Below are 55,602 nucleotides of genomic sequence, written 5' to 3'. Positions count from 1 at the left end.
GTCCATCGGCCTTACTCAGGCTCACGCGGGGGTTGCGGTGCGTCGGCGTCGGCAATTTCGAACACCGGCGGCTTGATGTCGATTTTCAGCCAGCTGGGCATCATCTGGCGGGTTTCGCTGGCGATGCTGGCGGCGGCTTCGTTTTGCTGGCGCAGGGCGCGCAGGCGGGCGGCTTCGGCCTCGATCGGCGGCAGCACGGCCAGCGCGCGTTCGGGTTCGAACAGGAAACTGAGGACGTCGCGCGCGATGGGGGCGGCATAGCGGCCGCCGGCGATGCCATGTTCGATGATCACCGAACAGGCATAGCGCGGGGCATCGGCCGGAGCAAAGGCGACGAACAGCGCGTGGTCGCGCTGCTTCCACGGCAGCGCCTCGTTGCGGATCACGCCACGCTTGCGTTCGGCCGCCGAGATGCGGCGCACCTGGGCGGTGCCGGTCTTGCCGGCGAACAGCACGTCACCGATCGGGCTGCGGGCGGCGCGGGCGGTGCCATAGCCGGCGTTGACCACATCGACCATGCCCTGGCGCACGAGGGCCAGATGCGCCTCTGGGACGCCAAGCGACGGGAATTGCGGCGCCGGGCCATCCGCGATCAGGCGCGGCATCACTTCACGGCCGCTGGCCAGCCGCGCCGTCATCACTGCCAGCTGCAGCGGGTTGGTGATGATATAGCCTTGGCCGATCGACGCGTTCAGCGTCTCGCCCTCGCGCCAGTCGCCTTTTTTGGGATCAGGGCCATAACGGCGCTGCTTCCATGCCTTGTCCGGCACGATGCCCTTGGCCTGGCCGGGCAGCGGCAGCGGATATTCCTGGCCCAGCCCCAGCCGGCGGGCCATGGCGGCGATGGCATCAATGCCCACCTTGCGCCCCATGACATAGAAATAGGTGTCGCAGGACAGCGGCAGCGCCCGGTGCATGTTGACCCCGCCATGGCCGCGCCGTGCGTGGCAATGCCAGGTGTTGTTGCCCAGCCGATAGGCGCCGGAACAGCCCACTGTGTCGGCGGGATCGATGCCGGCCTCCAGCGCGGCCAGCGTGGTCACCATCTTGAAGGTGGAGCCGGGCGGATAAAGGCCCATTGCGCTCTTGTTCAAGAGCGGGGTGTGATCATCCTTCTGCAGGGCGTTCCACAGTTTTGCCGGCACGCGGCGCGAGAAGATGTTGGGATCATAGGCCGGCATGGAGACCATGCACAGCACGTCGCCGGTGATGACATCCATGACGATGACGCTGGCCGAATTGTCTCCCAGCCGGCGCGCGGCATAATCCTGCAGATCCCGATCGATGGTCAGCTTCAGCGTGTCGCCGGGCGTGTCGGCATTGGTGCCCAGTTCGCGCACCAGTTCGCCGCGCGCGGTGATCTCCACGCGGGAGGAGCCGGCCGTGCCGCGCAGCTGCTTGTCGGCAAAACGTTCGATCCCGTCCTTGCCGATGCGGAAGCCCGGATAGATCAGCAGCGGGTTCTTTTCCTCGCGATATTGTTCCGGCGTTGGCGCGCCGACATAGCCGACAATGTGGGCGAAATGATCCGCCTCGGGATAGAAGCGCGAGAAGCTTTGCACCGGGGTGACGCCGGGCAGGGTGGCAAGCCGGACATTGCAGGCGGAAAATTCCCGCCAGCTGAGATTCTGGCGCACCACCACCGGCATGAAGCTGGGTTGGGTGGCGCAATCGTCGCGAATGCGGGCGTCTTCGGCCAGATCGATATCCAGCACGGCGCGGATGGCGACCAGCGTCGCGTCGAGGTCTTCCACCTCTGCCGGGCGCAGTTCCAGCCGGTAATCCGGGCGATTCATGGCGATGGGCTTGCCCTGGCGATCGACGATCCAGCCGCGCCGTGGCGGGATCAGCCGATCCTGGACGCGGTTGGCCTGGGCACGAAGCTGGTAGGTCTCGCCTTCGAACACGGCGAGCCAGGCCATGCGCCCGGCCAGCAGCGCACCGGTGCCGGCCATGCCGGCGCCCAGCAGCAGCGCGCGGCGCGAAAACGCCATGCGGCGAACGGGATCATCCATGGCGCCAATGGGGTGCAGATGCCGCCAGCTTGCGCTGAATGGCGGCGCACAGGCGCACCACCAACGGCCACGCCGCCACGCTGGTGAGCCATTGCCACAGCAGCGGAAGCGTCGTGGTCGGCCGGCCGGCCAGCGCCATCAGCGGCCCGGTGAGCAGCGCAAAGCCCAGCAGCACGCCGGTCACCAGCAGCCAATCAAACAGCGATCCGTGGCGGCCAAATACCCGGCCGGTCATCCGCATCACGCCGGTGGCGACGGCAAACAGGGTGGCATTGACCCCGAGTGGCTGTCCGAACAACAAATCGGCCAGCATGCCGATGCAGAAGGCCAGCCACGGTGGCATCAGCCCCGGCTGCAGCATGGCCCAAACCAGCACGCCCATCAGGGCCAGATGCGGCATGGCCGGCAGGCTGATCGGCAGCGGGGCCAGCATGAGCACCAGCAACGCCATGCTGGCCAGTGCCGGAACGGCATAGCGCCACAACGACAGATACCAGCGCCGGCGTTCGTCCGGGGTCATCAGCAGGGCTGGGGGAGGCGGGGTGGCGATCACGGGCGGGCCAGATCAATTCGCCGGCGGTTCGCTGGTGCGCAGGCGCGGTGGCGGTGCGCCCCTTGTGCGGGCTTCCACCGGCACCGGTGCATCGAACACAGGGCCCTGCGGCTGGGTATCGGGGATGGGCAGCCAGGCGCTCTCCACCGTGACAAAGCCGCCGCCCAACGGGCTGGTGGCAAGGCGGATCACCGGGCCATCGGCGCGGGGATCCACCACCACGCCCACTGGCACGCCCGGCGGATACACACCGCCGTCGCCCGAGGTGACGATGCGATCGCCGGCAACGAGTGCCAGTTCCGGCCCGATGCGATCGGTGAGCAGCAGTGTAGGCAGATTGCGCCCGACAGCCAGCCCGGCCTGGCCGGTGCGCTCGACGATCACCGGCACGCGCGACAGGGGGTCGGTGAGCAGCAGCACCCGGGCCGATTGGCGGCCGACTTCCAGTGTGCGGCCGACCAGGCCATCGGTGCCGATCACTGGCATGTCGCGGGTGATGCCAGCGCCGCTGCCCACGGCCAGCATGGCGGTGCGGGCAACGCTGCCCGACGTGGCCGCCGCGATGCGTGTGGTGGCGATCACCGTCCGCGTGGGCTCCCGCACCGCCATCAGCCGCTTCAGCTGCTGCAGTTCGCGCTGGCCGTTGCGGGCGGCGCGGAGCCGGGCATTGGCCTTGTCCAGCTCGGCTTCCAGCTGGTCAGCGCGGCTGACAGCACCGAAATAATCGCCGAAATCGCCAGCCACTTTGCCCGCGCCATCGATTGGCGCACGCACCACTGACCACAATGGCGCAACGATATCGGTGGCCACCGCGCGCACGCCGCTGGCGGTTTCGGGATTCACGCGCGCCACCAGCAGCAGGATCAACCCGGCCGCGATCACGCCGCCCGACACCACGGCCGAAACCAGCGCGAGGTTCTGCTCCCGCCGTATGGCGGTGGGGCGGCGAGGGGCGGGAGTCCAGTCCATGGGTCCCCGAATGGGTTGCAGCTCAGGCGGTGATCAGCACGCCGCGATACATCGGATCTTCCAGCGCGCGGCCGGTGCCGATGGCAACGCAGGTGAGCGGTTCGTCGGCCACGCTGACCGGCAGGCCAGTGGCTTCGCGCAGCACGACATCCAGATCGCGCAGCAGGGCGCCGCCGCCGGTGAGCACGATGCCCTGATCAACGATATCGGCGGCCAGTTCCGGCTGGGTGTTTTCCAGCGCGGCGCGCACGCCTTCGACGATGGTCGCCACCGGTTCGGCCAGTGCTTCGGCGACCTGGCCCTGGTTGATCTGGATCTCGTTGGGCACGCCGTTCATCAGGTCGCGGCCCTTGATGAAAACGGTCTCGCCAATGCCATCGGCCGGCTTCTTGGCGGTGCCGATTTCCTTCTTGATGCGCTCGGCAGTGGCTTCGCCGATCAGCATGTTGAAGTTGCGGCGCACGTAGTTGATGATGGCTTCGTCCATCTTGTCCCCGCCAACGCGCACGCTGGTGGTGTAGGCGAGGCCCTTCAGCGACAGCACGGCGACTTCGGTGGTGCCGCCGCCGATATCGACGACCATCGAACCGATCGGTTCGGTGACGGGCATCCCGGCACCGATCGCGGCCGCCATCGGCTCTTCGATCAGATAGACCTGGGTGGCGCCGGCGTTGTTGGCGGCATCACGGATGGCGCGTTTTTCCACGCTGGTCGAACCCGACGGCACGCAGATGACGATTTCCGGATAGCGACCGAAACGGCTGGTCTGCACCTTCTTGATGAAGTGCTTGATCATCTGTTCGGCGACATCGATGTCGGCAATCACGCCGTCACGCAGCGGGCGGATGCATTCGACGTTGCCGGGGGTGCGGCCCATCATCACCTTGGCTTCGTTGCCAACCGCCTTGACGACCTTGTTGCCGCGGATGGTCTCGATGGCGACCACGCTGGGTTCGTTGAGCACGATGCCGCGGCCGCGCACATAGACGAGCGTGTTGGCCGTGCCCAGGTCGATGGCCATATCCTGGGAGAGGAAGGAAAACATCCGGCTGAAAGGCGACATGATGAGGATTTTACCAAGGCACGAGGGTGGGTTTAGCGGGCGCGCGCGATCAATCCGCCGCCTTTGGCCCCGAATGTCGTTTTTTGCAAGGGTGAAGGCCAAAGTGGAACGGGCGGGGCATGACAGTGCGCTCGACTGCCCTTAATACAGGCTGGTGCCCATTCGCCGCCTGCCTGAAACCCTGATCAACCGCATCGCCGCCGGCGAGGTGGTGGAGCGGCCGGCCAGTGCCGCCAAAGAACTGGTTGAAAATGCACTGGATGCCGGCGCCCGGCGCATCCGGGTGAGCCTGGTGAATGGCGGCATCGATGGGCTGGAAGTGGCCGATGATGGCATCGGCATGGCGCCAGACCAGTTGCGGCTGGCGATCGAGCGGCATGCGACGTCCAAATTGCCCGATGAAGATTTGGCTGCCATTGCGACCATGGGGTTTCGTGGTGAAGCGCTGCCCTCGATCGGCTCGGTCGCCACCCTGTCGCTGACCAGTCGGCCTGAAGGTGGGGAGGGCTGGCGGCTGGTGGTGGACAATGGCCGTATCATCCACGACGGCCCGGCCAGTGCGGCGCCGGGGACGGTGGCGCGGGTGGATGGCCTATTCGCGCAGGTGCCGGCGCGGCGCAAGTTCTTGAAATCGCCACGTTCCGAGCTGGCCGCTTGCCTTGATCATATCCGACGGCTGGCCATGGCGCGGCCCGAAGTGGGTTTCGTGGTCGAACACGAAGGCCGGCGCCTTCTGAACCTGCCGCCGCTGCCCGATGCCAGCCCGCATTCGACGCTGGCGCGGCTGGCGGCGATCATTGGCCCGGATTTTGCCGGCAATGCTGTCGCGGTCGATCTGGAGCGCGAAGGCCTGCACCTGGCGGGGCTGGCCGGCATTCCGACGTGGAATCGGGGCGTTTCCGATCACCAATATCTGTTTGTGAATCAACGCCCTGTGAAGGATCGGCTGCTGGTGGGCGCGCTGCGCGGGGCCTATCAGGATCTGCTGGCCCGCGATCGTCATCCGGTCGTCGCGCTGTTCCTGAATGTGCCGTCCGACTTCGTGGATGTGAACGTCCACCCGGCCAAGACCGAGGTGCGCTTCCGCGATGCCGCCCAGGTGCGCGGGATGATCGTTTCGGGCCTGCGCCGTGCGCTGGATGAAGCCGGGCACCGGGCCAGCACCCAGGTTTCCGGCGCTGCATTGGCGGCGTTCGTGTCCGAACCGCTGCCGAGCGCTGCCGGTGCGTGGCCGCCGGCTGGCGGCGCTGATCCGGCGGCTGGCGGCGCGTTGGCTTTTCCTGGGGCTTTTGCTGGCGGCGCCGGGCCGGCGGTGGGCTGGGCCGAAGCGCCGCGCCTGTTCAACCAATTGCCGCCGGCTTTTGCAGCCTCCGGTCCAGCCGCCGCCCCCGCGCCGCCACCCCAACAATTCCCTTTGGGCGCCGCGCGCGGCCAGGTCGCCGCCACTTATATTGTCGCCGAAACCGACGATGCGCTGATCATCGTCGATCAACACGCCGCCCATGAGCGTCTGACCCTGGAGCGCATGAACCGCGCGCTGGCCGGCGGCGCCGTCGCGTCCCAGGCGCTGCTGGTGCCCGAAGTGGTGGAACTGGACGAGATCGGCGCCGGCCGCGTCGCCGATCGTGCCGACGAACTGGCCGAACTCGGCCTGGAGGTCGAAGCCTTCGGCCCCACCGCCATCCTCGTCCGCGCCACGCCGGCGCTGCTCGGTACGTGCGACGTGAAGGGTCTGATCACCGATCTGGCCGACGATCTTTCCGCCTTCGGCCGCGCGCTGAGCTTGAAAGAACGCCTCGACGGTGTCGCTGCCACCATGGCCTGCCACGGCAGCGTCCGCGCCGGCCGGCATCTTTCGATTGCCGAAATGAACGCCCTGCTTCGCGAGATGGAAGTCACCCCCCATTCCGGCCAATGCAACCACGGCCGCCCCACGTGGGTGCGCCTGGCCAAGACCGATATCGAGAAACTCTTCGGCCGGCGGTAAGGCGTAAAGCCGCCTTCCGCCCGGCAGGCACCAGAGCGGCCGCTTCAGACGGCCGTGTTCACTCGGAGAAGCCCGAACCTGTGTTGGCGTGGGCGACGCCGCCATCCACTGTGATCGTTTCGCCAATCACATAATCCCCGGCGCGGCTGGCAAGGTAGATGGCGGCGCCGGCCATATCCTCGTCCACACCGATGCGCCTCGCTGGAATCAGCTTGGCGACCGCATCGCCGTGATCGCGTGCCACGCGGTTCATCTCGCTGGCAAACGCGCCGGGCGCGATCGAGGTCACATTGATGGCATCGTGCACAAGCCGCGCCGCCATGCGCCTGGTCAGGTAGATGAGCGCCGATTTCGAGGCGTGGTAACTGTAGGTTTCCTGCGGATTCAACCGGATGCCATCGATCGACGTGATGTTGATGACTTTGGCCGGTTGTTCACGGCGGCCAGACGCCTTCAGCAGGTCATGCAGGGCCTGGGTCAGGAAGAACGGCGATTTGACGTTGAGGTCCATCACCTTGTCCCAGCCACTTTCCGGAAACGCCTCGAACGGCGCGCCCCAGGCGGCGCCCGCGTTGTTGACGAGAATATCGAGCCGGGGTTCGAGCGCGGCAAATTGCGCGGCCAGTGCCTGGCAGCCGGCGACGGTTGAAACATCCTGCGGCAGCGCGATGCAGTTCGAGCCAAGCTCTGCTGCGGCTTCGGCGCAGGAAGCAGGCTTGCGCGACGAGATATAAACCTTGGCACCCTGCGCGATGAAGCCGGCGGCGATCATCTTGCCGATGCCGCGGCTGCCACCGGTGACAAGGGCGATGCGGCCGTCGAGGCGGAACAGGTTGGTCGTTTCCATGCGGGCAGTTCCTTGGATTGATGCACACCCACTGTCGCGGTGATGACGGCCAATGTGAAGCGCGAAATAGAGGCCAGCCGGACTTGGCCCCATTCCTCTTTTGGCACGCGCCACTGCGACCACGCCCGCCGGCCCGGCATGAGTGGTTTCCGAACCTATCTGCCGGCGCCGCCCGCGTTAGGCTGCGCGTCCTTCTTGTCGATGACGAGGAACTGATGCGGCTCTGCACGGCCGACGTGTTGGTGGACCTGGGCTATGACGTGATCGAGGCCGCTTCTGGTGAGCAGGCGTTGCGGCTGCTTGACGAAGGCCCGGCGCCTGACGTCCTCGTCACCGACTATCTCATGCCGGGCATGAGCGGTGCTGACCTTGCGCAGGCGGTGCGCGCCCGCAAGCCGGGGCTGCCGATCCTGATCGTGTCTGGCTACGCCAATCCTGACGGGATCGCTCCAGACTTGTCGCGGCTGAGGAAGCCCTTCCGCAGCGCGGAGCTCGCGCAAAGCATTGCCAACCTCGTGCGTCAGGAAGTTGGGGGAGGGGCTTGAGGTTTCTTCCAGGCTTGCGTATGCGCCCGCCGCCGTGGCGGGTTCAGCGCTGCCCCCTCCGCCACCAACTGGATACTGCGAACCACTTGCATTAGCAGCAGACATGGATGATAACGATTCGCAGTAACGCCACTCGACTCGCGAGGGAAACGTGATCGTCTGTGTCTGCAATGCGCTGAAGGAACGGGATGTCCGCGAAGCCGCGCGGGTGGCCGGCAAATCGTGCCCGAAGGCGGCCTATGCGCAACTGGGCTGCAAGGTGAAGTGCGGGCAGTGCCTGCCGTTTGCTAAGGAAATCCTGGCGGACGCGCGCAGCTTCGCCTGAATTACCGCTGCTAATGCAAGTGCGTTGCAGTAATAAGTATCAGAAAAACCACGACTTTTCTTGACTCAGATCAAGATTTGCACCATGGCGGACCCAGCAAAGGGAGACAGGCCATGCGCGGTGACGCCAAGGTGATCGAATTTCTGAATGCCGTGCTCAAGGGTGAGCTGACGGCGGTGAACCAATATTGGCTGCATTATCGCCTGCTTGACAATCTGGGCATCAAGAAGCTTGCTGATTACGAGCGGCACGAATCCATCGACGAGATGAAGCATGCCGACAAGCTGATGGAGCGGATCTTCTTCCTGGAAGGCCTGCCCGGCATGCAGGCGCTTAATCGCCTGCGCATCGGCGAAACGGTGGAAGAAGTGCTGCAGGCGGATCTGGAGCTGGAATTCGAAGCCATCGCGCTGCTGAAGGATGCTATCGAACATTGCGAGAAGGTGCGCGATTTCGCGTCGCGCGATCTGTTTGCCGAGATCCTCTCCGCCGAGGAAGAGCATGTCGATTTCATCGAGACGCAGCAGGAAATGATCCGGCAGATGGGCCCGGCCAATTATATCCAGCTGCAATCGCGGCCAGCGGGGGATTGAGGCGGCCGCACCGCAACGAAAAAGGGCCGCCGTGGGGTGCCACGGCGGCCCTTTTGCTGTTGGTGCGAAAGATCAGCGAGTGGAAGCGTAGAGGCTCCACAGATCGGCGATATCCTTCATGCCGCTCTTTTCGTTCACCGTCTTGAACGAGGCGATGGCGACGGCCTTCTGGCCACCACGGGTGGCAGCGATGCCCTTGAACACGCGGGCATAATCGGCATCCAGGCCGTTGGCGGCGATTGCCTTGTCATAGGCGGCGATGGCCTTGGCGTAATCATTCAGGCCCAGATAGGCGTTGCCGCCCTTGAAGGCGGTGGCCGGGCTGGCCGACATCTTCAAGGCTTCCGGCGCTTCCCTCGCGACGGCGGCGGCAGCAGCGGCGGCCAGTTTCTGGTCCATCGCGTCGTTGGTCACACCGGATTTGTCGAGAGCGGCCTTGGCAACAGCGGCCTGGCCGTTGATCATCGCGAGCTTGGCAAAGTCGTGATAATCTTCCTTGCGGGCCAGTGTGCCGGTGGTGAACATCAGATGGTACAGTCCGAGCTTGGCTTCCGAACGCATGTTGTGGCTCTGAAGCTCGGTCAGCAGGACCTTCCAGCGCGCCGCCGACGGATCAGACTTGATCAGGCGGGTGGTGGTGGCCAGATAGGCCTTCTTGTCGCCCGACTTGAACTGGGCGCCGGCCAGGTTTTCCAGATAAATGGCCTTGGGGCCGTTGCTCTTGATGAGCGCGTTGTAGGCGGCGATCGCAGCCTTATGGTTGCCCTGGCGGGTCATCGCCTGCGCCACCATGATCTGGCTGGCTTCACCGGGGCACTTGCGGGCAATGGCGACCGCCTTGTCTAGCTGGCCGGCGCGATAATAGAGCGGGCCAAGCTGGTTGCACGGGGCGCCAACCTGTTCCAGCGCGGCAGCGGCCTGGCCATATTGACCGACAGCGGTGAAGGCAAAGCCGGCCATCTGGGCGGTCTTCTCGCGCTCTTCAGCGGTGCTGGCGGCGGCGCGGGCCTGGCCAATGGCAGCGGCAACACCAGCCGCATTGCGCGACTTGGCGGCAGCGGCCGCTGCGTTGAGCGCCTTGCCCACGGCAGGCGACACGGCGGCCGCAGCCGGGGCGGCGACAGCCAACAGGCTGGCAGCGATCAACAGGCGGGCATCCATCTTCATTGGCGATCCCTTCATTAGCGATTGCTCGCTGTTCTCGTCCCAAAACTCACAAGCGGCGGCCTGCGTGGCCACCGATCCGCGAACCTGAATGGTCTCAGCGGGGTTGCGGGCCGATGAATGGCCACGGCGAATCCCCCCAGCCCCCTCCCTGAGCGCGAAGAGCAGCCCATACCGGAAGTTTTGCGCCATGCAACCGGGCAAAACGCCCCGGTTGACCTCAGTGTCGCAGGCGTTCGGGCCGGGCGGTTGCATGGGCGCGATGAAGCGCCTAATCGGCGGCGCACAACGAGATCCATCGGGAGAGGGACCATTCGCGCTTTCATCTTTCCAGGCCAGGGCAGCCAATCGGTGGGCATGGGCAAGGGCCTTGCCGATGCCAGCCCCCACGCCCGCGCCGCGTTCGAAGAAGTTGACGAAGCGCTGGGCGAGCGCCTGTCGCGGCTGATGTGGGAAGGGCCGGAAGAGGAACTGACCCTCACCACCAACGCCCAGCCGGCGATCATGGCGGTGGGCATTGCCTGCCTTCGCGTGCTGGAAAACGAAGCCGGGGTGCGATTGGCCGACAAGGCAGCGTTTGTGGCCGGGCACAGCCTTGGCGAATATACCGCCCTGTGCGCCGCCGGCAGCCTGGGCCTAGCTGATACCGCCCGCCTGTTGCGGCTGCGTGGGACAGCGATGCAGGCCGCAGTGCCGCCGGGCGTGGGCGCGATGGCGGCGCTGCTGGGCCTAGATTTCGAAACGGTGACGGCCATTGCCGCCGAAGCGGCCCAGGGGCAGGTGTGTGCCGCCGCCAATGACAATGCGACGGGCCAGGTGGTGGTATCCGGCCATGTCGAGGCCGTGGCCCGCGCCATGAACCTCGCCAAGACCAAGGGTGCGCGCCACTCGGTGCTGCTGCCGGTTTCCGCGCCGTTCCATTGCCCGTTGATGCAGCCGGCGGCTGATGCGGTGGCTGAGGCGCTTGCCAAAGCGCCGCTGGCCGCGCCGACCGTGCCGCTGGTCGCCAACGTGACCGCCGCGCCAGTGACCGACACGGATGAGATTCGCCGCCTGCTGGTGGAACAAGTGTGCGGCACCGTGCGCTGGCGGGAATCGGTGCTGACCATGGCCGCACTGGGCGTGACCGGTTTCGTGGAATTGGGCGGCAAGGTGCTCGGCCCGATGATTCGGCGCATCACCCCTGACGTTCCGACCATCACCGCCGCCGACATGCCTGGCGTTGAAGCCATCGCTGCTGCGATCGCCTGAAGGAGGATAAGCATGTTTGATCTCACCGGCATGACCGCCCTTGTCACCGGGGCGTCCGGCGGCATCGGCAGCGCGATTGCGAAGGCACTGGCCGCGCGTGGCGCCCGTGTTGCGCTTTCGGGCACCCGCGCCGAAGCGTTGGCGGCAGTGGCCGCCGAATGCGGCCCTGATGCGGTGATTCTGCCGTGCAATCTTTCCGACAGCGCCGCTGTTGATGCGCTGGTGCCGCAGGCGGTGGAGGCACTGGGCGGCCGGCTCGATATCCTGGTCGCCAACGCCGGCATCACGCGCGACAATCTGGCGATGCGGATGAAGGATGATGAGTGGGCGGATGTGATCCGCATCAACCTCGAAGCCGCTTTCCGCCTCTATCGCGCTGCCGCCAAGCCGATGATGAAGCAGCGCTTTGGTCGCATGATCGCCATCACCAGCGTGGTGGGCGTCACCGGCAATCCGGGGCAGGCTAATTATGCGGCGTCCAAGGCCGGGTTGATCGGCATGTCGAAGGCGCTGGCGCAGGAACTGGCGTCGCGCAACATTACGGTGAACTGCGTCGCGCCGGGGTTCATCCTTTCGGCGATGACCGATGCGCTGCCCGACGCGCAGAAGGATGCGCTGACGGCAAGGATTCCGGCGGGGCGGCTGGGCGAAGGCGCGGATATTGCGGCGGGGGTGGTGTATCTGGCGTCGAAGGATGCTTCGTACGTTACCGGGCACACGCTGCACATCAACGGCGGGATGGCGATGCCTTGATGGGCGCGGCCGGCGGCAGAGCCGCCGGGTCCGCCCGCTTGGCTGCGCCATGCACGCAGGCCGCGCTGCGCTCTTGCCACAATTTCGCCATCACGCTACTGCCGCCGGGTAACTGTTAGCCAACCACCGGCGATGCTTCGCCGCGATAACAAGGGAAGAAAACCATGAGCGATGTCGCCGAGCGCGTGAAGAAGATTGTTGTCGAGCATCTGGGCGTGGAAGCCGACAAGGTGACCGAAGCCGCCAGCTTCATTGACGATCTGGGCGCCGACAGCCTCGACACCGTCGAGCTGGTGATGGCCTTCGAAGAAGAATTCGGCGTGGAAATCCCCGACGATGCCGCCGAAAAGATCCTCACCGTGGCCGATGCGATCAATTTCATCGGTGCCAACGGCAAGTGATTGCCTGAGGGCTGCGGTTGTCGCGGCCCTCATGCCAACAAGACAGGGCTGGCCGGCTGAGCCGGCGATAACAGGGAACGGCCCATCGCTTGAACACAAGCGGCGGGCCGTTTCGTGCCAAATGGGCCTCAGTTTTCCGTAAGGAACGGCCCAAACCCAAGCGCCGGCAGGGCAGGCCGGTCGCGCAGAAGAATGGATTGCCGATGCGCCGTGTCGTCATCACTGGTCTGGGCCTGGTCACCCCGCTGGGTGCGAATGTCGAAACCGTCTGGGCCAACATCCTGGCCTCACAATCGGGCGCTGGCCCGATTACGCGCTTTGACGCATCCGATCAGCTGTGCCGCATCGCCTGCGAAGTGAAGGCCGGCGACGGCACCGGGCTCACCTTTGATGCCAACAAGCGCGTTGATTACAAGGTGCAGCGCCAGGTCGATCCGTTCATCGTCTATGGCATTGATGCGGCCGGACAGGCCATCGAAGACGCCGGCCTTACCGACATGACCGAGGAAGAACGCTTCCGAGCTGGCTGCTCCATTGGCAGCGGCATCGGCGGCCTGCCGGGCATCGCCAGCGAATCAATCGTGCTGCACGAAAAGGGCCCGCGCCGCGTGTCGCCGCATTTCGTGCATGGCCGGTTGATCAATCTCATCTCGGGCCAGGTTTCGATCAAATATGGCCTGATGGGCCCCAACCACGCGGTCGTCACCGCCTGCTCCACCGGCGCCCATGCCATTGGCGATGCCGCCCGCATGATCGCGCTGGATGATGCCGATGTGATGCTGGCCGGCGGTTCGGAAAGTGCCCTGTGCCCGCTGGGCATCGCCGGTTTCGCGCAGGCCCGCGCGCTTTCGACCAACTTCAACGACGATCCCACCCGCGCCAGCCGCCCCTATGACAAGGATCGCGATGGTTTCGTGATGGGCGAAGGCGCTGGCGTGGTGGTGCTGGAAGAATATGAGCGGGCCAAGGCGCGCGGTGCCAAGATTTATGGCGAAGTGATCGGCTATGGCCTGACCGGCGATGCCTATCACGTGACCGCGCCGCATCCGGAAGGTTCGGGCGCCTTCCGTTCCATGCAGATGGCGCTGCGCAAGGCTGGCCTGAACCCGGAAGACATCGACTATATCAACGCCCACGGCACCTCCACCCCGATGGGTGACGAGTTGGAACTGGGCGCGGTGAAGCGGCTGTTTGGCAGCGCCATCGACAATGTCTCGATGTCGTCCACCAAGTCGGCCATTGGCCACCTGCTTGGCGGGGCTGGCGCAGTGGAAGCGATCTTCTGCCTGCTCGCCCTGCGTGACCAGGTGGCGCCGCCGACGCTGAACCTCGACAACCCGTCGGATGCCTGCATCGGGGTTGATCTGGTGCCGCATGTCGCCAAGCCGCGCCGCATCCGCGCCGTGCTCAACAACTCGTTCGGCTTTGGCGGCACCAACGCAACGCTGGTGATGCGCGGCGTCTGACGCCATGCGTCGCGCCATCCTGGCTTTTGTTGCCCTGCTGTTGCTGGTGGGGGTGCCGATTGTGCTGGCGCCATGGTTTGGCTGGGGCAACACGGCCGCCCCTGCGGTTTCGTTCGAGGTAAAGCGCGGTGCCAGCCTGGCGAGCGTGGCACGCGATCTGGAAGAGGCCGGTCTCGTCTCGTCTGCCGGTGAGTTCCGCCTGCTCGCCCGTGTGCTGGGCAGCGATGCGCCGGTGCAGGCCGGGCGCTATCGGTTGCAGCCCGGTGCGGCATGGGGCGACATGCTCGCCGCGCTGCAGAAGGGCGAGGTGGAGCGCTTCACCGTCACCATTCCCGAAGGCTGGCCGGCGGTGCTGGTGGCAGAGCGGCTGAATGCGGTGCCGGGCCTGAATGGCAAGGCGAGCGTTCCGGCGGAAGGCAGCATCTTGCCGGACACGTACGAATATCAACCCGGCGAGGACCGCGCCGTGGTAATGAAGCGCATGCAGACGGCAATGACCAAGACCCTGGCTGATCTGTGGCCCAAGCGCACGGCGCGCGCCGTGGTGAGAAGCCCGGCCGAAGCCATTGTGCTGGCCAGCATCGTCGAAAAGGAAACCGGCAAGGCCAGTGAGCGCCGAACGATTGCAGGGGTTTACAGCAATCGGTTGGCGGTAGGCATGAAGCTGGATGCCGATCCGACCGTGATTTACCCGATCACCGCCGGCAAGCCGCTTGGCCGCCGCATCCGCCAATCGGAACTGCGCCGCGACACCGGCTACAACACCTATCTGAAACCCGGCCTGCCCAAGGGTCCGATCGCCAATCCGGGGCGGGACTCGATCATGGCCGTGCTCGATCCGGCAGAGACGGACGCGCTCTATTTCGTGGCCGATGGCAGCGGCGGCCATGTGTTTGGCAAGACGTTGGCCGAACACAACGCCAATGTGGCGCGCTGGTTTGCCCTGCGCCGCCAGCGCGGTGAGATGTGAGCCGCCGATCCTTCCCCAACAACGCGCGCAGGGCGGCTCCGAAACGCCGCAAGGCCGGGCCGCTGATGTGGCTGGCGCGCATCGCGGCGCTGCCGGTACTAGCGTGGACGCTGGGCCTGATCTGGTTCAGCCTTACCCTGCCGGGGCCGGCGCCGCTCGCCGTGAAAAGCGACGGCGTGGTGGTGTTAACCGGCGGGGCCGGGCGCTTCCGGCGCGGGCTGGCGGTGGTGGAGGCCGGCGCGGCGCGGCGCATGCTGGTATCGGGCGTGGGCGAGAAGACCAGCCGCCGCCAACTCGCTGCAGCCTTCGGGGTGGCAACGCGCCGGCTGCGCTCCACCGATCTGGGCTATGAAGCGGTCGATACGCGGTCGAACGCCGAAGAGACCGCGCGCTGGGTGGCAAAGCATCAGTACACGTCGATCCGACTGGTAACCAGCGCCAGCCACATGCGCCGCGCCCAGCTGGAATTGTCGCGCGTGCTACCTCCGCAAGTGAAGGTGCTTTCGGACGCAGTGCCATCAGAACCCAAGGCGCCGGGGCTGGCGTTCGAATATTCGAAGTGGCTGCTGCGCCGGGGTGCGCTGCTGGCGGGGGCGGCGTGATGCGGCATAACCCGCTGGCAACTCTCCTGGCTCTGGTTCGCACCATCATCTTCCAGATCATGTTCATGGGCGGATCGTTGATTTTGGTGCCGCTGGCGCTGCTGCTGGGGCTGCTGGGTTCGGGGGCCAGCCTTTATATCGGTCCGAAGCTGTGGGCGGGCTGGTTTCGGCTGTGCAGCCGGGCCATCACCGGCATTCGCATCGAGATCGACGGCGAAATTCCGCAAGGCCTGCAGTTGTTTGCGCTGAAACATGAAAGTGCGCTGGAAGCTATTCTCACGCTGTGGTGGTTCGAACGGCCGGCGGTGGTCATGAAGCAGGAATTGCGCAAGATCCCGATCTGGGGCCTGGCCTCGGCCCGGCATGGTTCGATCTTCGTCGATCGTTCCGGCTCGGCCGGGATGCTGCGCGAGATGATGCGGCAGGCGCAAGCTGCGGTGGGCAGCGGGCGGCCGGTGGTGATCTTCCCGGAAGGCACGCGCGTGGGTGTGGGCGAAACGCCGCCGCTCGCCGCCGGCTTTGCAGGGCTCTACAAGATGCTGAAACTGCCGGTGGTGACTGTTGCGCTGGACAGCGGCAGCGTTTGGCCGAAAAGCTTTATCAAATATCCCGGCACCGTGCACATGAAGGTGGGCGCTCCGATCCCGCCCGGCCTGCCGCGCGGCGAAGTGGAGGCCCGCGTGCACGCCGCGATCAATGCACTGCAGGCAGAGGGCCGCATATGAAACGCCGATGGCCGCTGTTGTTGAGCCTGTTGCCGCTGCTGGTGGGATTGGCGGCCTATGGCTATTTCTGGCGCGGCTGGGCGGCGGATTTCGAAACCACGCTGGCCGGCTGGTTCCCCGGCCGGCACGTGCAAGTGACGGGTTTCCCCTATCGCATGGAAGCCGAACTGGCCGGGGTGACACTGGCGCACAATGGGGGAACCAGCGTGGCGCTGGCGGTGGACAAGCTGCGGCTCAACCGCGGGCCGTGGCGGCCGGAATTGACCGTGCTCCAGGCCCAGGGCGTGGCGCTGACGGCGGGCGCGGCCGGCCTGCAGGCCCGGGTGGAGGCGGCATCGGCCACGGCGAGCCTGAAGATTGCGCCGGATGCGGCCGGCTTGAACCGGCTGGCGCGGCTTTCCATCGTGCTCCCCGGCGCGCGCGGCAATAGCGGCCTTGGCCCCGATTTCCGCGCCGACAGCCTTGAACTGCACATTCGCGAAGTGTTTCCTGCCCAGCTTGCCCGTCCGCGCCTGGCCCAGCATGGCCAGTTGGTGATTGGTGCCACGGGCTTTGCGCTGGGGCAGGGCGCGCCGATCAGCCTGGCCGCCGACGTGACGGCGCGCGCCGCCGGCCGCCTGGACGATTATCGCCGCTGGGCCTCAAGCGCCGGCAGCCTTGATCTGGTGATGACCGGCAGCGACGCCACGGGCGAAATCTTCAAGCTGGATGCGACTATCGTGCCGCTGGGAACAGGGACACGGCTGGCGGGCGCCATCACAACGGTCTGCCCGATGGCCGTGCAGGCGGCGCTGAATGGCACCGTGCCGCCGGCTGAACAGCGATTGCGCAGCGCGGTGCGGTTGGCGCTGGAAACGTCGTTGCCGGCGGGCGGGGCGGTGGCCTTGTCGGGCATCACGGCCGATCTCGCCACGCGGGCGCGGCGCGGCCGGGTGCCGGCCTGCCCCAGATTGCGCTGATCCTTAGCGGTGAACAGCAAAACGGCCACCCGCCAGGCTGGCGGATGGCCGTGCTGTTGCGTCAGTCGCTGATTACTTGCCAATGCCGATGGCGATTTCGCTCACCCAACCCTTGGCGCCCAATTCGTCGGCCACTTCCCAGAAGCCGCCTTCCTTGTTGCCGGTGGGATAGAGCATCGCACCGCCGTCGAGCGGCTTGATCACCTTGGCGTTCAGCGCCGGGCCGGCAAACATGCGGCCCGGGTTCTTCATCACCACGGCGCGTTCGGCCTGCGGGCCGCCAGCAGCGGCTTCGAGGCCACCCAGATCGCTGACCAGTTTGGTGAAGGCATCGAGATAGGCCAGCGCAATGACTTGGCCGATTTCGGAATCGGCATAGCCGCTGGCACCGCCGGCCCCTAGGAAACCGCCGGCAAAGATGCCGCCACCGGCGCCAAAGCCCACATCCGTCTTGGTGGCCTGGCCTTCGGTGACGAATTCTTCCGACGACTTGTTGTTGACGACTTCCAGCGTGACGTTGGCCGAGCGCTTTTTCACGTCAAGCCCGCGTAGCAGGGCGCCGCCAACGCTCGGCACGAACGCACCGAGCAGGCCGCCGATCTTGAAACCGCCCTTGTTGCGGTTGGCGGTGACGATGTTGGGAATCAGGGTGAAATCGGCTTCCACCATCTGGCCTTTGCCGATGGTGCCGCCGCCGCGGGTTTCACCACCGGAGGCGAGGGCGCGTTCCTGCTGCATCGCGGCCATGCCGCGCTGCGAACGGTTGACCAGGCGGAAGCAGCCGGATTTCTGGGCATGGACGCGCAGCAAGGCTTCGGGTGAACCAAGGCCTAGGCCTTCCCACCAGCGGGTTCGGGATCGCTGATCCCCATGGTGCCCAGCGCCTTGGTGCACCGGGGCAGTTCGGCGGTCTTGGCGGCGCGGGCCTTTTCAATGCCACCCTTGCGGCCGGCATTGATCTGCGCAGCGGCCGGAACGGCGGTGAAGGCCACGGCGGCGGCGGACATCGCGGCCACAGTCTGAATGAAACGCTTCGTCATGAGATCCCCCGAAATCAGGCTCTGGTTGCGCAGCGGCCGTTTTCGGCCTGCCGCGCGGTTACGCGACCCCAATATTGTGGAAAAAGTTATCTAATAGTTGCAATTATAAATACGAAGTTCCATAATCAGTAAATTTTATGCCCTGCGCGCCGCCCGGTTTACCGGCCAAAATCGGGCTTATCGGTGTCCTGGCCTTCGTCGATCACCTGGCGGCGGATGGCGCGGGTGCGGGTGAACAGATTTTCCAGCGTGTCGCCTTCGCCCCAACGGATGGCGCGTTGCAGCGCCACCAGATCTTCGGTGAAGCGCCCCAGCAGTTCCAGCACCGCCTCGCGGTTGTTGAGGAACACGTCGCGCCACATCACCGGATCAGACGCGGCGATGCGGGTGAAATCGCGGAAACCACCGGCGGAATATTTGATCACCTCGGCTTTGGTCACCTGTTCCAGATCGCTGGCGGTGCCAACGATCGAATAAGCGATCAGGTGCGGCAGGTGGCTGGTGACGGCGAGCACGCGATCATGGTGGGGCGCATCCATCAGATCGACCTTGGCGCCCAGCCGCCGCCAGAATTCGGACAAGCGCTCCACCATCACTTCATCGGCGCGCGGCGGCGGCGTGATGATGCACCAGCGGCCCTTGAACAGGCTGGAAAAGCCGGCATCCGGCCCAGATTTTTCGGTGCCAGCCACCGGGTGGGCGGGGATTACGTGCACGCCGGGCAGGGCGGCGCCCAGCACCTTCAGCACGCTTTCTTTCACCGAGCCGACGTCGCTCACCACCGTGTCGGGCGCCAGTTCCGGCCCGATTTCGGCAGCGACTTCGGCCATGGCGCCCACCGGCACGCACAGGATGACCAGATCGGCATCCACCACAGCCGCGCCAGCGCCATCGGCGACATCATCGGCGATGCCCAGTTCGGCCACGCGTTCCCGCACCGCCGCGCTGGCATCGCTCACCGTCAGCTGCACCGTGGGCATGGCTTCGCGCACGGCGCGCGCGAGGCTTGAGCCGATCAGGCCCATACCGATGATGGCGACGCGCGCGAACGGCAGCATCAGGCCGCGCCTTCCACATAGTCGCGCAGGGCGGCGGCGACGGTGCGGGTTTCGGTTTCGGTACCGATGGAGATGCGCAGACAGCGCGGCATGTTCTGCGCGGCGAGATAACGGCAGATGATGCCGTGATCGAACAGATACTGGTTACAATCAGCCGCCGTGACCGGGCCGCCTTCCGGAAATTCGATCAGGATGAAGTTGCAGGCCGACGGGATGGCGCGCAGGCCGGCGTTGCCCAAGGCGACGATTTCACCCTCCAGAAAGGCGCGCAGTCGGATGGTTTCGCGACGCACCATGTCGAGGTGGGTATCGTCTGCCAGCGACGCCACGGCAGCAGCCTGGCCGGTGGTGGTGACGTTGAACGGCCCGCGCACACGATCAAGCGCGGCGATGATCGGCAGCGGCGCCACCGCCCAGCCGATGCGCTGCGCGGCAAGGCCGTGGATCTTGGAGAAGGTGCGGGTGACGATCAGGTTGGGAAGGCTCTGCGCCAGCGTCAGGCCGTCTTCATAGTCGCCTTCGACGAATTCGGCATAGGCACAGTCCAGCACCAGCACGACATCGCTGGGCGCGCCCGCGATCAGCCGGCGGATGTCGGCGGCGGGCAGCAATGTGCCTGTCGGGTTGTTGGGATTGGCGATGTAGATGACGCGGGTGGCCGGTGTGACGGCGGCCAATATGGCATCGATATCGCCGGTATAATCCACATCCGGTACCACCACCGGCGTCGCGCCGACGCGGCGAGTGGCGCCTTCGTAAACGGCGAACCCGTGGCGCACGTGGATGATCTCGTCGCCCGGGCCAGCGAAGGCGCTGGCGATCATGTGCAATATTTCATCGCTGCCGGTGCCGCAGATGATGTGGGCCGGGTTCACGCCATATTTGTCGCCCAGCGCCTCACGCAAGCTCGTGGAGGCCGGATCGGGATAGCGATGGCCTTGCGCAATCACATCCTGCATTGCCGCGACGGCCATGGGCGATGGCCCCCACGGATTCTCGTTCGAGGACAATTTGGCCACCACGGGCGTGCCGGCGCTTGATTTGCCGGGCACATAGGCGTGCATGGCTTCGATCCAGGGCTTTATCTGGGGTGCGGCGTTGGTCATGGTGCGCCGTTAGCGAAATTCGCTGGCACAGTCACCCCTTCGCCATTATTCCCGCGCCGCAATGGATGAACATTTTGGCCTTGATCGCCGCGTGACGCTGCCCGGGGATTTCCCGCTGGCGGGCGGCGGTGTGCTGCCCGAACTCACCATCGCCTATGAAACCTATGGCAAGCTGAACGCCAACGCCACCAACGCCATCTTGGTGTGCCACGCGCTGACCGGTGATCAATATCTGGCCAGCGCCCACCCCGTTACGGGCAAGGCCGGTTGGTGGACGCGGCTGGTGGGGCCGGGCAAGCCGGTCGATCCCGAACATTGGTTCGTGATCTGCGCCAATGTGCTGGGCGGCTGCATGGGCTCCGCCGGGCCATCGAGCATCGATCCGCGCTCTGGCCAACCGTTCGCAATGAATTTCCCGGTGATCACCATCGCCGACATGGTGGAAGCGCAGGCACGTCTGCTTGATCATCTTGGCGTTGGCACGCTGGCGGCCGTCATTGGCGGATCGATGGGCGGCATGCAGGCGCTCACCTGGGCGGTGAACCATCCGGCGCGGGTGAAGAAGGTGGTGGCGATTGCCACCGCGGCCCGCCACAGCGCGCAGAATATTGCCTTCCACGAAGTTGGCCGGCAGGCGATCATGGCTGATCCGATGTGGGCGGGCGGTGCCTATCCGGCCGACAAGCCGCCGGCAGCCGGCCTGGCCGTGGCGCGCATGGCGGCGCACATCACCTATCTGTCCGAAGAAGGGCTGACCGAGAAATTCGGCCGCCGCCTGCAGGATCGTGATGCGGTGTCGTTCGGGTTCGACGCGGATTTCCAGGTCGAATCCTATCTGCGCCACCAGGGCCTGAGCTTTGTCGAGCGGTTCGACGCCAATTCGTACCTCTACATCACGCGGGCGATGGATTATTTCGATCTGGCTCAGCCGCATGACGGCAATCTGGCGCGGGCCTTTGCCGGGGTGCAGAGCCGGTTCTGCCTGGTCTCCTTCACCTCCGACTGGCTGTATCCCACCACCGAAAGCCGCCGCATCGTGCGGGCGCTGAACGCGGCCGGGGCCCCGGTGTCGTTTGTGGAGCTGGAAAGCCCGTTCGGCCATGATGCCTTCCTGCTCGACGCGCCGGAAATGAACCGCGTCGTCAACGGGTTCCTCACCGCATGACGGGCCAAAAATGACTCCAGTTCCGCTGCGCCCGGATCTGGCCGCCGTGGCCGCCGCCGTGCCGGCAGGCGCGCGTGTGCTCGATATCGGTTGCGGCGATGGCCAGTTGCTGGCCTGGTTGCGCGACACCAAGGGCGTGGAAGGCCGCGGCATCGAGCTCGATCCCAGCGACGTGGCCGCCGCCGTGGGCCGTGGCCTTGCCGTCGTGCAGGGCGATGCCGATACCGATCTGGCCGATTATCCCGATGCCGCATTCGACGTGGTGATCCTTTCGAACACGTTGCAGGCGATGCAGCGGCCGGCGGATGTGCTGGCGCAGTTGGTGCGCATCGGGTGCAGCGCCATCGTTTCCTTCCCCAATTTTGGCCATTGGCGGGTGCGGCTGGGCCTGGCGCTGTCTGGCCGCATGCCTGTCACCCGCAGCCTGCCGGTGAGCTGGCACGAGACGCCGAACATCCATTTCTGCACCATCGCCGATTTCGAGGCGCTGGCGGTGGAGATGGGGCTGACGGTGGAGCGCCGCGCCGGGCTTTCATCGGGCCGGCAGGTGGCGATTTGGCCCAATCTGCTGGCGGATACCGGAGTATTCGTCCTGCGCCGATAGGCTATCGTGGGGCGGTGGACGACGATCTTGATCCCGAACTGATCCGCTTCCTGCGCGAAGAGCTGGGGCATGAGCTGCCCTCGGCACGCGAATGGGCGTTCACCGGGCCGTTGTGGATCTGGAAGGGCAAGGCGGCGGACGGCAAGCCCAGCCCGATGAGCTGGCATTTCCTCACCATCACCGGCGATGTGGCGGCTGGCATCCGCGCGGCGGCACCGCGGCGATCAGCGGCGTGGGGATCGGTGTATGTGAAGGTGACACTGCGCGGCACCAGTTGGGCGACGTCGGTGTTTCCGTCGAAAGATGTGAGCGGCTATCTGCTTCCGGTGAAGGCGGCGGTGCGGAAAAAGGAAGGCGTGGGCGAGGGGGATGTGGTGACGGTAGAGCTGTCGCTCTAGATCGCCATCTGTGTTTGCGTCGTCACGCTGGCCAGCTTGCCTTCGGCGCTCTCCACCCGCGTCACCCACACGCTGGTGCGCCGGCCCACGTGCAACGGCGTCGCGGTGGCGACCAGCGTGCTGCCCACCGGTATCGCCCCTATCATGTTGGTCTTCGATTCGATGGTGGTGGTGGTCTTTGCGCCTTCGGGCAGCACCTGGAACGCGCCAACCGCGCCGGTGAAATCCGCCAGCGCCATCAGGAAGCCGCCGTGGGCGGTGTCGCCGCTGGTGCAATATTCCGGCTTGATAAGGGCGTGGACGACAATGCGATCCCGGCCCAATTCCTTGATGGTCAGATCAAGATGGGCGGCAAACGGCACCATCTGCACAACCGCGGCGAGAGTGGCTGCGTCCATCAGTTGATCAGCCGGGGCACCATTGCCGGATCGGCCGCGCCGACCAGCACCGGCTTCTGCCAATCGGTCTTGGCCACCAGCACGACGTGGTGGCGTTCGGGCAGGCTCTCCACTCGCCAGTCCAGCACTTCGAACATGGCTTCATCCAGCCGCAGTTGCAGCGGTTCGCGCAGCCAGCCGATATCCTTGATATGCCACGGCCGCCGCGCCCGCACGATCAGCACGGCGAGACCAGCCGGCGAAAGCACGCGCCACAATTCGCGCAGCATCAGCCGTGGCTGGATCAACGGGGCCGACAGCAGCACCTCGTCGAATAGCGCTTCGTGGAAGGGCAGGTGATGCGGATCGGCGCGCACGGTGCCGGGGCGCAGTTCCTCGTCACTCGCCGCCACGCAGGCGACATGTTCCCAGCCTTCCAGTGCCAGCCCGATCCGTTCCGGCGGCTGGCCCAGCACCAGCAGTCGCCCGTTGGGATGTTCGGGGCGATGGCCGGCAAACAGCCGCTCGATGGGGGTGGCTTCGCGGATCAACATGGGGCTCAGCGTTCGACGGCGAGCGCGATCCCCATGCCACCGCCGATGCAAAGCGTGGCGAGGCCCCTCTTGGCATCACGGCGGCCCATTTCGTGCAGCAGCGTCACCAGTACGCGCGCACCCGACGCACCGATCGGGTGGCCGATGGCGATGGCGCCGCCATTGACGTTGAGCTTGGTGGGATCGAGGCCCAATTCCTGGCCCACTGCCAGCGCCTGGGCCGCGAACGCCTCGTTGGCTTCGACCAGATCGAGGTCAGCCACGCTCCAGCCGGCCTTGGCCAGCGCCTTGCGGCTGGCCGGCACCGGGCCGATGCCCATCACGGCGGGATCGACGCCAACGCTGGCAAAACCGGCGATGCGCGCGAGGATGGGGGCGCCGCGGCGATTGGCCTCTTCCTCGCTCATCAGCACCAGCACGGCGGCGCCGTCGTTGAGGCCGCTGGCATTGGCGGCAGTCACCGTGCCGTCCTTCTTGAAGGCGCCGCGCAGGCCCGAAACGCTGTCCAGCGTGACGCCGTCGCGGATATATTCGTCGGTATCCACCACCACGTCGCCCTTGCGGCCCTTGATGGTGACCGGCGCAATCTCGGCGGCGAAGCGCCCGGCAGCGCGGGCGGTACTGGCCTTGTTCTGGCTGGCGACGGCGAAATCATCCTGTGCAGCGCGGCTGATCTGATACATTCCCGCGACGTTTTCGGCGGTGATTCCCATGTGATAGCCGTTGAAGGCGTCCCAAAGGCCATCCTTGATCATCGTATCAACCAATTCCATGTGCCCCATCTTCTGACCCGAGCGCAGGGCCTGGGCATGGGTGGAAAGGCTCATCGATTCCTGACCGCCGGCCACAACGATGCCGGCATCGCCATTGGCAATCGCCTGGGCGGCCATGGCGACGGCGCGCAGGCCGGAACCGCAAACCTGGTTGACCCCATAAGCCGGCGCTTCCAGCGTGATGCCGGCGGCCATGGCGGCCTGTCGCGCCGGGTTTTGGCCCTGCGCTGCTGTCAGCACCTGGCCCAGAATCACTTCGCTCACTTCGCCGGGGGCCACGCCGGCATCGGCCAGCGCCGCTTCAATCGCCGCCTTGCCGAGCAGATGCGCTGGGGTGCTGCCGAAACTGCCCATGAAGCTGCCCACGGCAGTGCGGCGGGCGGCGGTGATGACGATGTTGGTCATGGAGATCCCCTGGCTGTGCGAATCGTTTGACGCAGATTAGGCCAGTTTGCTGCGCTGCACCATCACGCGCCGCCTAGGAAATCTGCCAGCGGTTCCCACAACAAACCGCGCGCGCGGCGGCCGACGACCATGCCGACATGGCCGGCATCGAGCTGCAGTGCCGTGCCGATGCCCAGCGCGGACAAAGCCGCTTGCGGTGGGACGATGCGATCAGCGCCGGCGATGAAATCCAGGATGGGGGCGGCGATGGCGGTGGCGTCCACGCCGTCCCACCGGCCACTGGCGTACAGCGCGGCCAGATCCTGCACGGCGGCCAAGCTGAGTGGCGCGCCGCCGTTGGCCCAATCTTCCAGTTGCACAAAATCAGCCAGATCATCGGCATTGGCCGTGGCGAGTCGCGCATATTTGGCCACCAATCCGGCGGGATCGAGCGACCAGAAGGCCGATTGCAGCAGATCGATCGGCAATTGCCCCATGGTCTGCGCCAGTGGCTGCGCGCTGGCCCACCACTCCGCCAGCGCGGCGCGTTGGCCGTCGCCATAGCCGGCGAAGTGCCACGGCGTCGCGATCAGCGCCAGGCGGGTGATTGGTATGTGCGCCGCAAGTGCCAGCGCCAGCGTGCCGCCAAGGCAATAGCCCAACATGGCAACGGGTTGGCCCAGTTTCTCCACAAGCGGTGCGAGGCGTACGTTGACCAGCGACGCAAGGCCAAGCGGTTCCGGCGAGTCGCCCCAATCGATGATCAGTGGATTGAGGCCGGCTGATTCAAGGTGCGCCATCAGGCTGCGGCCGGGCAAATCGAGCACATGCGCCGGGTTTATCAGCGACGGCACGATGACGACCGGGCGCGGGCCGGGCGTGCCGCGCAGGGAAACTTCCCCAATGCGGGCGACCTCCGGGCGCTTGGGCGGCGACGCCGGGCGCGGGGCCTGCTGGTAGCGGGCAAGGCCAGCGAGCGCCGTGGCGAGTCGCGCCGGATCATCGGCGCAGACCGCCTGCAGCGTGGCGAGGAAGATGGGGAGCGGGTGAGGGCCGGGGGAGCGGGTCATGGGGTGGAGATGCGGCATTGCACCGCAACATGCCATTTGCTACGCAAATATGGATAATTTATTTCGGGAGCTTCCATGGCCAATGCCTCTTCCTCCCCCGGCGCCAAGGCCGGCACATCCAGCCAGGCGCCTGTGATTATCAAGAAATACGCCAACCGGCGGCTCTACAATACCGAAACCTCAAGTTACATCACGCTCGATCATCTGTCGGAAATGACGCGCCATGGTCGTGATTTCCAGGTGTTCGATGCCCGCAGCGGAGATGATATCACCCGATCCGTCCTTACCCAGATCGTGATGGAAGGCGAAGCCGGGGGGCAGACCATGCTGCCCACGTCGTTCCTGCGCCAGATCATCGCGCTCTATGGTGATTCGATGCAATCAATGGTTCCGCATTATCTCGAAGCCTCGATGGCGGCCTTTGCGGAGAATCAGGCGATGTTCCGCAGTGCCGCGCTGAAGCCGTTTGAACAACTGGCGCGGCAGAATCTGGCGATGTTCCAGGCCGCAACCGAAATGATGACCGGCGGCCTGCTGCGCGAAGCGGGCGGCAAGCCGGCGGAGAAATCCGGCGAGAAGCCGGCGCCCGCGGCCGATGAAGTGGCCCAGTTGAAGGAACAATTGGCCGCCATCCAGTCCCGCATCGATGGGCTGAAGGGCTGAGCCAGTCCCCATGCGCGAATGCCCGGCAATCGCAGTAAACGAAAGTTTCGTGACAGTCTTTTTGGGCCCGTTTCACCGCTTGCCGCTGAGCCTTCACAGGTTTAAGGGGCGCCGAGGGAGAGGTCTTGCCGGAGGGGTCTGGCGGGGCGGAGGTTCGGGGCTGGCTGTTGTCCCGTGAAGGGCGGCAGGCCGGCACCGATTATGGGGTGTTGGTATGAAGAGCGAATCATATGGTGCGTTTTCCGGGCCGAGTACCAACGATGATGGGGTGCTGATCGTGCCAGCCGACGGTGATGATCTGCCGCCAGACTATCGTCCAACCGCAGGCGAGGAGTTCATGAACCCGCGCCAGCTGGCGTATTTCCGCAAGAAGTTGCTGATCTGGAAAGACGAGATTCTGAAAGAATCGGAAGCGACGCTGGAAGCCCTGAGGGCCGAACCATTGCGCGAACCCGATCTGACCGATCGTGCCGCCAGCGAAACCGATTGGGGTATCGAACTGCGCACCCGCGATCGCCAGCGCAAGCTGATTTCCAAGATCGATGCCGCGCTGCGCCGCATCGAAACCGGCGATTATGGCTGGTGCGAAATGACCGGTGAACCGATCAGCCTGCAGCGGCTGGAAGCCCGCCCGATTGCCACCATGACGATCGATGCCCAGGAACGGCACGAACGTGATGAGAAGGTGAGCCGCGACGAGTAAGAAAAAAGGCCGCGGCCCCGGTGCAAGATCCGGGGCGCGGCCGATGTTATGCCATCATTGCCCAGTCTTCAGTGGCTGGTGCCGATCTCATCCTTGAGCTTGAGTTTTTCCCGCTTCAACCGGCGCAAGGTCGTCGGATCGGGCAGGGGCCGCTTCAATTCGGCGGTAAGGCTGGCATCCAGCCTGGCATGACGGGCAATCAACTGTTCCCGGTGGGCATTGGCCATTGGCACATTCCCTTTTTACATCCCCTGCCAGCAACGTCTGGCAGCGGGATGCGAGAGTGCATCACGTTCCCGCTGCCCTGTCCATGCCTGAAACGGAAATTCATCGCCGGTTTGGGATGATTTCAGCGCAGCGCGACGGCCCCCCTTGCCGGCCGACATGAAGAGCGGTTAACGCAGGAAGACAGCCGCGCTCTCGCAGGCGCAGCGGTGGAGGAGCGTTCAGCGTGGATGAAGTCGAGATCCGCGACCGGATCGAGATGCTGAAGCAGGATCATCGCGACCTTGATGCCGCGATCGACGCCCTGCGCCTTTTGCCCATGCCCGACATGATCCAGTTGCAGCGCTTCAAGAAGAAGAAACTGCTGCTGAAGGACGAAATCGCCATGCTCGAGGATCTGCTGATCCCCGACATCATCGCCTGACGGAGGGATCCGGTGCGCCAGGTGCTGTTCCTGCTCTGCCTGGTTGCAGCGCCGTTGTATTCGCAGGAGGTGCCCGCCAGTGACGAACCGTGCCTTGCTGCCGCGCAAGCCGACCGGCCTGGTCGCAGCCAGCTTGTCCGCTGTGACAGAGCCATCCGGCAACCCGACGTGGCGGCGCCGCAGCGCCTTGCCATGCTGATGAACCGCGGCATCGCCCTGCTGCGCGCCGGCAAGCTGGACAAGGCGGAAAGCGATTTCGATCTGGCCATCCGCTCTGCGCCGGGCCTTGCTGAAGCGTGGATCAACAAGGGCGTTGTGCTGGCCCGCCAGCCCGGCCGCGAGGCCGAGGCGGTGGCGCTGATCAGCCACGGCATCGAAATCGGGCCGAAAGAGCCGGCGCGGGCGTTCTTCGCGCGGGCGCAGGCGCTGGAAGTGGCCGGCCGGCTGAAGGAAGCGATGGACGATTATGCCGCCGCCGCCAGAGCCGATCCAAGCTGGCCGGCGCCCGCCGAGGAACTGAAACGGTTCCGCGTCGAGCGCCGGAAGGTGCTGAGGGGCTGATTATTCCGCAGCGAGGTGGGTTTCGTCCGTTACCGGCAGCGCATCCACGGCAGCAGAGATTTCCACCCTGCGTGGCTTCTTGTGTTCCGGAATCTCGCGCACCAGCTCGATGTTGAGCAGGCCATTCTCGAAGCCGGCGCCGGTCACCTTGATGGTGTCGGCCAGCTGGAAACGGCGTTCAAAGGCGCGCTTGGCGATGCCGCGGTGCAGGAACAGGCGTTCCTTTGCATCGGCTTCCGGCGCGGCCTGGCCGACCACGATCAGCATGTTTTCCTGTACCGTGATGTCCAGTTCATGGCGGCCGAAACCGGCCACCGCCATCTGGATGCGATAGGCGCCGTCGCCCAGCTTTTCGATATTGTACGGGGGGTAGGCGTCGCCGGGTTCGACGCGCCCGGCCATTTCCACCAATCGGTTCAGATTCTCGAATCCGATGGACGAACGCAGCAAGGGAGAGATATCAAATCCACGCATGGCAAAATCCTCTTCAAGCAAAGATGCCGTTGATCCCGCCCACCATGGGCCGGGAGGCGCCGGCGCCCCATCTGGCAGCTTCGGCAATTTCAATTTGGGCAGCGTTGGTGCGGTTTCAAGAGGCCGCAAATCACGGCGCGTGGTGCCGCTGCGCGATCATCTTGATGCGCTGTATCGCGATACCATCGCCGTTTCTGAAGCCGCCCGTCGCTGGTTTGACGGGCCGGGCCGGCTGTGGCGCGAGGAATTGCCGCCTGGGCCGCGGTTGGCCGCATCGATGGAGGCGCTTGGCGTCACAACAAGATTGTTGGCCGTGATGAACTGGTTGCTGCGGCCTGATCATTATGGCGAGGTGACGGTAGTGGGGCCGATCGATTGCCCCGAACTGCCGCCGTTGCCCGCCGATCACCCCTTGCTGGCCACCGATGGGGGCCCGATTGCTTTGGCCAGCCGCAAGGTGCTAGCCCGCGCCCACCAGCTTGCCGCTTTGAATGGAGAAACGCCTTGAATCCCTTCCACCTTGCGATCCCGGTTGATGACCTTGCGGCTGCCCGCCAATTCTATGGGGCCGTGCTGGGCTGCCCCGAAGGCCGGTCTTCGGAAACCTGGATCGATTTCGATTTCCACGGCCACCAGTTGGTGGTGCACAAGGCGCCGAAATCCGCGATCCACCGCAACCCGGTTGATGGCGACAGCGTGCCCGTGCCGCATTTCGGCCTGGTGATGGATTGGGCCGGCTGGGAAGCGCTGGGCAACCGCATTCGCCACGCCGGCCTGGCCTTTGAAATGGAACCGCATGTGCGCTTTGCCGGCAAGCCGGGGGAACAGGGCACGTTCTTCCTCTTTGATCCAGCCGGCAACGCGCTGGAATTCAAGGCGATGCGCCACCCGGAAAATCTGTTCACCAAGCAGGCGTGAGGTGATGGCCGGAGCAGGGCACGTCGCCACACCCGGCTAACAATCGCAGGCATCTGGGTTAAAACCCTTCCGATGCGACCCGACACTCCCTCTGCCGTCCCGGCGGTGGCTACCTCTGTTTTGGCAGCCACCGGACTTGCCCGCGCCGTGCCCCTGGCCGGAGGCGGGCGGCGCAGCCTGTTTTCGGGGGTGAATATCGCGCTGGCACCGGGTGAGGTGGTGGCGATCACCGGCGAATCCGGAGTGGGCAAATCGACTCTGTTGAACGTGATCGCCGGGCTGGATGCGCCCGATGCCGGCGAGGTGCTGATCGGCGGCAAAAATGTCGCTGCGCTGGCCGAGCCGGACCGGGCCCGTTTGCGCGCCTTGGCGCTGGGCTTCGTGTTCCAGGCCTTTCATGTGCTGCCGCACCTTTCACTGGCCCGCAACGTGGCCCTGCCGTGCTTGCTGGCGGGCATGAACGCCGCCGATGCGCTGGCCCGGGCGGAGGCGACTCTGGCCGAAGTGGGCCTGGCCGGGCGCGGCGGTGACTGGCCGGCGGTGCTTTCGGGCGGGGAATTGCAGCGGGTGGCCATCGCGCGGGCGCTGGTCCATCGCCCCGGGCTGGTGCTGGCCGATGAGCCGACCGGCAATCTCGATCCCGAAACCGCAGGCCGTATCCTCGATTTGCTGTTGGCGCAGGCGCGTGATCGCCAGGCGGCCGTGCTGATCGTCACCCACAGCGAGATGGTGGCGGCGGCAGCCGATCGCGTGTTGCGGCTTTCGGCCAGCGGCCTCGTTCCGGCTTGATGCAAAACTGGGTGCCAACCCGCTGGCTGCCAACGCTCTGGATTCTTTCCGGCGAATGGCGCGCGCATCCGGTGCGGATGGGCCTGGCCGTGCTTGCGATTGCGGTGGGCGTGGCGTTGGGCTTTGCGGTGCACATGGTGAACAGTGCGGCGCTGGCCAGTTTCGGCCGCGCGGTGGCGAGCGTGCAGGGCCGGGCCGATGTGGCGGTGCGGGCACGATCAGCGGCCGGGCTGGAAGAGGGGCTTTATCCCAAGCTGGCGCGGTTGCCCCAAGTGCAGGCGATCAGCCCGGTGGTGGAATTGACCGCCAGCTGGGGCAAGCTGGCGCGGCCGGGATCGAACGCAAAAGGCGGCCGGTTCACGCTGATCGGGCTTGATCCGCTTCGGGCGATGGGCGTGACGCCGGGGCTCGTGGGCCTGTCGCGCGCGGGCCAATCGGGCGTGGGCAGCCGCCCGGCATGGCAAGGCGATGCCGTTTGGCTCTCGCCGGCGTTGCAGCGTGCCACCGGGTTGCAGCCGGGCGACGCCTTCACGCTCACGGCGGCCGGGCGTCAGGCGCAGTTCAGGGTTATGGGACGGCTGGCGGCAGCGGGCGATGACGCCCAGATCGCGGTGATCGACATTTCGGAGGCGCAGTGGCGCTTTGGCCAGATGGGGCGCCTGCACCGGCTTGATCTGAAACTGGCGGAAGGCGCCGGTGCGCGCGCGGCGGTGCAGGCGGTGTTGCCCGCCGATGCCGTGCTGGCAACGCCGGAGGCCGAGGCAAGCCGCGCCGATGCGCTGAGCCGCGCCTATCGCGTGAACCTGGGCATGCTGGCGTTGGTGGCGCTGCTCACGGGCGGGTTCCTGGTGTGGTCGGCGCAGGCGCTCAGCGTGGCGCGGCGGCGGCCGCAATTTGCGCTGCTGAGCGTCTTGGGTCTACCGCGGGCGGGGTTGGTGCGGCAATTGCTGGCCGAGGGGTTGCTGCTGGGTGTGGCCGGCGCCGTGATCGGCGTGGCGCTGGGTTACGGGCTGGCGACTTTGGTGGTGGAACAGTTCGGCGGTGATCTGGGCGGCGGCTATTTCAGCCGAACGCAGGCCCGGCTGGGCTTTGATCTGCCCGCTGCGTTGCTGTTTGGCGGGCTGGGCCTGGCGACGGCACTGGCCGGCAGCATTTCGCCGGCATTGGCCGCCGCCCGCACAGCCCCGGCGCAGGCGCTGAAGGGCTTGGGCGATGCCCTCGATCCAGCCAAAGCCCCGCGCGCCTGGCCCAGCCTTGTCCTCTTGGCGGCGGGCGGATTGGCGGCTTTGGGGCCGCCGGTGTTTGGTTTGCCGCTGCTGGGCTATGCCGCGATGGCGTTGCTTCTGGCCGGGGGCGTGGCGTTGATGCCGGCGCTGGCGCGACTGCTGCTGGCGCCGCTGGCCCGGCGGGGAGCCACATGGCTGCCGCTCGATCTGGCGGTGCGGCGGTTGTGGGGCGTGCCGCAGGCCGCCGGGCTGGCGCTGTCGGGTATTGTGGCGTCCACCGCGCTGATGGTGGCGATGGCGGTGATGGTCGCCAGTTTCCGGCAGAGTGTCGATGATTGGCTGGTCGCGGTGTTGCCGTCTGATCTCTACCTGCATCTGGAAGGGGCGGAGGCGGGCGGGCTGGACCCCCAAGCGCAGGCGCGGCTGGCGGCGGTGCCGGGGTTGGCGCAGGTGCGGTTCCAGCGGGTCGTTTCGGTGCGTATTGATCCGGCCAGGCCGGCCGTGGCCGTGATGGCGCAGGGCGGCCATGCATCGGTGCCGTTGATTGCCGAGACAGACGCCGCAGCGCCGGCGGGCACGACCCGCGCGCTGATTTCGGAGCCTTTGGCCTGGCTTTATGGTTGGCGGCAGGGCGAGGTGCATGAACTGGTGATCGGTGGTGTGCCGCGCCGGCTGTTCGTGGCCGGCACCTGGCGCGATTATGCCCGGCAATGGGGGGCGATTGTCGTGCCGCTTGAGGACTATCGCCGTTTCACCGGGGATGCGACCGCGACGGAAGCAGCGTTTGATCTGAATCCCGGCGCCGACGCGCGCGCGGTGCAGGAGGCCTTGCAGGCGGCGCTGCCGGTGGCCGTGCAGGGCCAGGCGCAGTTTGGCCGCCCGGCGGAGATGCGGGCCGTGGCGCTGACCATTTTCGATCGCAGTTTCGCTGTCACCTATGCGCTCGAAGCCATCGCCATCATCATCGGGCTCATTGGGGTGGCGACCAGCTTTTCGGCGCAGGTGCTGGCGCGGATGCGCGAGTTCGGCATGCTGCGCCATGTGGGCGTGCCGCGCCGGCAGATATTGCAGATGCTGGGGCTGGAAGGCGCCGGGTTGGGGCTGATCGGCGCGCTTTCCGGCCTGTCGCTGGGGTTGGTGATGGCGCTGGTGCTGGTGCGCGTCGTCAACCCGCAGAGCTTCCACTGGACGATGGATTTGGCGCTGCCGTGGCCGCTGCTGGCCGGGCTGGTGGCGGCATTGGTGGCGTGCGCGGGCGGCACGGCAGTGGTGGCCGGGCGGCGCGCGCTGGGCAAGCGTGCCCTGCTGGCGGTGCGGGCGGATTGGTGATGCTTCGGCTTTTGCTCCTCCTCTTGGCTCCACTGCTGCTGGCGGCAACGTTCGCGCCGGTGCGGCCGGGTGTGCCGCTGCGCTTCCCGGTTGATCACGGCGCGCATCCCGATTTCCGCACCGAATGGTGGTATGTCACCGGCTGGCTGAACACGGCACAGGGCAGGAAGGGGTTCCAGATCACCTTCTTCCGCACGCGGCCGGACATCAACACGGCAAACCCCTCGGCCTTTGTGCCGCGCCAGGTGATCTTTGCGCATGCGGCGCTGGCCGATCCTGCGCACGGCAAGCTTCGCCACGCCGCCCGCATCGCGCGCGCGGGCTTTGGCCTCGCCAATGCGCGGGTGGGCGACATGGATGTGACGCTCGACGATTGGCGGCTGTGGCGCGGCAAAGATGGCCGATTGCATGTCAAGCTGGCCGGGGACGGCTTCGCCTTCGATCTGGCCTTCACGCCAACCCAACCCGTCATCCTGCAAGGGAAGGCCGGCTTCAGCCGCAAGGGACCGGGCGTGGGCGAGGCCAGCCATTATTACAGTTGGCCGCATCTGGCTGTTGCCGGGCGGTTGGACGGGCAGGCTGTGACCGGCACCGCCTGGCTGGACCGCGAATGGTCGAGCACGCTGATGAATTCCCGCGCCGTGGGCTGGGATTGGTTGGGCCTCAACATGGATGATGGCAGCGCCGTCACGCTGTTTCGGATGCGTGACAAGGCTGGCGCGGCGCTGTGGGCCGGCGGCAGCCACCGCAGCAAGAGTGGTGTGTTGAGCGTGCTAAATCCGGAGGATGTGCGCTGGCAAGCCGGCGGCTGGTGGCAATCCCCGCGCAGCAAGGCGCGCTGGCCGGTGCGGCCCGTGGTGGCGCTGCGGGTTGGGGGCAATTGGCGCGAACTGCCGGTGACGCCAATGATGGCTGATCAGGAACTGGACAGCCGGATGAGCGGCGGGCCGGTCTATTGGGAAGGCGCTGTCACCGTGCCGGGCGGGCGCGGCTATCTGGAATTGACGGGATATGCAGCACCCCTGAGAATGTGATGTTGCGGATGTGAGCTTTCAGGCGCTAACAGCCGCACAGGCAGGGGTGCCGATGATCGTGGGGATACAAGTGACTGAAACCGGCCTGATCGCGCCTGAATTTGCGCCCGCTGCCCCGCGCGGGCTGTGCACCGATTGCGGCGTGTCGCGCACGTCCACCCCCACGGATTGCGGCACCGCCTGCCAGTTCATCAAGCCCGACTATGCCGCCATGGAAGCCGCCGTGCATGGCCGCGCCCGCGATGAATCGCGGCCGGATGAGCTGTTCTTCGGCCCGTTCCAGCGCATGGCCAAAGCCCGGCTGAAGCAGCCCAGTGAAGGCGCGCAATGGACTGGCATCACCAGCCGGCTGGGTGAGCGGCTGCTGGAGACCGGCGCGGTCGAAGCCATCCTCACCATGGCGCCCGACCCGGATGACAAGTGGAAGCCGCGCCCGGTGATGGTGACGAAGGCCGAAGCCATGGCCCAGGTGCGCGGCATGCGGATGGGCTATGCGCCGCTGCTGGCGCTGCTGGAACCAGCCCGCGCCGCCGGGTTCAATCGCATCGGCATCATCGGCATCCCCTGCCAGATCCACGCGCTGCGCCGGCTGGAGGCCAAGCTCGGCTTCGAGCGCATCTATGTGATCGGCACGCCGTGCAGCGACAACACGACGACCGCGAATTTCCATGAATTCCTGGCGCTGCTTTCCGACAAGCCGGACAGCATCACCTATCTGGAATTCAAGGCGAATTATCACGTGGAGCTGCGGTTCGATAACGGCAGCAAACGCGAAGTGCCGTTCCTGATGCTGCCGTTGTCTGATCTGCGGCCGGATTTCTTCCCGCTCACCTGCCGCACCTGCGTGGATTACACCAACAGCCTGGCCGATATCACTGTGGGTTACATGGGCGGCACCGGCGAACAATGGCTGCTGATCCGCAATGATCGCGGTGCCGAACTGCTCGGCCTGTTGGGGGACGAAGTGGCGCTCACCGAGCCTGACGACAATGGCAAGCCCGATGGGTCAAAGCGTGCCGGGCCGGTGAAGGGCTTCATGGCCAATACCGAGCGCGCCGCCGGCGGCTTGCCGTTGCGCCGAATGCCGAAATGGGTGCGGCCGATCGTGGGCAAATTGATGCCGCTGGTTGGCCCCCAGGGCAAGGAATTCGCCCGCACCCGGGTGGAGATGAAGGCGATCGAGACGATCTTGCACCTGCGCCGCGAAGCGCCGGGCATGATGAAGAACATGATCCCGCCGCACGTGTGGAAACTGGTGGCGCGTTACGGGCTCGTGCCGGAGACGGGCGAGACGAAGGAGGGTTGAGGGGCCGGCTCAGGCCAGCCCCACCGCCTTCAATGTCAGGTCCCACAGGCGCTCGTTGCGCGCCTCGTTGGTGCCGCGCGCTGACAGCGGCTGCGCGAACGGCATGCGGCCTTGCTTCTGGCGGTTGCCCCAGCTCCAGTGCACGCCGGATTGGCTGGCGAAGGCCGGATCGGCGATCACCTGCGCGGTGCGGTCTCCGGCCAGTGGCTGGCTCACATAGCCCTTGGTGATGTTCTTTTGGAACCACGGGAAGATCGTACGGAAGGCTTGCGGCGTGTCGCGGAACAGCGCGGTATCAGCGACGCAGCCGGGATAAAGCGTGTTGAACACGATGCCTGTATCGCCCCAGCGCTTGTGGAACTCGCGGTTCATGATCATGCACGCCAGCTTGCTGTCTTTATAAGCCTTGCCGGGCTTGAACGGCTTGCCGTCGATCATCGCAATGGGCGCCTTGAAGCCTGCAGCCAGCCCGGCCAGATCGCCGAGTTCAGCCGGCGCCGGGATCGGCACCTTGCCGCCGAATTCCTCGCTGTTGGCTGTCACCGTTCCCAGCGTGATCAGGCGCGGCGGCGAGGGCAGGCGGCCCTTGGCCTTTTTCAGATCATCAAGCAGCAGATGCGCCAGCAGGAAGTGGCCGAAATAATTGGTGGCAACGCTGATTTCATAGCCTTCGGGGGAACGCATCGGCGCTTCGAGGCGCGGCAGATAGACTGCGGCGTTGAGCAGCAGCGCATCAAGTGGCAGGCCAAGGCCGTGAAATTCATCGGCGAAGCGGCGCACGCTGGCCTGATCGCCCAGATCAATATGCAGGATCCGGCGCGAATCGGCGGGGATGCCAACCTCAGCGGCTGCGGCCTCCGCCTTGGCCAGATCGCGGCATGCCATGATCACCAGCCAACCCCGATCCGCCAAGGACTTGGCAGCCCACAGGCCCACGCCAGAAGAAGCGCCAGTGATGATCGCCGTTGGTTGAACAGCAGCTTGGACTGACATGGAAACTCCGTAATGTGGCCCCGATTGTGAGGGCTTTTGACTTAAACACCGGTGCACGGCAAGACGGCCACCATGCAGAGCAGAGATGATTTCCTGGCCAAGGTGAAGCCGCCGATCACGCCGGCACTGGTGGTGCGGCGCGCGATGATGATGGACAATCTGGCGGCCATGCAGGCGGCCTGCACCGCCAAGGGCGTGCGGCTGCGCGCGCATGGCAAGATGCACAAGTGCAGTGCGATGGGCCTGGAACAGGTGCGGCAGGGCGCCGTGGGCCTGTGCTGCCAGACGGTGGGCGAAGCGGAAGCTTATGTGCATGGCGGCATCCCCGATGTGCTGGTGACAGCGCCGGTGCCGCCGTGGGGTTGGCTGCGGCTGGCGGCGCTGGCCCGCGTTGCGCGGGTGGGCGCGGTGATCGACAGTGCGGCGCAAGCGGCGGAAGCTGCCACTGCCGCATTGGCCGCGGGCGTGGTGCTTGATGCCTATGTGGATGTTGATCCCGGCATGGCGCGCGCCGGGGTGGCGCCGGAGCAAGCGGCGGCGCTGGCGGCGCTGATCGACGGCAGCAAGGGCCTCAACTATGCCGGCATCCAGGCGTACTGCGGGCATCATCAGCATATGCTGCCGGACTCACGCGCGGCGGCGCATGCCGAATGGACAGCGCGGCTGCGCGTACTGGTCGCTCAATTGGAGGCCGCCGGGCTGGCGCCGGGGCAGGTGACCGGCGGCGGCACTGGCACGGCGCATATGGACCTGGCGGCGGGCGTCTATACCGAGTTGCAGCCCGGCAGCTATGCGGTGATGGACGTGGAATATGGCGATCTGGGTGATCTGCCGTTCGCCCCGGCGCTGTTTCTGGCCGCATCCGTGGTTTCGGCCAATCACGCGAGCCACGTGACCTGCGATGCCGGGCACAAGGCGCTGCATTCCAATGGGCCGATGAGCCGTGTCGTGCTGCCGGCGGGCAGTGCTTACAAGCCCATGGGCGATGAACATGGCGCGATCGTGCCGCCGAATGGGGTGGGGGAGGGCGACTTCGTCTGGCTGCAGCCGGGCCATGTCGATCCCACCGTGGCGTTGCACGATGCGTTCTTCGTGGCGGATGAGGATGGCACGCTGGAGCGTTGGGCCATCGATGGGCGGCGGGCGAGCCTTTGAGCTGGAAGCTCGGCATCATCGGCGGCTCCGGCCTCTATGCCATCGATGGGTTGGAGGATGCGCGCTGGATCAGCGTGGAGTCGCCCTGGGGCGAACCATCTGATGCGATCCTGACCGGCCGCATTGCCGGCATCGACGTGTGTTTCCTGCCTCGCCACGGCCGCGGCCACCGCATTCCGCCGCATCAGTTGAACGTGCGCGCCAATATCGATGCGTTGAAGCGGTTGGGTTGCACAGATGTGCTGGCGGTGTCGGCAGTCGGCTCGCTGAATGCCGCCATGGCGCCGGGCGATTTGGTGGTGGTGGACCAGTTCATCGATCGCACCAAGGGACGGCCCTCCACCTTCTTCGAAACCGGGCTGGTGGCGCATGTGCCGATGGCCGATCCGGTCTGCCCGCGGCTTTCGGCGTTGGCGGCCGATGCGGTGGCGGCGGTTGGCGGCACGGTGCATTGCGGTGCCACCTATCTGGCGATGGAAGGCCCGGCCTTTTCCACCCGCGCCGAAAGCCGGCTGCACCAGGGCTGGGGCTGCGACCTGGTCGGCATGACGGCGATGCCGGAAGCCAAGTTGGCGCGCGAGGCGGAACTGCCCTACGCGCTGGTCGCCATGGTGACGGATTTTGACTGCTGGCACGACGGCGCGGATGTTGATGTGACCGATATCATGGCGGTGATGCACGGCAATGCGGCGATGGCCCGAGCGATGATCGTGAAACTCTGCGCCAGCCTGCCCGAATCAAGGGCAGCCAGCCCGATCGATACGCTGCTCGATACCGCCATCATGACGGCGCCTGATGCGCGCGACCCGGCCAACCAAGCGAAGAACAGCGCCATCCTGGCCAGGTGGCTGACAAAAGGGCGCACTGGCTGAAGCCCTTGGCCCTGCTATCGAGGGCAGATGAACCGCCTCACCATCTCCACCCCGGCTGGGCCGGTATCAGCATTGCAGGCGGGCGCTGGCCCGCGCCTGCACTTTGCCCACGCCACCGGCATGAACGCCCAGCTTTACGAGGCCGTGCTGGCGCCGCTGGCGGATCGCTTTGCCATCACCATCAGCGATGCGCGCGGGCACGGCCACACTGGCCTGGACCGGGATCCGGGGCACCTCAAGAGCTGGGATGACTTCGCGTTCGATCTCACGCACCTGCTGGATGTGATCGACAGCGGCAGCGCCTGGATACTGGCAGGCCATTCCATGGGCGCGACCGTGTCGCTGCTGGCCGCAAGCATGCGCCCTGATCGTGTCGCGGGGCTGGTGCTGCTCGACCCACCCATGCTGCCGTTCGATGTGGCGCGGGAGGTGCGGGCAGGCGCCATCATCCCCAATCCGATGGCCGATCAGGCGGCCCGGCGGCGCGGGATGTTCCCCAGCCGCGCCGATGCCCGCGCGGCGTACCATGGCCGCGGCGTGTTCAAGACGTGGAGCGATGCCGATCTTGATGCCTATCTGGCCGGCGGATTGCTGGAGACAGACGAAGGCGTGGAACTGGCCTGCGCCCCGGCGTTTGAATCGGCAACTTTCCGCGCCGTGTCGCCCAATGTCGAACCGGCGCTGGGTGCCGTGCGCTGCCCGTTCGTCCTGCTGGCCGGAGAGCATGGATCAACCGTGCGCGATATCGAACTGGCGGCGTTTGCGGCGCACCCACACTGCATCAGTGCCGAACGTCTCCCCGGCACCACCCACTTCCTGCCGCTGGAACGCCCCGAATTGGTGCGCGCCGCAATCGAGCGGGTTACGGCTGCTTCTTCTGCGGAACGGTGAAGCGGCCGGTCACGCGGCCGCCGGGATTGCTGGCGGTGCGCGCGTCGAAGCTTGTGGTGCGGGTGGCGAGATTCCACACCACGCGGGCGCCTTCGAGATGATCGGTGCCGCGATCCAGCTTCACATTGCCGATCAGCGTCACCAGCTTGCGATTGACGTCGTACACGCCGCTGTTTGACGTGGCGCGCATCGTGTCCTGCCGCAGCCGCACGCTGCCCAGCGCGTCCAGCCGCTGCACCTGCGGGCTGCCGGCATTGTCCTTGCTATAGGTAATGCGCACGCGATCAGCGTTCAGCGTCATGCTGCCCTGGCGGATCACCACGGCGCCAGAGAAGATCGCTTCATTGGCATCATCGGCAATATCGATGCGGCCGGCATCGACATCGATGGGGGCGTTGCTGTCAAAGCGTTGGGCCGCAGCCGGACTGGCGGCGAGCAGGGCAATAACGATCAGGGCGCGCATATTCATCCTCTGCCGCCGCGCTGGTTGATGCGCAAGTGGACATTGCCGATCAGGCTGACGCGGTTGCCGGCCAGATCGCCGGTCATGCGGTTGCTGCGGAAGGTGCCCATCGGCAGCCGGCCGGAAACCCGCGCATCGGTTTTCACGGTGCGGCGCTTCAGATCGATGGCGACGGTCTCGGCATCCAGCGTGTAGCCGCCATCGGATCGCAGCTTCACCGGGCCGGCCACTTCCAGCCGATCTTCTTCGATGAAATAGCGGCCCGACGGGGCGGAGACCGTGGCCGGGCCATCCTTGCCCTCCAGCCGGGCGGCGAGTTTGGTGAGCACCACCACCGGTTCCGCGCTCGTGCGCTGAACGGCGCTGCCGGCCGAGATGGAGAACGCCTCGCCGGCGGCGGTCTTGCCGCGATATTCGGCGCGGTTCACGCGCAGGCGTTCCCGCGACACTGCCACCTGGTCTTTCGCCAGCAGGAAGGAGAATTCCTGCACGCCGATCAGTGGCCAGATCAGGATGGTCATGCCGATCAGGAAGGCCGACGCCGGCAAGGCCCATTTCAGCACGGTCATGCGCCGATCATGCGCGCTGCCCGGCAGCGCGGCCTGTTGGCGCCGTGAAAGTGCCGGGGGCGAAAGCGGGCGGCTGATCGGGACAGGCGTGGTGGCCACGGTGGTTCAGGCTTTCGACAAGCGGCTCACAGGTGGGCGAAGATATCCTGTTCGGCCCAGCCGACCAGATCGAGTTCGGCGCGGGTGGCGAGGAAATCGAAACAGGCCTGTGCAATGTGGGTGCGGCCTTCACGGGCGAGGCGGCGTTCCAGCACTTCATGGGCGCGGTGCAGGTACCGCACGTCGCTGGCGGCATATTCCTTCTGCGCATCCGAAAGCTCGGCGGCGCCCCAATCGCTGGACTGCTGCTGCTTGGAGATTTCGACGCCCAGCGTTTCCTTCAGCAGATCCTTCAGGCCATGGCGATCCGTGTAGGTGCGCACCAGTTTCGAAGCGATCTTGGTGCAGAACACCGGGGTGGCCCACACGCCCAGGAACTGGTGAATCACCGCCACGTCGAACCGGGCGAAGTGCATCAGTTTCAGGCGTTCGGGATCAGCCAGCACCGCCTTCAGATTGGGCGCATCATAGTGGCCGGGGGCAAAGCGCACCAGATGTTCATCGCCGTGGCCATCGCTGATCTGCAGCAGGCAGAGCCGGTCGCGGTGCGGGTTGAGGCCCATGGTCTCGCTGTCCACGGCCACCGGGCCGGGCGCGAGGATGCCGGCGGGAAGATCAGCTTCGTGCAGATATACGGTCATGGGCTGTGCGTTAGCAGGGTGAAGCCATGCTGTCATCCGCCGTGACCTGATTCGGGAGGGGCATTCGAAGGCGCGGAAGGGCGGCGGTGAACGCTTCGTCCCGCTTGCGCCTACGGCCCGTCCCGGTGGCAACCAGGCTGAAAGCTGAGGTTCATGTTGGCGGCGCAATTTGCCGTCACTGGCCGGCACCACTGCCCCCCGAAAGCGGTGCCGGCCAGACCAATCAACAGGGGCGGGGCAACGCCAGACTGTAACAACGTCAAGGAGTTGCAAAATGAAGACCGCTCATGGCCTGATGCTGGCCCCCTTGCTGCTTGCGCTTGCCGGGCCCGCCCTGGCCCAACCGCGCAAACCGCCGCCAGCGCCAGAAACCCCAACCGACAGCACGGCGCCAGTGCCGCCGGCCCCGCCCGCACCGCCCGCACCGCCTGCGCCGCCCGCACCGCCGCCGGAACCGCCGCGCAGTTGAGTTGGGGAGCCGCCGGCCGGTGCCCCCACCGGCCGGTGGCCAATCCCGCAGCCGCGTGGCAGACAGGCGCCATGGTGACGCCGGCCGATCTGCCCGAAATCAAGGCGCTGCTGATTGCGGCGGCGCGGGCTGGGCGCGATCTATCCTATTCCGAAATGCTGCTGGCGCTGGGCTACCGCTTCTCGCGCCCCAAGATGCGCAGCCTGTGCCGGCTGCTTGATGCCATTGACGAGGCTGGCCGCGCCGCAGCTGAGCCCGAACTGGCGGCGCTGGTGGTGCGCGAATCCGATCGGCTGCCGGGCCAGGGCTGGTGGGTTGGCCGCCGTGACGCGCCCGCCGATTGGACCGGGCCAGCCGCCCGCGCCTTCGTGTCCGAAAAGCAGCGGGCGGCCTTTGCCTGGTGGCAGGATCGGTAGGGCTTATTGCGGCCGTTCGTTCCTGCCGTTGCCTGAACGTGGGCCGTTGCCGCGCGTCTGCTGGCCGCCGTCACTGCGATCACGCCAGCCGCCGCCATCATTGCCCCGATCATTGCCCCGATCAGGCCGGCCACCGTCAGAGCGGGGCTGCGGCTGAGGTTGCGGCTGCGGTTGCGGGCGGTACTGCGGCTGGGCTTGCGCCTGTTGTTGCGGTGCCTGCCAATTGCCGCGTGGTGGGGCCTGCCAGTTGCCGCCTTGCGGCGGCGGGGTCATGCCGCCGGCGACACGATCAGATACACCGCCCTGGCCAGCCCGGCCCTGCCAGCCGCCACCGGGAACCCCGCCGGCATTAGGATTGGCATCGGCACGGCGTGGCGGTCGGTTGCCGTTCCAGCCACCAACCGGCGGCTGGCCGGTGCCATTGTTCCAGTTGCCCGGCTGCCCGTCGCCGCGCTGGCCCCGATTGGAACCGCTGTTCCAGCCGCGGTTGCCATCGGTTGGCGGCGCGTTGTTGTTCCAGTTGCCGTTCCGGCGTGGCGGCTGGCCGGTCATGTCGCGGCCGATGCGATCACCCACGCTGCCGGGCTGACCGCGACGTGGATCATTCCAGCCGCGGTTGTTGTCCCAGCGGCCATCGTTGCGGCTCCAGCCGCGGTTGTTGTTCCAGTTCTGGTTGCCCCGGTTCTGATACGCCCAATTTTGGCCGCCATAACCGCGGTTCGGCGCGCGCCAGCCCCAGCTGCGGTCCCACGGCTGGTTCCAGCCCCAATAAGGCGCGTGCTGCCAGCGGCTGCGGCCCCACCAGTTGATGCCGGTGTTCCACGGATAGATGCGGCCGCCAAAGCCGCGCGCATAAAGATTGCCGCGCGGCACCCACACCCAGGATGGGCCGTACCAGCTGTTGAAATTGTCATAGCCAAAGCCGGAGCCGAAGCCGAAGCCCACGCTCCAGGAAACGCGCGGCGGGATTGGCGCCCAGCCCACGACATCATCGGCTTCGCGCCAGGCGACCCAGCTTGGGCCCCAGTTCACATCGGGCACCCACACCCAGCCCACGGCTTCATCAAAGCCCCAGCGGCCATAATGATCGGTGGCCCAGCCCCAGGGATCGCCGGACAGCCAGAAGCGGTTTTCCAGCCATTGCCCGTTCTGATAGGGGCGCCAGCCATTGGGGGCATTGGGCACGAACACCACACCCCACTGCGGCGATTGCAACCAGCGGCCATATTGGCTCAGCGGCTCGCGGAACACCTCGATGCCGGGCACATCTTCCGGGCCCCACTGCGCGCCGGGCTGGGCCGGCCAATCGGTGGCATAACCGCCCATCACCGGCTGATAGCCGCTGTTATAGCTCGGCGCGACGCCCGAGGCATAATTGGGGTAGGAACAACCGGCCAGCGTGGCAGCCAGCAGCAGCAGGATTGGGCGGGGGAGTGACACAGGCAGCGCCTTTCACAGGAGAATGAGCTTGCTGTCGCACCCGCCGGCTTTCGCAATGCTGAATATTGCGAAAATGTTTCGGCGTGGGATCTTCACCTGCGCGCCACGCCGTGTCAGCGCAGCGTGGCGTGCAGGCGATAAAATTTTGTCCCCTCGTTGGGCTTTTTGTCAGTCAGGATCGGCTTCGGGGCCCGGCAGGGCGGTGTCGGGCCCGAACTTGTGGTGGGTGAAAACGGCGGCGAACTGGTCTTCGTTGATGGAATTTTCCCAGCGCGAGACCACGATGGTGGCCACCGCATTGCCGGTGAAATTGGTGAGCGCCCGGCATTCCGACATGAAGCGATCGATACCCAGGATCAGCGCCATGCCGGCAATCGGCACGCTGGGCACGATCGACAGCGTGGCCGCCAGCGTGATGAAGCCCGCTCCCGTTACCCCGGCAGCACCCTTCGAGCTAAGCATGGCGACGCCAAGCAGCAGCAACTGATCGCCAAGGCTGAGCGTGATGCCTGTGGCCTGCGCGATGAACAGCGCGGCCAGCGTCATGTAGATGTTGGTGCCATCAAGGTTGAAGCTGTAGCCGGTGGGCACCACCAGCCCGACGATGTTGCGCGGGCAGCCGGCACGTTCCATCTTGTCCATCAGGCTGGGCAGGGCGCTTTCGGAGCTGGAGGTGCCCAGCACCAGCAGCAGCTCGGCCTTGAGATAGCGGATCAGCGTGAAGATCGAGAAGCCGGCCCCGCGCGCCACCAGCCCCAGCACGACGATGACGAACAGCAGCGAGGTGAGGTAGAAAGTGGCGACCAGCGCCGCAAGGTTGGCGATGGAGCCGATGCCATATTTGCCGATTGTGAAGGCAAAGGCGCCGAACGCCCCGATGGGCGCGGCACGCATGAAGATCGCCACCAGCCGGAAGAAGCCGGCGCCCAGCGCCTCGAACAGGCGCACGACTGGCCGTGCAGCTTCGCCCGCGGTGGAGAGCGCAATGCCGAAACTGATGGCGAGGAACAGCACCTGCAGCAGATTGCCGTCCACAAACGCGCCGGCCACGGTTTCGGGGATGATGCCAAGGAGGAAGGAGACAATCGTTTGGTCCTTGGCCTTCTTCACATAATCATCAACCGCGCCGGTCTCCAGCGTGGCGGGATCGATGTTCATGCCGGCACCCGGTTGCACGACATTGGCCACGATGAGCCCGACGATCAGCGCGATGGTGGAGAAGAACAGGAAATAGGCAAAGGCCTTGCCCGCCACCCGGCCAACGCTGCCCAGATTGCGCATGCCGGCGATGCCGGTGACGATGGTGAGGAAGATCACCGGCGCGATGATCATCTTGACCAGCCGGATGAAGCCATCGCCCAGCGGTTTCAGCGCCACGCCGGTTTCGGGTGCGAAATGGCCGATCAAGCCGCCAGCGACAATCGCTGTGAGCACCTGCACATAGAGTTGCGCATAGAAGGGCGTGCGCTTCATCGGCGTCGCCGGACCTGATTCCCCAAAAGCGATGGCTGTGATCCCCCGATCAAATTGCCGTCCTGCCTGTTCTGGCCAGAGCGAGAAGGGCGCATGAAACAATTGCAATGGCAGTGCAAGCACTTGAGCCATATGTCACTGCCCAACAGGCCCGTCATTCGCGCAAACCACGGCACTGTGGCCCAGATGCAACGGGCCAATGGCGATCTTCAAAGCCTTTTTTCGGGACCTGGCACCGGTTCATCTGGCGCTCTCCCCACGCCGGCTCCCCGGGCAGCGGCCCTTGGGGCCGATGAATGAACACTGGATGCGCATCTTCAGCCGGAAGGAGAATCTGGGCTCACCTCAGTAAAAATATCAGTCTGGAATAAAAAGATCGAAGGTCACGCGCTGTCCATCCTTAACATCATAGCTGATGGTACCATTGTGCGCGGCTGCGACCTTTTCGACCAGGTAAAGGCCATGTCCTGAGCCTTCAACATCAACTTTTTCGCCTCTCACACGGCGCCCAAACATGTCGTCGTTCAGGCCGGACGCGTCCTTGATCTGGTTGGAGACCTTGATGGATGCACCAAGCCGCTGATCATCCTGCGCGATCTCGACATGCACCGAACTGTCTTGTGGGGAATATTTGAGGGCATTGTCGAACAGGTTGCGCAGGGCGAGCCGGATCAGCACGGGATCAAGATTGCTGAACACCGCGCTGGCTGCGCCGTGAATGTGGATGCGGTGGCGCTGCTCCGCCGGACAATCGCTGAGCGCGAGTTCCACAATCTCCACGAGGTCTGAGGCGAAGGTGGTGATGGCTTGCTTGTTATCAATCAAAGACACGCCGAGGATCGCGTTTGAGATTGAGAGGGTGATCCCATCAAGGACGCTTTGGGCCCGAACAAGGGCGTCGCGCATCTCACCGTCTGCGGGCGCCGAACCTTTTGTCTCCCGGGCAAGCGCTTCGAGTGCCGCCTGGGCGCTATTAATCGGCTGGCGTACCTCATGCGTGAGCAGACTGATCATGTCGAGCCGCTCATTGGCCACCGTTTCCATAACAAGCTGCTCCTCCGCCATGCCGCGGCTGATCTCCAGTGCTTCTGCGGTCTTTTGGTCCCTGAGCCGGCGGTTACGCAAATCGTGGCCGGCGATCAGGCTGAGGAAGCCGATCTGCAGCATAAGTGAGGAAAGACTGACCAGCGTTATCCCGGTCAGTGTCGTGGTAACATTCACAACGGATTGATCACCGCTTTGGCTGGCAATGAACAGCGTCCCGCGCCAGAAGACCGCTGCAGCGCAGAGCAGGAAGCCGGCGATGACGATGGGACGGCCCGCCAGCCCTTTCCAGAGTGGGTTCCGATTGGCTTCCCACGCGCTCAACAGCAAAAGAGCAGCTCCGGCGGAGTAGGCTAAAAACGAACTGAGCCAGCCAATTTTAATAGCGGGCACAATAATCCAAATTAGAAAAATAAAAATTAATACAAAATTATAATAAGGAGATGATTTTCTTCCATACCTTATTGAGTAATATCGAATTAAACCCGATAGAGCAGATAAAATAGCCATTGAGACAGGTATAAGAGGGCTTACCGTTGGTTTAAAAGATGCCAATCTGGCTATTATTTCAATCACGGCTATGATGTTTGCGCCAATCCAGAACAGAATTGGGGTTCGAAGTTCATTTTTGACAAGTAGAAGCAGTATCGCGCTAAATGTCAGTAATTGAATCCCATAAAACACAAGCAAGATTGCGATGGAACTGTCATTGCCCATGTGGTGAGTGCTCGGTGATCAGGCGCGAGGCGCGGGGAAGGGGGTGTCGCATAGCTCTAGCAAGGCAGCGCGAGTTGAAAATTTTGCCGGCCCGGCACTGTGTCCAACAATCGGACCTCGCCGCCCAGTTCGCGCGCAATCTGACGCACGACAAACAGGCCGAGCGATGAAATTCCGGAAGGTTCGGTGTCAGTGCTCGGACGTCGTTCGAAGATGCCCTGGTTCAAAGGGTGGGCATCAGCCGACAAGAAACCGATATCGAAAACAACCATTTCGAGTTCGAAGTCAATTTTCAAATGAGCATCGATGTCACTATCTGGATTTGAAAATTTGATTGCAAATTCGATAATATTTTGGAGAACCAATCGCAAGAGAATTGATATACTTTCGATGTAAATAGCATTTTCAGTAAACGTGATTTTTATACGGCCCTGATTTTCGTTATCGAAATCCAATATAGACATTTTAAGAGCCGCATATGCATCGACTTCATCAGTCGCCCATTTGCGTTCATCAGAAAGTATCGTCGAGGCAACGATGATGTTGGACAAGGATAAGGTGATATGGTCCAGCGATGATTGCGCACTCTTGAGCGCAAAGGACGCATTATTTGGCGTATTTTTCGTCGATCGGAGTTTCTGACTGATCGACTGCAGAGACGCTTGCGCATTGGTGATGGGTTGGCGCACTTCGTGCGTCAGCAACTGGACGAGATCAAGGCGCGCCCGGGCGACATTCGCGGTTTCCTGGGCGCGTTTGTGCAATCTTTTGTTGCGCTGAGCGATCCGAATGGAGATGCGGTCATTACGCGCATCTTCGCGCGCGCGTAGATCCACAATCATCGCGGTAAATGCGAGCTGCATGAAAAAAGTCATCAGGACGACGCTCTCGAGTCCCCGTTTTTGCAGTTCAGATTGGCCGATGAACGTCTGATCTGCGGTGAACGGGTAGGCGGTTGCCGCGCGGGCTGCCATTGCCACACAGGTAATCCCCAATGCAATCAGGGACGCGGCGACCGGTGCGCTGGCGCGGGATTTCCAGATGGGATTGTGCAGTACCGCAAAAAAGCAGGCGGCCGCCAGCAGTGTCCCGATGCTGGAACCGATCAAGAGCCGGTAAGGCGACAGCGCCGGCACGGCAATGAACGGGATTGCAGCCAGTGAAGACCACATGCAGGCTCGCGCCAAGCGGCTTTTGTGAAACGTGTGCCTGCGGTAGCTAAAGGCGAAAAACCGCAGAAAGCCGCCTGCGATTGAGGCCAGCGGCCCAAAAATGGTGAAGTTTTCGAACGATATACGGGCAACATTGAGATAAAAGAGGACGCCAAAGGCAGACAAGAAACTGGCGATCAGCCAAAGGCCTATGTGCACCCGGTTCGTGGGCCGCAGCTGCAACAGCTGGGCTACGGCGAAGGCCCCCATAACGCCCAGATAGACGTAAACGAGATTATCAAGATAGGTTGATTGGGGCATTGGTGAGCATGCTCAGGGGTGAATGATCTCGACCGGTTTGAAAACCTGGTAACCAAGACCATGCACGGTCTTGAGCGGTGAAGGCTGGGATGCCTCTTTCTCTATCTTGCGGCGCAGGCGAAAGATTGCAGAGTCGAGATTACGATCGTCGCCGCTGGTGATGATGCCTGCGGCATCAGACAGCTGCTGGCGGGTCACCACCTGGGATGGATCGTCGAACAGGCGATGCAGGATCTTGAGTTCGACGGGCGTGAGGCTGACCGTGCCGCCATCGGGCGCGACGAGTTCGGAGCGCTTGACCAACAGTCGCCACGGCGAATTGCCAACAATGCGCAACGACATGCGCCGGCAAACGGACGCGATGGCATTATAAACCTGATCAAACCGTATGGGTTTGTTGATGAACATATCCGCGCCTGCCGAGAGTGCGGAATTGAAGGCGTCCGGCCCCATTCTGCCGCTGATCACCAATATGCCGGCGTTCGTTCGCGCGCGGAGCAGGGTGATCAGATCAACTCCGTCGATACCCGGCAGCCCCAGATCGAGAATGAAAAAATCAAACTTGGCGAGATCGCTCGACTTGAGCAGCGCTTCTGCCGTTGCAAAGCCGCTGGCCGCAAGGCCACGCACTTCGAGATATTGGCCAAGGAATTCCACAAAATCGCTATCGTCGTCGACGATACAAACTTGCGAGATGGGCGTTTCAGTCATCTGGAAACATTCACTTTATGACGAGAAAAGCCGACCCAAAGGACGGCGCCGCGCAAAAAGGTGCGAAGCAAAAAACCCCTACCTACCCTCAGCGGTGCGCATCCGATGTCATATCTTGCAATGTGGGGCAACGAAATTTGCCCTGTCCTGGTTACGCGGCCCCCGGAATGAGAGATCCGGTGCTTCGAAGGCCGGTGTCCCACCTTCTGCAAGAGCCAGCGCCGGCGCTCATCGCTTCACCGGCAGATGCACAATCACTTCCGCTTCAACCAACCCCTTCTCGCACCGATATAAAACCGGCAGCTGTTCCACCCAGAAATCGCACGGGGCAGGGCATTCTGGTCACGACACGCATGTCGGCCCACATATGGCGGAAAAAATTTGACAACATGATCATTTATCATTCATAAAATATCAGATTTGTTCAAATGAGTGAAACAGATCCCAAAAAGGAAGGCATTCCTATGCGTGTTAAGTCAAATCTTCCGCTAATGGCTGCCGTGCTGGCGGCAACGACATTGGCGGCCGTGCCGGCGCAAGCCCAGAGTGCGGATAGCGTGATCGCTTCGGTCGACGCCCTTGCGGGCCTTAGCCCGGTGCTGTCGATGACCTGTGACTCGGTCAATTTCGGCGTCTGGCGCATCCCCACCCGGACCACTGGCGGCACAACGACCATTACGCTCACTGTCAGTGCCAACAATTCGACCGGTGTGACAACGGCAACCCCTGGTGGTAACACCACCGGTGCTGGCTTGGCAGCAGGCTACACGGCTCCGGTTGCAGCGACTTGCACTGTTTCCGGGTCGAACAATCTGTCAAAGACGATCCAAACCTCGATTGCAGGTGCAACCAACCTGTCCTTTGGTCCTTCGGCCCACAACAACTTGTCCACTCCTGCCACCTTGGCAACCATGACTGCGAACCTTAGCCTTGGAGGCACTGGCGTCGTCATTAACGGAATTGGCACCGGCACGTTCCGCGTTGTCGGTGTTCTCACGGTTCCTCAAACTATTGTGACCGGAAACTACGGTGGCTACGCCACTCTAGACGCAGCGCAGGTGCTTGCGAGTGACCAGGAGCTCACGACGACCACAACGACGCCATAACAGTTCTTGTGTGGGGAGCACCTTGGGTGCTCCCCACATCTTGATTGGGCACCACAGCCCGGCAGCATCCTTCATCTGTTCAGTGATGGTGCGCTGGTAATGCGGCTCGTTTGGGCATGAAGGAGCAGGCGGCTAGTTCCCCTGTGCTGCCGCGTTGGTTGGCCTGCAACTTGCGCTGAAGCCCATATTGATCGGGCAACGATAGGCACCACTGCAGATCGGTCCCTCCGTTCATAGTGGCCGACACCTTTGACGCCCCTGCGAAATCGAACGCCCTAACGACAGCCGATACAGCGCAGCGACCGTGTCATCCCGGAACGCTGCAATGCTTAACCCCATCGACCCATCGGCGCCAAAGGACATTTATGCATATTCCGAGGATCAGCTGCCTGGCAACGACAGTGGCTTTTGCAGTTCTGTCTGCGCCATCGGCCAACGCGCAAGACGCGGGCAGGATCACTGTTTCCATTTCTGACAATATCATCGTGATCGACGCCAATGCGCGGTCGGGACAGATCGATCTGGTCAATGGCAGTGATGATCCAGTGGAATTTTCGGTCTCTCCGAAAACGGAAGGCGCAGGCATCATCAATTCAGCCGAAGCTGTGCTCCGCTGGGCCCCGGCACGTTCGGTTGCACCTGCGCACCGATCCCAAGCATTCCGTGTTGCGGCACGACCAACGCCTGAACTTGCGCCAGGTGAGTATGCCTATCAATTTTCGGTTCGCGCAGAATTGCAACGAAACGCGATAAACACTTTGGCCAACAGTGATGATAAAACCAAAGAGCCGTTGATCGCAGTGAGAGTGCCGATCGTTCCCGTGCTTCCTGTCACGGTTTATGTCCGGCACAGGATTGAGGCGCCACGTGTGGATCTGCGCCCGCTGACGCTGACGCCTGATGATCCGGATTCGCTGGGCTATTTTACGGCCGTCAAGCAGCATCGTGACCGAAGCTTTATCGGCACGGTTCAAGTGGTCGACGCTGAAACGGGCGCGGAACTGAGCCGCGGGCGCTTGCACCTTGGTCAGGCAGGAGCCGAAGCCAAGGTGGGAATGCCGCGCGAGCGTTTCCCGCAGGGAAAAGCTGGAAAATACTGCCTCAGGGTTTGGGACAATTTCCCTGCACAGGGCGAGCCCTACGCCAACGTGTGTGGCGCCTAATCGGCCAATTCAGGCGGATGGTTCGTACCGAGGATGGCTAAAATCCAGCGTGCCTCCGACGCAGTCAGGGGGATTACGCGGTGTGTTCTGGCCGCCAATGCTCTGTTCCGCCCCTTTCTACCGCTTCAATTTGCAACGCATCTTTTGATAGGCCTGCTGGCATTTTCTTCGTCCACGATGCTGAAGGCAACTGATGTCGAGCCCATTGCCAAACCGCGGGCAAGTGTTGTGGAACTGCGTGTCAATGGCGCTGTGCTGCCGGATTTTCAGGAAGTTCTGATCGGAGGCGAGGGGCAAATATGGCTTCCGATCGCGGCGATCACGGATTTTGGTGAGGGCATATTTTTCCGTAAAGAGAATTTGATCAGCATCAAAATAGCCAATGGCGCCGAAGGAGTGGTTATTGATACGAACGCACGTATCATAAAAATGGGTGATTTGGCCGAAACCTATGGTGACGCAGTCAGCATTGTTGACGAACAGGTTTTCTTGAATCAGACAATTCTAAATCGGTTTTTCAAATTTATAATTTCCGGTCGACCCAGCGAGGGCTACATCTCAGTTTCGAGTGACCGGCCGTTGAACCGAGACTTTCGTGTTATGCGGGAAAACGCGCGGACGAAAATTGGCAACCAATACCCGCAAGTGAATGGTCGCGGCGCCCTGCCGGTCAAATTCGATTACGCGCTTTTTTCGGGAATTCAAGCTGACATTATTTTTAACAATAGCTACGAATTCGCATCGAAACGATCGAACACATCTTACAACATAAATGCTTCATCGGAATTGGCTTTTTTGACAAATCACATCCTTTTGAACGGAGATGAGCGCGGATTGAAAAGTGGACGATGGATTGCTGGCCGCACGGATCCGGGTGGCGACATGTTCGGCATTGGCGGACTATATTCCGTGATGGCTGGCGATGTGCAGGGTCAGGCGGCGCCGATGGTTGGCAGCTTGGGACGCGGCGTTGGGATGCGGGTGGAGGCTGCCCCTGTGACGCTTACGGACAGTTTCAACAAAACGTCGATTGACGGAAATGCGCTGCCCGGGTGGACCGCCGAGTTATATGTCGCGGGCCAATTGCGCGATTATCAACGGATCGGAGATGACGGACGGTTCCTGTTTCGGGATGTGAATATCGTCTACGGATCGAATGCGATCAAGGTTGTCCTCTATGGGCCAAATGGTTTGGTGGAGGAAAGGGACTTTAGTCAAAGCGTCTCAGCGGGTTTGCTGCCACCTGGCAAGGTCTACGGATGGGGTACGGTCTTGCAGCCCGGCAAAACGCTATTGGGCCTTGACCCTGCCGCAGCCTGTGGAACGGATGGTGTAAACTACGCCCTGCGCGGTGACTGGGGAGTGACCACGTTTCTCACCTTGAGCGTCCAAGCGTCGCGAGTGTCACCTTGCCAGCTTCAGGGAAACGATCCTGATCCGATCGGGACCCAGAGCTATCGGGCATTGGAATCACGCATACAGATCGGAAACATCCCTGCGACGCTGGGTATCGTGAATCAACACCCACTTGGCGGCTTGGCGTTCTATGGTTCGGCATCTATTCCATTTGTGGGGCGAGGGGTGACATTGGGCATAGAGAAAGCGAACAAGCAGTTTGGGTCGAACGCTACCGGATTTGGACCGACAGCCATCAAGGATCGATATTCGATATCGACGAGCGTTCCTCTGGGCTTTGGCCTGATCGACGCCGGGAGCGCCGCGATCTTCGCTGAGCGCTCGGTGCGAAAAAGCGGGTTCACCAACGACATGGTGAGCATATTTTATTCGCATGGCCTTTGGTCACTACCCATTAGTCATGAGATCGCACTGAACCGTTCCCGTCTGGGTGCTGGGGCATGGAGCAAAGTGGGCGGCAGGTATCGCGCCATCACTTCATATGATCAGGGGAACTTCCAAATCCGTGGCGAATATGGTGCGACCATAGATGGCGGAATAAAGTCCAACCTGCTCAATCTGAGCGGTTTTTACAGGCGCACGGAACGCGAGATCTATTCCTTGGGAGCGAGTTACAATTTCAACGGGGGCGTTGGTTTTTCCGGGTCCGCCCAATTGGAGATCAAACGAAAATTGACCCTTGGTGTTTCTGGATCATACGCACAAGGCCGCGGCGAAGTGGCGGCGCAGATGGGCTTTTCTTTCGGCGCCCATCGCGGTGTTGGCGTGAATATGAGCAGCCGGCAGCGTTCGAGGCTTGGCGGCATCATGATCCGGCCATTTCGCGATAGCAATCTTGACGGCAAGTTTGGCGTTGGCGAGGAAGCAGTTCGCGGTCTCGAGATCGGCGTGAACGGCGTGCAAATGCGGGGTGGCCTGGATCCCTCTCGTGATCTGCTCATTTGGGATCTGGAGCCTGGAAACGGGTCTGTTTTCAACATTGGCGGCGAACGCCTCAAGGACGAGTTTCAGACCACGCTTTTCAACAATGTGATCGTGAAACCCCGGCCTGGCCGAGTTTTCAAACTCGATGTTCCGGTGGTGGATGCCATTTCTTTGGATGGCACGGTCCTTTTTGAGGGCAAGAATGGCGAGAAGCGGCCCGTGCCATTGGCGAAGGTGGAGGTTCTAAATGCTGCTGGGGATCTGATCCGGAGCGCCAAGGCCTTGTCAGACGGGTCATTCAGCATCGAAGATTTGCTAGCCGGAAACTGGACTGTGATTGCCTCGACAGATCGCTTGTCGAAAAGCAGGAAGGAATTCCGTGCGAAGAAAAAAATTACCATTTCAAAAGACAGCACTTCGGTTGCAGGCTTGGAAATTATAGTAGCGTTTGCGGATTGGTCATCCGAGCATGAATAGTCGCCTGCGACTTGCCACCGCTTTGCTGTTGGGAGGCATCGCGCTTTTCGCATCTCCAGCTCATGCGTCTTGTGAAAAATCAACGGTCTTTACGACACGCGATCTAGACCTTGGCTTGCTCAGATACCAACCGGGCCTTGAATCCGGGTGGGCACTGATAAGCCCTAACGGTGCTATTTCACTGTCATCAGGACTTAGTCTGTCATCGCGTACTCCGTCTTATTCCGGCCAGGTTAGGCTGCGTGCGCGTCCGGGCTATGATGTTGCCTTGTCTATTGAGGTTGCCCCACCTGCTCTTGGTGGTGTTTCCAAAGCAACTGACATTTATGCAGCCGTCAGTCGTGGCTCCATTAACTTTTCCTCCAATATGTGGATTGTGAGGGTTCCCAAAGAAAATAATGATTTTGAATTTACAGACGTCAATATCGATATCGGTGCCTATATTCATTTTTTTAAAATTGGTTCTCGGGCGGACAAGCGGGAATCAAGTTCTTTCAGGGTTCGCTGCTTATTTGAGAGGCCTTACTAGGCTCAGGTCTCATTTAACGTGCCCCTCAATTTTGTCGACGTCGACAATGAGCACCACCTTATTGGCATTTCCAGACTGTCGCGCCATGTCCGCATCGTGCTGGAGGCAATCGAGGCGATGTTGAACGCAAATCCGGCAACCGTCGCATCGCCGAAACCGGCCGGACCTGACCTGACCCCCTGATTTCATCCAGCGGGGATTAGAGCCTGGCTGACCTGACCCCCTGATTTCATCCAGCGGGGATTAGAGCCTGGCCGCAGTTGTTGCGCATGGGCGCAGGTGAAGCAATGGCCTGTTGAGCGGCGCCCGAAGGGCGCAGCGGAACAGGCCATTGCTTGTTCAGTTCGGCGGCGAACGCCGCTGGGGTTTCGTATCCAAGGGCTGAGTGCGGCCGCTGCTCGTTATAGTCCTTGGCCCAAGCAGCGATGGTGACGCGCGCATGATCGAGGCTCATGAACAGGGTCTCGTTCAGCAGTTCGTCACGCATGCGGCCGTTGAACGATTCCGCATAGCCATTCTGCATCGGCTTGCCGGGGGCGATGTAGTGCCAGTTGATCCCGGCCTCGCTGCACCACGCCAGCACCGCGTTGCAGGTCAGTTCGGTGCCATTGTCGCTCACGATCATGCCCGGCTTGCCGCGCTGCCTGATCAGGTCGGTCAGTTCTCGCACTACCCGTCGCCCCGAGATCGAGGTGTCGGGTACGGCAGCCAGGCACTCTCGTGTCATGTCATCGACGATGTTCAGCACGCGGAACCGGCGCCCCGACGCCATCTGGTCGTGGACGAAGTCCAGGCTCCAGCGCTGGTTGGGCAGCGCCAGCACCGGTGGCGCCGCTCTGGCACCCACAGCACGCCGGCGTGATCGCCGCTTGCGCACTGTCAGCCCTTCCTCGGTGTAGAGGCGCTGGGTCTTCTTGCGATTCACCAGCACCCCGTCGCGCCGCAACAGGATATGCAGCCGGCGATAGCCGAACCGGCGGCGCTCGGCCGCCAGCGCGCGCAGCCGTTCCCGCAAATCGGCATCATCCGGCCGTGTCGAGCGATAACGAACGCTCTTGCGATCAGCCCCAACAACCCGGCACGCCCGCCGCTCGCTCATCCCCAGGCTGGCCTGAAGATGGGCAACCGCTTCCCGCATCGCGGCAGGCGTCACCATTTTTTTGCCAGAAGGTCCTTCAGCGCAGCGTTATCGA

Annotated in this window: 61 protein-coding genes and 1 pseudogene (1 of these 62 only partly in view); 35 read left to right on the top strand and 27 right to left on the bottom strand. The window is 64.0% G+C overall.

The annotated features are described in order from the left end of the window. The 5 genes in view from rodA to G566_RS0112595 are tightly spaced (at most 22 nt apart) and all read right to left on the bottom strand, a layout consistent with a single transcriptional unit that may run on beyond the window. Positions 1-6: the 5' portion of a rod shape-determining protein RodA gene (gene rodA, locus G566_RS0112615; RefSeq protein WP_022681031.1), read on the bottom strand. Its footprint begins 1,104 nt before the window's first position; 6 of the gene's 1,110 nt are visible here — the first part of the coding sequence; the start codon lies at positions 4-6; its stop codon lies beyond the left edge, outside the window. A 5-nt stretch (positions 7-11) separates the two neighbouring features. Beyond that, on the bottom strand, positions 12-2,015 hold the full coding sequence (gene mrdA / locus G566_RS14465; protein WP_022681030.1) for a penicillin-binding protein 2: 2,004 nt from the start codon (positions 2,013-2,015) through the stop codon (positions 12-14). Then, positions 2,008-2,568 (bottom strand): rod shape-determining protein MreD, encoded by a 561-nt coding sequence (gene mreD, locus G566_RS14925; RefSeq protein WP_051136055.1) that lies wholly within the window; start codon positions 2,566-2,568, stop codon positions 2,008-2,010. The genes mrdA and mreD overlap by 8 nt, the downstream gene beginning before the upstream one ends. A 12-nt stretch (positions 2,569-2,580) precedes the next feature. Continuing rightward, entirely contained in the window at positions 2,581-3,537 is a 957-nt protein-coding gene (gene mreC / locus G566_RS14920; protein ID WP_084706870.1) for a rod shape-determining protein MreC, read from the bottom strand. Between the two features lie 22 nt (positions 3,538-3,559). After that, on the bottom strand, positions 3,560-4,600 hold the full coding sequence (locus tag G566_RS0112595) for a rod shape-determining protein (protein ID WP_029131649.1): 1,041 nt from the start codon (positions 4,598-4,600) through the stop codon (positions 3,560-3,562). Positions 4,601-4,754: 154 nt separating this feature from the next. Here G566_RS0112595 and mutL point away from each other — a divergent pair, with 154 nt between their 5' ends. Further along, positions 4,755-6,587: a DNA mismatch repair endonuclease MutL gene (gene mutL / locus G566_RS0112590; protein WP_022681026.1), complete on the top strand. Its 1,833-nt coding sequence runs from the start codon at positions 4,755-4,757 to the stop codon at positions 6,585-6,587. 58 nt (positions 6,588-6,645) lie between these two features. Here mutL and G566_RS0112585 read toward each other — a convergent pair whose 3' ends face one another. Beyond that, on the bottom strand, positions 6,646-7,434 hold the full coding sequence (locus tag G566_RS0112585) for an SDR family oxidoreductase (protein ID WP_022681025.1): 789 nt from the start codon (positions 7,432-7,434) through the stop codon (positions 6,646-6,648). Between the two features lie 20 nt (positions 7,435-7,454). On the opposite strand from G566_RS0112585, the gene G566_RS15880 reads away from it, so the two are divergent. The 3 genes from G566_RS15880 to bfr all read left to right on the top strand — a co-directional run bounded on the left by G566_RS15880 (position 7,455) and on the right by bfr (position 8,897). After that, positions 7,455-7,979, top strand: a complete 525-nt coding sequence (locus tag G566_RS15880; RefSeq protein WP_022681024.1) for a response regulator — start codon at positions 7,455-7,457, stop codon at positions 7,977-7,979. A gap of 151 nt (positions 7,980-8,130) precedes the next feature. Continuing rightward, a complete protein-coding gene (locus G566_RS0112575; protein ID WP_022681023.1) occupies positions 8,131-8,304 on the top strand; it encodes a (2Fe-2S)-binding protein in 174 nt (57 codons plus the stop codon). Positions 8,305-8,417: 113 nt separating this feature from the next. Beyond that, on the top strand, positions 8,418-8,897 hold the full coding sequence (gene bfr, locus G566_RS0112570) for a bacterioferritin (protein WP_022681022.1): 480 nt from the start codon (positions 8,418-8,420) through the stop codon (positions 8,895-8,897). 72 nt (positions 8,898-8,969) lie between these two features. Here the strand turns inward: bfr and G566_RS0112565 are convergent, their stop codons facing one another. Continuing rightward, a complete protein-coding gene (locus G566_RS0112565) occupies positions 8,970-10,064 on the bottom strand; it encodes a tetratricopeptide repeat protein (protein WP_169522861.1) in 1,095 nt (364 codons plus the stop codon). Positions 10,065-10,373: 309 nt separating this feature from the next. Between G566_RS0112565 and fabD the strand changes: the two genes are divergently transcribed. From fabD to G566_RS0112525, 8 genes are all read left to right on the top strand, one after another. Continuing rightward, positions 10,374-11,312, top strand: coding sequence for an ACP S-malonyltransferase (gene fabD / locus G566_RS0112560; RefSeq protein WP_029131648.1), 939 nt, complete (start codon positions 10,374-10,376; stop codon positions 11,310-11,312). 12 nt (positions 11,313-11,324) lie between these two features. Continuing rightward, the gene (gene fabG / locus G566_RS0112555) at positions 11,325-12,065 is read left to right on the top strand and encodes a 3-oxoacyl-[acyl-carrier-protein] reductase (RefSeq protein ID WP_022681019.1); all 741 of its coding nucleotides are present in this window, start codon (positions 11,325-11,327) and stop codon (positions 12,063-12,065) included. A 164-nt stretch (positions 12,066-12,229) separates the two neighbouring features. Continuing rightward, the gene (locus G566_RS0112550; RefSeq protein WP_017668290.1) at positions 12,230-12,466 is read left to right on the top strand and encodes an acyl carrier protein; all 237 of its coding nucleotides are present in this window, start codon (positions 12,230-12,232) and stop codon (positions 12,464-12,466) included. A gap of 203 nt (positions 12,467-12,669) precedes the next feature. Continuing rightward, entirely contained in the window at positions 12,670-13,932 is a 1,263-nt protein-coding gene (fabF, locus tag G566_RS0112545; protein ID WP_022681018.1) for a beta-ketoacyl-ACP synthase II, read from the top strand. 4 nt (positions 13,933-13,936) lie between these two features. Further along, on the top strand, positions 13,937-14,902 hold the full coding sequence (mltG, locus tag G566_RS0112540) for an endolytic transglycosylase MltG (protein ID WP_022681017.1): 966 nt from the start codon (positions 13,937-13,939) through the stop codon (positions 14,900-14,902). Beyond that, positions 14,899-15,504, top strand: coding sequence for a YdcF family protein (locus G566_RS0112535; protein WP_022681016.1), 606 nt, complete (start codon positions 14,899-14,901; stop codon positions 15,502-15,504). The genes mltG and G566_RS0112535 overlap by 4 nt, the downstream gene beginning before the upstream one ends. Then, positions 15,504-16,229, top strand: coding sequence for a lysophospholipid acyltransferase family protein (locus tag G566_RS0112530; protein ID WP_022681015.1), 726 nt, complete (start codon positions 15,504-15,506; stop codon positions 16,227-16,229). The genes G566_RS0112535 and G566_RS0112530 overlap by 1 nt, the downstream gene beginning before the upstream one ends. Further along, entirely contained in the window at positions 16,226-17,188 is a 963-nt protein-coding gene (locus G566_RS0112525) for a hypothetical protein (protein WP_022681014.1), read from the top strand. Before G566_RS0112530 ends, G566_RS0112525 begins: the two co-directional genes overlap by 4 nt. A 72-nt stretch (positions 17,189-17,260) precedes the next feature. Here the strand turns inward: G566_RS0112525 and G566_RS15520 are convergent, their stop codons facing one another. From G566_RS15520 to hisC, 4 genes are all read right to left on the bottom strand, one after another. Then, entirely contained in the window at positions 17,261-17,998 is a 738-nt protein-coding gene (locus tag G566_RS15520) for a CsgG/HfaB family protein (protein WP_156874526.1), read from the bottom strand. Between the two features lie 20 nt (positions 17,999-18,018). Beyond that, positions 18,019-18,228, bottom strand: coding sequence for a hypothetical protein (locus tag G566_RS15515; RefSeq protein WP_156874525.1), 210 nt, complete (start codon positions 18,226-18,228; stop codon positions 18,019-18,021). A 158-nt stretch (positions 18,229-18,386) separates the two neighbouring features. Next, positions 18,387-19,286: a prephenate/arogenate dehydrogenase family protein gene (locus G566_RS0112515; RefSeq protein ID WP_022681013.1), complete on the bottom strand. Its 900-nt coding sequence runs from the start codon at positions 19,284-19,286 to the stop codon at positions 18,387-18,389. Then, positions 19,286-20,392 carry a histidinol-phosphate transaminase gene (gene hisC / locus G566_RS0112510; RefSeq protein WP_022681012.1) on the bottom strand — a complete coding sequence of 369 codons (1,107 nt, stop codon included), beginning with the start codon at positions 20,390-20,392 and terminating at the stop codon, positions 19,286-19,288. Before hisC ends, G566_RS0112515 begins: the two co-directional genes overlap by 1 nt. A gap of 61 nt (positions 20,393-20,453) precedes the next feature. Between hisC and metX the strand changes: the two genes are divergently transcribed. From metX to G566_RS0112495, 3 genes are read left to right on the top strand one after another with little or no spacing between them, the layout of a single operon-like run. After that, complete coding sequence (gene metX, locus G566_RS0112505; RefSeq protein ID WP_022681011.1) at positions 20,454-21,557, top strand: homoserine O-acetyltransferase MetX; 1,104 nt, start codon at positions 20,454-20,456, stop codon at positions 21,555-21,557. A 10-nt stretch (positions 21,558-21,567) separates the two neighbouring features. After that, positions 21,568-22,161, top strand: coding sequence for a methionine biosynthesis protein MetW (gene metW / locus G566_RS0112500; RefSeq protein WP_022681010.1), 594 nt, complete (start codon positions 21,568-21,570; stop codon positions 22,159-22,161). Between the two features lie 14 nt (positions 22,162-22,175). Then, a complete protein-coding gene (locus G566_RS0112495) occupies positions 22,176-22,559 on the top strand; it encodes a DUF1905 domain-containing protein (protein ID WP_022681009.1) in 384 nt (127 codons plus the stop codon). On the opposite strand, the gene G566_RS0112490 is transcribed toward G566_RS0112495, so the two are convergent. From G566_RS0112490 to G566_RS0112475, 4 genes are all read right to left on the bottom strand, one after another. Then, a complete protein-coding gene (locus tag G566_RS0112490; protein WP_022681008.1) occupies positions 22,556-22,957 on the bottom strand; it encodes a PaaI family thioesterase in 402 nt (133 codons plus the stop codon). The genes G566_RS0112495 and G566_RS0112490 overlap by 4 nt on opposite strands. Continuing rightward, positions 22,957-23,490: a class I SAM-dependent methyltransferase gene (locus G566_RS0112485; protein ID WP_022681007.1), complete on the bottom strand. Its 534-nt coding sequence runs from the start codon at positions 23,488-23,490 to the stop codon at positions 22,957-22,959. Before G566_RS0112485 ends, G566_RS0112490 begins: the two co-directional genes overlap by 1 nt. Before the next feature lie 5 nt (positions 23,491-23,495). Further along, on the bottom strand, positions 23,496-24,668 hold the full coding sequence (locus tag G566_RS0112480) for an acetyl-CoA C-acetyltransferase (RefSeq protein ID WP_022681006.1): 1,173 nt from the start codon (positions 24,666-24,668) through the stop codon (positions 23,496-23,498). Positions 24,669-24,730: 62 nt separating this feature from the next. Beyond that, complete coding sequence (locus G566_RS0112475; RefSeq protein ID WP_029131644.1) at positions 24,731-25,717, bottom strand: alpha/beta fold hydrolase; 987 nt, start codon at positions 25,715-25,717, stop codon at positions 24,731-24,733. A 75-nt stretch (positions 25,718-25,792) separates the two neighbouring features. Here G566_RS0112475 and phaR point away from each other — a divergent pair, with 75 nt between their 5' ends. Both phaR and dksA read left to right on the top strand, forming a co-directional pair. Further along, a complete protein-coding gene (gene phaR / locus G566_RS0112470) occupies positions 25,793-26,380 on the top strand; it encodes a polyhydroxyalkanoate synthesis repressor PhaR (protein ID WP_022681004.1) in 588 nt (195 codons plus the stop codon). Positions 26,381-26,594: 214 nt separating this feature from the next. Continuing rightward, positions 26,595-27,083 carry an RNA polymerase-binding protein DksA gene (dksA, locus tag G566_RS0112465; RefSeq protein WP_022681003.1) on the top strand — a complete coding sequence of 163 codons (489 nt, stop codon included), beginning with the start codon at positions 26,595-26,597 and terminating at the stop codon, positions 27,081-27,083. A gap of 68 nt (positions 27,084-27,151) precedes the next feature. Here dksA and G566_RS15180 read toward each other — a convergent pair whose 3' ends face one another. Next, on the bottom strand, positions 27,152-27,310 hold the full coding sequence (locus G566_RS15180) for a YdcH family protein (protein ID WP_022681002.1): 159 nt from the start codon (positions 27,308-27,310) through the stop codon (positions 27,152-27,154). A 224-nt stretch (positions 27,311-27,534) separates the two neighbouring features. Between G566_RS15180 and G566_RS0112455 the strand changes: the two genes are divergently transcribed. Next, positions 27,535-27,732 (top strand): YdcH family protein, encoded by a 198-nt coding sequence (locus G566_RS0112455; RefSeq protein WP_017668309.1) that lies wholly within the window; start codon positions 27,535-27,537, stop codon positions 27,730-27,732. Positions 27,733-27,744: 12 nt separating this feature from the next. Beyond that, complete coding sequence (locus tag G566_RS14440; RefSeq protein ID WP_022681001.1) at positions 27,745-28,293, top strand: tetratricopeptide repeat protein; 549 nt, start codon at positions 27,745-27,747, stop codon at positions 28,291-28,293. Here the strand turns inward: G566_RS14440 and G566_RS14435 are convergent, their stop codons facing one another. Then, positions 28,294-28,767, bottom strand: a complete 474-nt coding sequence (locus G566_RS14435; protein ID WP_022681000.1) for an Hsp20 family protein — start codon at positions 28,765-28,767, stop codon at positions 28,294-28,296. Positions 28,768-28,906: 139 nt separating this feature from the next. Between G566_RS14435 and G566_RS14915 the strand changes: the two genes are divergently transcribed. From G566_RS14915 to G566_RS0112415, 6 genes are all read left to right on the top strand, one after another. Then, the gene (locus tag G566_RS14915; protein WP_022680999.1) at positions 28,907-29,275 is read left to right on the top strand and encodes a DUF1465 family protein; all 369 of its coding nucleotides are present in this window, start codon (positions 28,907-28,909) and stop codon (positions 29,273-29,275) included. Further along, positions 29,272-29,685: a VOC family protein gene (locus tag G566_RS0112435; protein WP_022680998.1), complete on the top strand. Its 414-nt coding sequence runs from the start codon at positions 29,272-29,274 to the stop codon at positions 29,683-29,685. The genes G566_RS14915 and G566_RS0112435 overlap by 4 nt, the downstream gene beginning before the upstream one ends. Before the next feature lie 105 nt (positions 29,686-29,790). Next, positions 29,791-30,474: an ABC transporter ATP-binding protein gene (locus tag G566_RS0112430; protein WP_243442453.1), complete on the top strand. Its 684-nt coding sequence runs from the start codon at positions 29,791-29,793 to the stop codon at positions 30,472-30,474. Then, positions 30,474-33,029, top strand: a complete 2,556-nt coding sequence (locus G566_RS0112425) for an FtsX-like permease family protein (protein ID WP_022680996.1) — start codon at positions 30,474-30,476, stop codon at positions 33,027-33,029. Before G566_RS0112430 ends, G566_RS0112425 begins: the two co-directional genes overlap by 1 nt. After that, a complete protein-coding gene (locus G566_RS0112420; RefSeq protein WP_022680995.1) occupies positions 33,029-34,063 on the top strand; it encodes a lipocalin-like domain-containing protein in 1,035 nt (344 codons plus the stop codon). The genes G566_RS0112425 and G566_RS0112420 overlap by 1 nt, the downstream gene beginning before the upstream one ends. Positions 34,064-34,115: 52 nt before the next feature. Continuing rightward, on the top strand, positions 34,116-35,369 hold the full coding sequence (locus tag G566_RS0112415) for a Coenzyme F420 hydrogenase/dehydrogenase, beta subunit C-terminal domain (protein WP_022680994.1): 1,254 nt from the start codon (positions 34,116-34,118) through the stop codon (positions 35,367-35,369). Positions 35,370-35,378: 9 nt separating this feature from the next. Here G566_RS0112415 and G566_RS0112410 read toward each other — a convergent pair whose 3' ends face one another. After that, a complete protein-coding gene (locus G566_RS0112410; protein WP_022680993.1) occupies positions 35,379-36,362 on the bottom strand; it encodes a protochlorophyllide reductase in 984 nt (327 codons plus the stop codon). Between the two features lie 51 nt (positions 36,363-36,413). On the opposite strand from G566_RS0112410, the gene G566_RS0112405 reads away from it, so the two are divergent. The 3 genes from G566_RS0112405 to G566_RS14425 are packed head-to-tail and all read left to right on the top strand — an operon-like array spanning position 36,414 to position 39,280. Further along, entirely contained in the window at positions 36,414-37,517 is a 1,104-nt protein-coding gene (locus G566_RS0112405) for an alanine racemase (RefSeq protein ID WP_022680992.1), read from the top strand. Continuing rightward, positions 37,514-38,389, top strand: coding sequence for an S-methyl-5'-thioadenosine phosphorylase (gene mtnP, locus G566_RS0112400; protein WP_022680991.1), 876 nt, complete (start codon positions 37,514-37,516; stop codon positions 38,387-38,389). Before G566_RS0112405 ends, mtnP begins: the two co-directional genes overlap by 4 nt. A gap of 27 nt (positions 38,390-38,416) precedes the next feature. Next, complete coding sequence (locus G566_RS14425; RefSeq protein ID WP_022680990.1) at positions 38,417-39,280, top strand: alpha/beta fold hydrolase; 864 nt, start codon at positions 38,417-38,419, stop codon at positions 39,278-39,280. On the opposite strand, the gene lptA is transcribed toward G566_RS14425, so the two are convergent. From lptA to G566_RS0112380, 3 genes are read right to left on the bottom strand one after another with little or no spacing between them, the layout of a single operon-like run. After that, positions 39,252-39,749 (bottom strand): lipopolysaccharide transport periplasmic protein LptA, encoded by a 498-nt coding sequence (gene lptA, locus G566_RS0112390; RefSeq protein ID WP_022680989.1) that lies wholly within the window; start codon positions 39,747-39,749, stop codon positions 39,252-39,254. The two genes, G566_RS14425 and lptA, sit on opposite strands and share 29 nt — an antisense overlap. Next, positions 39,746-40,411 (bottom strand): LPS export ABC transporter periplasmic protein LptC, encoded by a 666-nt coding sequence (lptC, locus tag G566_RS0112385; RefSeq protein WP_022680988.1) that lies wholly within the window; start codon positions 40,409-40,411, stop codon positions 39,746-39,748. The genes lptA and lptC overlap by 4 nt, the downstream gene beginning before the upstream one ends. Before the next feature lie 26 nt (positions 40,412-40,437). Continuing rightward, the gene (locus G566_RS0112380; protein ID WP_022680987.1) at positions 40,438-41,052 is read right to left on the bottom strand and encodes a ribonuclease D; all 615 of its coding nucleotides are present in this window, start codon (positions 41,050-41,052) and stop codon (positions 40,438-40,440) included. A gap of 274 nt (positions 41,053-41,326) precedes the next feature. Here G566_RS0112380 and G566_RS15700 point away from each other — a divergent pair, with 274 nt between their 5' ends. Beyond that, the gene (locus G566_RS15700) at positions 41,327-41,521 is read left to right on the top strand and encodes a hypothetical protein (RefSeq protein WP_022680986.1); all 195 of its coding nucleotides are present in this window, start codon (positions 41,327-41,329) and stop codon (positions 41,519-41,521) included. 35 nt (positions 41,522-41,556) lie between these two features. Further along, on the top strand, positions 41,557-41,937 hold the full coding sequence (locus tag G566_RS0112370; RefSeq protein ID WP_022680985.1) for a hypothetical protein: 381 nt from the start codon (positions 41,557-41,559) through the stop codon (positions 41,935-41,937). A gap of 3 nt (positions 41,938-41,940) precedes the next feature. Here the strand turns inward: G566_RS0112370 and G566_RS0112365 are convergent, their stop codons facing one another. The 5 genes from G566_RS0112365 to G566_RS0112345 all read right to left on the bottom strand — a co-directional run bounded on the left by G566_RS0112365 (position 41,941) and on the right by G566_RS0112345 (position 48,794). Next, positions 41,941-43,377, bottom strand: coding sequence for a DUF6600 domain-containing protein (locus tag G566_RS0112365; protein WP_022680984.1), 1,437 nt, complete (start codon positions 43,375-43,377; stop codon positions 41,941-41,943). A 168-nt stretch (positions 43,378-43,545) separates the two neighbouring features. Then, positions 43,546-44,850: a dicarboxylate/amino acid:cation symporter gene (locus tag G566_RS14420; protein WP_040605670.1), complete on the bottom strand. Its 1,305-nt coding sequence runs from the start codon at positions 44,848-44,850 to the stop codon at positions 43,546-43,548. Positions 44,851-45,207: 357 nt separating this feature from the next. Further along, positions 45,208-46,404, bottom strand: coding sequence for a sensor histidine kinase (locus tag G566_RS0112355; protein ID WP_169522858.1), 1,197 nt, complete (start codon positions 46,402-46,404; stop codon positions 45,208-45,210). A 263-nt stretch (positions 46,405-46,667) separates the two neighbouring features. After that, positions 46,668-48,083: a sensor histidine kinase gene (locus G566_RS0112350; protein ID WP_022680981.1), complete on the bottom strand. Its 1,416-nt coding sequence runs from the start codon at positions 48,081-48,083 to the stop codon at positions 46,668-46,670. Positions 48,084-48,095: 12 nt separating this feature from the next. Next, positions 48,096-48,794: a response regulator transcription factor gene (locus tag G566_RS0112345; protein WP_022680980.1), complete on the bottom strand. Its 699-nt coding sequence runs from the start codon at positions 48,792-48,794 to the stop codon at positions 48,096-48,098. A gap of 428 nt (positions 48,795-49,222) precedes the next feature. Here G566_RS0112345 and G566_RS0112340 point away from each other — a divergent pair, with 428 nt between their 5' ends. The 5 genes from G566_RS0112340 (at position 49,223) to G566_RS15500 (ending at position 54,592) form a co-directional block, all read left to right on the top strand. Then, positions 49,223-49,900, top strand: a complete 678-nt coding sequence (locus tag G566_RS0112340; protein WP_156874523.1) for a DUF4402 domain-containing protein — start codon at positions 49,223-49,225, stop codon at positions 49,898-49,900. A 401-nt stretch (positions 49,901-50,301) separates the two neighbouring features. Continuing rightward, positions 50,302-51,063, top strand: a complete 762-nt coding sequence (locus G566_RS0112335; protein ID WP_022680978.1) for a hypothetical protein — start codon at positions 50,302-50,304, stop codon at positions 51,061-51,063. 33 nt (positions 51,064-51,096) lie between these two features. Next, a complete protein-coding gene (locus G566_RS0112330) occupies positions 51,097-53,880 on the top strand; it encodes a carboxypeptidase-like regulatory domain-containing protein (RefSeq protein WP_022680977.1) in 2,784 nt (927 codons plus the stop codon). Then, on the top strand, positions 53,873-54,409 hold the full coding sequence (locus tag G566_RS15505) for a hypothetical protein (RefSeq protein WP_156874522.1): 537 nt from the start codon (positions 53,873-53,875) through the stop codon (positions 54,407-54,409). The genes G566_RS0112330 and G566_RS15505 overlap by 8 nt, the downstream gene beginning before the upstream one ends. An 18-nt stretch (positions 54,410-54,427) precedes the next feature. Next, positions 54,428-54,592, top strand: a complete 165-nt coding sequence (locus G566_RS15500; protein ID WP_156874521.1) for a hypothetical protein — start codon at positions 54,428-54,430, stop codon at positions 54,590-54,592. 46 nt (positions 54,593-54,638) lie between these two features. Here G566_RS15500 and G566_RS0112325 read toward each other — a convergent pair. Continuing rightward, a pseudogene (locus G566_RS0112325) lies at positions 54,639-55,602 on the bottom strand (IS3 family transposase); the annotation flags it as partial.

Origin of the sequence: Sandarakinorhabdus limnophila DSM 17366, from assembly GCF_000420765.1 — a bacterium.
GTDB lineage: Bacteria > Pseudomonadota > Alphaproteobacteria > Sphingomonadales > Sphingomonadaceae > Sandarakinorhabdus > Sandarakinorhabdus limnophila.
The sequence above is the reverse complement of the archived record's forward strand: the minus strand, read 5'-3'. Positions and strand labels throughout refer to the sequence as shown.

Excerpts from the sequence above, each read along its gene's own strand:
- hisC (WP_022681012.1), bottom strand. The coding sequence starts at position 20,392 with ATGACCAACGCCGCACCCCAGATAAAGCCCTGGATCGAAGCCATGCAC.
- G566_RS15505 (WP_156874522.1), top strand. The coding sequence starts at position 53,873 with ATGAATAGTCGCCTGCGACTTGCCACCGCTTTGCTGTTGGGAGGCATC.
- G566_RS0112485 (WP_022681007.1), bottom strand. The coding sequence starts at position 23,490 with ATGTTGATCCGCGAAGCCACCCCCATCGAGCGGCTGTTTGCCGGCCAT.
- G566_RS15180 (WP_022681002.1), bottom strand. The coding sequence starts at position 27,310 with ATGGCCAATGCCCACCGGGAACAGTTGATTGCCCGTCATGCCAGGCTG.
- G566_RS0112380 (WP_022680987.1), bottom strand. The coding sequence starts at position 41,052 with ATGACCGTATATCTGCACGAAGCTGATCTTCCCGCCGGCATCCTCGCG.
- G566_RS0112595 (WP_029131649.1), bottom strand. The coding sequence starts at position 4,600 with ATGTCGCCTTTCAGCCGGATGTTTTCCTTCCTCTCCCAGGATATGGCC.
- G566_RS14420 (WP_040605670.1), bottom strand. The coding sequence starts at position 44,850 with ATGAAGCGCACGCCCTTCTATGCGCAACTCTATGTGCAGGTGCTCACA.
- G566_RS0112330 (WP_022680977.1), top strand. The coding sequence starts at position 51,097 with ATGGCTAAAATCCAGCGTGCCTCCGACGCAGTCAGGGGGATTACGCGG.
- mltG (WP_022681017.1), top strand. The coding sequence starts at position 13,937 with ATGCGTCGCGCCATCCTGGCTTTTGTTGCCCTGCTGTTGCTGGTGGGG.
- mreC (WP_084706870.1), bottom strand. The coding sequence starts at position 3,537 with ATGGACTGGACTCCCGCCCCTCGCCGCCCCACCGCCATACGGCGGGAG.
- G566_RS0112350 (WP_022680981.1), bottom strand. The coding sequence starts at position 48,083 with ATGCCCCAATCAACCTATCTTGATAATCTCGTTTACGTCTATCTGGGC.
- G566_RS14425 (WP_022680990.1), top strand. The coding sequence starts at position 38,417 with ATGAACCGCCTCACCATCTCCACCCCGGCTGGGCCGGTATCAGCATTG.
- fabG (WP_022681019.1), top strand. The coding sequence starts at position 11,325 with ATGTTTGATCTCACCGGCATGACCGCCCTTGTCACCGGGGCGTCCGGC.
- lptA (WP_022680989.1), bottom strand. The coding sequence starts at position 39,749 with ATGAATATGCGCGCCCTGATCGTTATTGCCCTGCTCGCCGCCAGTCCG.
- dksA (WP_022681003.1), top strand. The coding sequence starts at position 26,595 with ATGAAGAGCGAATCATATGGTGCGTTTTCCGGGCCGAGTACCAACGAT.
- fabF (WP_022681018.1), top strand. The coding sequence starts at position 12,670 with ATGCGCCGTGTCGTCATCACTGGTCTGGGCCTGGTCACCCCGCTGGGT.
- G566_RS15515 (WP_156874525.1), bottom strand. The coding sequence starts at position 18,228 with ATGACGAAGCGTTTCATTCAGACTGTGGCCGCGATGTCCGCCGCCGCC.
- G566_RS0112550 (WP_017668290.1), top strand. The coding sequence starts at position 12,230 with ATGAGCGATGTCGCCGAGCGCGTGAAGAAGATTGTTGTCGAGCATCTG.
- metX (WP_022681011.1), top strand. The coding sequence starts at position 20,454 with ATGGATGAACATTTTGGCCTTGATCGCCGCGTGACGCTGCCCGGGGAT.
- G566_RS14435 (WP_022681000.1), bottom strand. The coding sequence starts at position 28,767 with ATGCGTGGATTTGATATCTCTCCCTTGCTGCGTTCGTCCATCGGATTC.
- metW (WP_022681010.1), top strand. The coding sequence starts at position 21,568 with ATGACTCCAGTTCCGCTGCGCCCGGATCTGGCCGCCGTGGCCGCCGCC.
- G566_RS0112340 (WP_156874523.1), top strand. The coding sequence starts at position 49,223 with ATGAGTGAAACAGATCCCAAAAAGGAAGGCATTCCTATGCGTGTTAAG.
- G566_RS0112410 (WP_022680993.1), bottom strand. The coding sequence starts at position 36,362 with ATGTCAGTCCAAGCTGCTGTTCAACCAACGGCGATCATCACTGGCGCT.
- G566_RS0112345 (WP_022680980.1), bottom strand. The coding sequence starts at position 48,794 with ATGACTGAAACGCCCATCTCGCAAGTTTGTATCGTCGACGACGATAGC.
- G566_RS0112415 (WP_022680994.1), top strand. The coding sequence starts at position 34,116 with ATGATCGTGGGGATACAAGTGACTGAAACCGGCCTGATCGCGCCTGAA.
- G566_RS0112515 (WP_022681013.1), bottom strand. The coding sequence starts at position 19,286 with ATGCTGCCGTTCGCGCGCGTCGCCATCATCGGTATGGGCCTGATCGGC.
- G566_RS0112565 (WP_169522861.1), bottom strand. The coding sequence starts at position 10,064 with ATGAAGATGGATGCCCGCCTGTTGATCGCTGCCAGCCTGTTGGCTGTC.
- G566_RS0112530 (WP_022681015.1), top strand. The coding sequence starts at position 15,504 with ATGCGGCATAACCCGCTGGCAACTCTCCTGGCTCTGGTTCGCACCATC.
- G566_RS15880 (WP_022681024.1), top strand. The coding sequence starts at position 7,455 with ATGCACACCCACTGTCGCGGTGATGACGGCCAATGTGAAGCGCGAAAT.
- G566_RS0112425 (WP_022680996.1), top strand. The coding sequence starts at position 30,474 with ATGCAAAACTGGGTGCCAACCCGCTGGCTGCCAACGCTCTGGATTCTT.
- phaR (WP_022681004.1), top strand. The coding sequence starts at position 25,793 with ATGGCCAATGCCTCTTCCTCCCCCGGCGCCAAGGCCGGCACATCCAGC.
- G566_RS0112585 (WP_022681025.1), bottom strand. The coding sequence starts at position 7,434 with ATGGAAACGACCAACCTGTTCCGCCTCGACGGCCGCATCGCCCTTGTC.
- G566_RS0112475 (WP_029131644.1), bottom strand. The coding sequence starts at position 25,717 with ATGACCCGCTCCCCCGGCCCTCACCCGCTCCCCATCTTCCTCGCCACG.
- G566_RS0112525 (WP_022681014.1), top strand. The coding sequence starts at position 16,226 with ATGAAACGCCGATGGCCGCTGTTGTTGAGCCTGTTGCCGCTGCTGGTG.
- G566_RS0112420 (WP_022680995.1), top strand. The coding sequence starts at position 33,029 with ATGCTTCGGCTTTTGCTCCTCCTCTTGGCTCCACTGCTGCTGGCGGCA.
- mrdA (WP_022681030.1), bottom strand. The coding sequence starts at position 2,015 with ATGGATGATCCCGTTCGCCGCATGGCGTTTTCGCGCCGCGCGCTGCTG.
- G566_RS15700 (WP_022680986.1), top strand. The coding sequence starts at position 41,327 with ATGAAGACCGCTCATGGCCTGATGCTGGCCCCCTTGCTGCTTGCGCTT.
- G566_RS0112480 (WP_022681006.1), bottom strand. The coding sequence starts at position 24,668 with ATGACCAACATCGTCATCACCGCCGCCCGCCGCACTGCCGTGGGCAGC.
- bfr (WP_022681022.1), top strand. The coding sequence starts at position 8,418 with ATGCGCGGTGACGCCAAGGTGATCGAATTTCTGAATGCCGTGCTCAAG.
- G566_RS0112490 (WP_022681008.1), bottom strand. The coding sequence starts at position 22,957 with ATGGACGCAGCCACTCTCGCCGCGGTTGTGCAGATGGTGCCGTTTGCC.
- G566_RS0112355 (WP_169522858.1), bottom strand. The coding sequence starts at position 46,404 with ATGGCTATTTTATCTGCTCTATCGGGTTTAATTCGATATTACTCAATA.